Here is a 56731-nt window from a genome sequence, read left to right as displayed (position 1 = left end):
CGGCCTGCCCTATCTCGACATCATCCGCCGGGTGAAGGACGCATTCGGCGTGCCGACCTTCGCCTATCAGGTCTCCGGCGAGTACGCGATGATCGAGGCCGCCGCCCGCAACGGCTGGCTCGACGGCGAGCGCGCCATGACGGAGAGCCTGCTCGCCTTCAAGCGGGCCGGCGCCGACGGCGTCCTCACCTATTACGCGCCGCGAGTGGCCGAGCGCCTGCTCGGCCGTGCGTGAGATCTTCCGGGCCGGGCTCGCCGTCGCGGCCCTGACGAGCCTCCTCTCCGCCTGCGGCAGCGGCGTCGATCCCCGTCGGGCCGAGATCTGCCGCCAGGCCGTGCCGGCGCTCGCGCCGGCCGGCGCGGTGCCGGAGCTGCTCCGGGTCGGCGCCGGGCCGGGCAAGCAGACCGTCCGGGTCGATTACCGCGTCGCCGGGCGGGGCGAGGCGGCGGGCAAGGCGCGCTGGGTCCTGTGCGGCTTCGGGCCGGGCGACGAGCTCGCCGGCGTCGCGACCGAGGGCGGCCCGCTGGGCGGCGCCGCCCTGTACCTGCTGAAGCGCTACTATCTCGGCAGCCCTGAGGCCCGGAGCGCGGCGCCCGGCCTCCCGTCGCGATGAGGCGGGCGGGATCTTGAGCGGGGCCGTCCGGCCCCCCATGTCCTGGCCGACGACGATTTCGTCCGCGCCGAGGACGCCGCCATGACGAACCCCCAGCACGGCTACGCCGAACGCTACGAGACCTACGCCCCCGCGATGCCCGTGCCCTATGTCCGGGCGAGCCTCGGGGCGCGCTTCGTGGCCTATCTCCTCGACATCGTGTTCATCTTCGGCTTCACGGCGCTGCTCGCCACCGCCATCGCGGTGCTGGGCGTGGTGACCTTCGGCTTCGGCTGGACGCTGTTCGCGATCCTGCCGGCGAGCGGGATCCTGTACAGCGCCCTCACCGTGGGCGGCGCCCGCCAGAGCACGCTCGGCATGCGCATGATGGGCCTGCGGGTGGTCGCCCCGGAAAGCGGGCGTCCGGTCGACGTGATCACCGCGGCGGTGCACGCCCTCCTGTTCTACCTGGCGATCTCGACCTTCCTGCTCTGGTGCCTGGACATCCTGTTCGGCCTGGTTCGCTCGGACCGCCGGCTGGGGCACGACCTGCTCCTCGGGCTCGCGGTGGTGCGCCCCTGAGGGCCCCGCGCCTCAGAAATTGCTGTCGCATGGCCTTCATGGCCAGTTGAGCGCGGCCGCGACAGCGCTACACTCAAGGGCAGGCCGGCGCCCGAGCCGCCGGCTATCGAGGCCAGCCCCGAGCGTGACGAGCCACCCGCGCGACACCCCGCAATTCTACCTCACGGCCCCCTCCCCCTGCCCGTATCTGCCGGGCCAGGAGGAGCGGAAAGTGTTCACCCATCTCGTCGGCCGACGGGCCCGCGACCTCAACGAGATCCTGACGCAGGGCGGCTTCCGCCGCTCGCAGACCATCGCCTACCGCCCGGCCTGCGAATCCTGCCGCGCCTGCGTCTCCGTGCGGGTCGTGGTGGACGACCTGACGCTCACCGGCAGCCAGAAGCGTATCCTCCAGCGCAACGCCGACCTCGTCGGAACGCCCGAGCCCAACCGCCCGGCCTCCGAGCAATACGCCCTGTTCCGCCGCTACCTCGAGGCGCGGCACGGGGATGGCGGCATGGTCGACATGACCGTGCTCGACTACGCGATGATGATCGAGGACAGCCACGTCGACACGCATCTCGTGGTCTACCGGCCCCGGGGGCCGGACACGGCGATCAACGGCCGCGGCAAGGGCGCGCCGGTGGCGGTCTGCCTGACCGACGTGCTCGCCGACGGCCTGTCGATGGTCTACTCGTTCTACGATCCCGAGGAGGCGAGCCGCAGCCTCGGCACCTACATGATCCTCGATCACGTCCAGCGGGCGCGGGCCCTCGGGCTGCCCTACCTGTATCTCGGCTACTGGGTCGAGGGCTCCCGCAAGATGGACTACAAGGCCCGCTTCCGCCCGCAGGAGCGCCTGATGCCCCAGGGCTGGGTGCGGGTGGAATAGGCCCCTTCCGTCACGCCGCCTTGGCGTGCACCACCGGCACGGCCGGCGCCCCCTCCCATTCCGAATGGCTCGGCAGGGACTCGCCCTTCATCACGATGGTGAGGGGGCGCAGCTGCGCGTAGTCGCCGACCCGGGTGTCGTAGAGGACGGTGGAGAAGGCGCCGACCGAGACCCCGCGCCCGACCTCGACCCGGCCGACCTTCATGATGCGGTCCTCGTAGAGATGGGTCTGAAGGGCCGAGGTGCGGTTGATCGCCGAGAAGTCGCCGATGCGCACGCAGTCGAACTCGGTGATGTCGGTGGTGAGCATGCACACCCCCTGGCCGACCTTCACCCCGAGCAGGCGCAGCACCCAGGGCAGGAAGGGCGTGCCCATCAGGTGCTCCAGCAGCACCTTGCCGGCGAGGCCCCAATAGGCGACGGCGATGGCCTCGGTGCGCATGGCCCACCAGGACCACATCGGCCGCATGCCCGGCCGGTAGACGCCCATCAGCAGCCATTTCAGGGCGATGACGGTGGAGGTCTGGATCAGGGCGATGATCACGCTCGCGGCCACGAAGGAGACGGCGAGGCCGGCCCAGTCGCGCTCCAGGATCGCCGGGTAGAAGTACCAGTCGATCGCGCAGATCGCGAGGGTCAGGTAGAGCATCGGCGAGAACGAGGTCGCGAAGGCCTCGAACACGCCCCGGCGCAGCTTCGGCCACACGCCCGGCTCGTAGGTCTGGGCGGTGGAGCCGAGATCGACCTTCTGGCGCACGGGCAGCTTGATCGGGGGCGAGCCGAACCAGGTCTCGCCCGGCGCCATCTCGGCATTGGCCGGCGGCTTCGACTTGATGCCGATCAGCACGTCGTCGGGGATGTCGGCGCCCGGGGGCACCACGCCGTCATTGCCCACGAAGACGCGGGCGCCGGTCCTGACCTCGTGCAGGTGCATCCAGCCCCGGCGGATCTCCTCCTCGCCGAACACCACCTCGTCGGCGATGAAGTTCTTGAAGCCCACCTCCGCGAGGTCGTGCCGGCTGCCGAGATTGGTCGAGATCTCGGCGCCCTTGCCCATCCGCGCGCCCATCAGGCGGTACCAGGCCCGCATGTAGACGGTGGCGAAGAGGGAGGAGAGCGTCTCCAGCGTCACCTCGCTCGCCAGCGCCACCAGCCACTTGCGCAGGTAGAAGCCCGACCAGATCGAGTAGGTGCCCGCGCGCCGGCGCGGCAGCACCGCCCAGCGGATGCCGGCGATGAGCAGCACCGTGCCCGCCGTCATCAGCATGGCGGTGGGCCAGGTCAGCAGCGGCAGATAGGCGTGGTAGTCGATATCGGTGATCTCGGAGAGCTGGTCCGAGATCTGGTCGAAGAGGTAGAAGGCCGGGAAGATCGGCAGCAGCCCGACCGCGGGAATCGCCGCGAGCAGGAAGGCATAGGCCGCGGTGAAGGCGGCCCGCCGCGCCGGGCTCGCGGTGGCGGGCTCGGGCAGATCGGCGAAATTGACGGTGCCGACGCGCCGGCCGGGCGAGCCGTCCCAGGATTCGGCGGTGCCGACCTCGGTGCCCGCCGGCACGGTGGTGAGGTCGGCGAGTTCCGCATGGTCGCCGATCACCGTGTTGGCGCCGACGACGCAGGAGCTGCCGATGGCCACGTCCTCGCCGATCGTCGTGCGGCCGATGACGAGCTCGTTGCCGACCACCTCGGCATTGGCGATGACGAGCCGGCCCCCCAGGGAGGAGCCGCGGCCGATGCTGAGCAGGTCCGGCGCCCCGACATCGATGTCGGAGATGAGCACGTCCGGGCCGATCTTCGCCCCGAGCAGGCGGAGATAGGCGGTGATGGCCGGCGAGCCCTGCAGCCACTTGATGTGCACCAGGGGCGTCAGGCGCTGGGTCAGCCACCAGCGGAAGTAATAGCTGCCCCAGAGCGGGTAGCGTCCCGGCCGGGTCCGGCCGAGGATCAGCCACTTCGCCGCGACGGCGATGCAGGCGGTGACGAAGTTGATGCCGATATAGACGAGCAGCAGGACGCCGAGCTCGGCCCAGAAGCCGAGGCTGCCGCCGGTCAGCAGCAGGTAGGTCACGAAGATGCCGAGCCATTGCGCGGTCGCCAGCGCGATCACGAAGGGCAGCGCCACGGCCTGGGCCAGCCCGCAGAGCGCCCGGCGCAGGAGCGGGGGCGCGACGAATCCGAGATCGCGGATCGCCGCCTGCGCGCCCACCCCGCCCGTGCGCTCGATCAGCGCCTGGGCCATGCTGCGCAGCGTCCGCTTGGCGTAGACGTCCTGCAGGGTGATGCCGGCCAGCGCCGGGATCTCGCGCACCGCGCCGACGAAGCGGGCGGCGAGCAGCGAATGCCCGCCGAGATCGGCGAAGAAATCCGCCTCGAAGCCGATGGGCTGGTTGCCGAAGACCTGATGCGCGGCGGCGAGCAGGGCGGCCTCGGTCTCGTTCTCCGGCGGCTCCTGCTCGCCCTCGGTCGCGGCCACGGTGAGGGGCGCGATCCGCAGCGCCTTGCGGTCGACCTTGCCCGAGGTGAGGCGCGGCAGCGTCTCCACGCTCTCGAAATGGCCCGGCACCATGTAGGGCGGCATCTCGCGGGCCAGCGTCCGGCGCAGGGCGGGCAGGTCGAGGGCGGCGCCGCGCTCGGGCACGAGGAAGGCCACGAGCCGGTCCACGCCGTCGTCCTGCCGCAGCACCACGGCGGCCTGGTTGATGCCGTCCTGCGCCCGGATCCGCGCTTCGATCTCGCCGAGCTCGACCCGGAAGCCGCGGATCTTGACCTGATCGTCGATGCGGCCGTGGAAGAGGATGTTGCCCTTCGCGTCGAGGGAGACGGCGTCGCCCGAGCGGTAGAGCACGGGATCCGCCCCGTCGGAGGGGTAGGGATTGGCGACGAATTTCTCCGCCGTCAGCTCCGGGCGCTGCAGGTAGCCGCTGGCGACGCCGGGGCCGCCGATCAGGAGCTCGCCCTGCTCGCCGGGGCCGAGCAGGTTCAGCCCCTCGTCGGCGACGTAGATCGTGTAGTTCGGGATCGGGCCGCCGATGGTGACGGGCTCGCCCGGCCGCATCTGCGCGGCGGTCGCGACCACCGTGGCCTCGGTCGGGCCGTAGGTGTTGAAGAGCTGGCGCCCGTTCACGGCCCAGCGGGCCACCAGCGGCTCGGGCAGGGCCTCGCCCCCGAGCAGGACCAGGCGCACGCTCTCCAACTCGCCCGGGATCATGGCGAGCAAGGTCGGCACGGTGTCGAGCACCGTGATCCCGTTCTGCGCGATGATCGCCGGCAGGCTCTCCACGTCGCCCATCATGGCGGGGCTCGCCACGAACAGGGTCGCGCCGACGAGATAGGGGACCCAGATCTCCTCCATGGAGAGGTCGAAGGCGACCGAGGCGCCCTGGAACACCACGTCGTCCGCACGCATGCCGTAGAGCGCGTTGCCGGAGCGCAGGAAGTGGCAGATGTTGGCGTGGCTGATGACGATGCCCTTGGGCACGCCGGTCGAGCCCGAGGTGTAGATCAGGTAGGCCGGGTGCTCCCGGGTCAGGCCCCGGGCGCGCAGGTCCGGCGCGGGGGCGCCGCCGGCGGCCTCCAGGAGCGCGGCGGTGGTGATCAGCGGCGTGCCGGCGGGGGCGGCCGGGCGCAGGGCCTCCGACACGAACAGCGCCTTGGCCTCGGCATCCTTCAGGCAGACGGCCACGCGGTCGGCCGGGGCCTCCGCGTCGAAGGGCAGCCAGGCCGCGCCCGATTTGGTGATGCCGATCTGGGCGACCAGCAGCTCCGGCCCGCGGGCCATCCAGAGGCCGACCACGTCGCCGGGGCCGAGGCCGCGGGCGGCGAGCGCCGCCGCGAGCGCATCCGAGCGCGCATCCACCTCGGCATAGGTCAGGGCGGTCCTGGCCGGATCCGCTCCGTCGATCAGGCAGGGATGGTCCCCCCGCGCCGCGGCGCTCGCGCGGAAGATCTCGGGCAGCAGCTCGTCGCGGACCAAGTCCGGGCGCACGGGGCCGCGCAGGAAGGCGCGCCCTTCGAGAATCGATCCGGAATCCGCCTGCCGAGTCCGGCTCTTCTCGGCGAGACTGCTCATGCACTGCTCCGCTGACGACCCACGCAGGATCGCCGCTCGTCGATCTGCGCCACCGTGCCGATGGAGATGTCCGTTGCGCTTGGCCGGATTGAGACGGCTTCGTGCCCGCTCCGCGGCATCCGCAACTCGGAGCGCCTCGTAGCATCTTCCCGGGGTAGCTTGAACCGGGCTTGAATGCCATCCGCATCTCGCCCCGTTCCGGCTACGCCCAGCGCCAGCCCTCCGCCTCGAGGACGAGCACGACGCCCTGGCGGATGCCCACCCGCGGGGCCGCCTGGGCGTCGAGATGCCCGATGGCATAGAGCAGGGCGCGGGCGGTGCCGCCGTGGCCGACCACGACGCTCGGCCCGTCGAGCTCCCGCAGGAAGGCGCCGACGCGCTCGGCGAGCATGGCGTAGCTCTCCGCCCCCTCCCCCGCGGGCCGGAAGCCCCAGCGGTCGCGGTCCCGGCCGGTGGCGCCCCGGGGATCGGCCTGGCGTACCTGCGCCCAGGTCAGCCCCTCCCAGATCCCGAAGCCGAGCTCCTTGAGCCGGTCGTCCGTGTCGAAGCCCTCGGGGGGCAGGGCCAGGGCTCTGCGCAGGGCCGTCATGGTCCGGCGGGCGCGCAGGAGCGGGCTCGCCACGAAGCGGGCCTGCCCGAGCGCGTCGCCGGCGACGGCGTGCAGGCGGCGGGCCGCCTCCCCCGCCTGGGCGAGGCCGATCGGGTTCAGATCGATGTCGCGATGGCCCTGAAGCCGCCTTTGCGCGTTCCAGTCCGTCTGCCCGTGGCGGACGAACCAGATCGTCGGGTAGCGTGTCACCGTCCGGCTCCGTCCAGGGCCGGCCGCCGGGTCCACTCGGGGCTCACGCGACGATCTCCGATGTTGCAGGCCGCCCCCGGCCTCAGGTGTCTCAATGGAGAGCAGTCTTTCCCCATGGCCAAGAAGCACGGCAAGCATGCAGCGCACCCAAAGCCGGGAAAAGTCCATGCAACAGGGTCGCAGGTGCCCGGCGATCCGCCCTCTTCCGCACGCTGGGCGCGGAGCGCAAGCGCCCTCGCCGAGGAAGCCCCGGAGCTGATCGGGGGCCATCGCCCGGCTCTGGTCACCGCGGCGCCGGGGATCGTGACGGTGGAGCCGGGGCGGCCCTTCGACCTGTCCGCCGTCGATCCGGAGGCGGTCGGCGATGTCGAGAAGGATGCGGCCAAGGCCCTGCTCGAGGCGGCCCGCGCCCGGATCGAGGCCGCCCAGGAGAAGCTCTACGCCGAGCATCGCCGCAGCCTGCTCGTGGTGCTGCAGGCCATCGACACCGGCGGCAAGGACGGGACCGTCCGCAACGTGTTCCAGGGGGTGAATCCCCAGGGCTGCCGGGTCTGGTCCTTCAAGGTGCCGAGCGCCGAGGAGCTCGATCAGGACTTCCTCTGGCGCTACCACGCCCGGGTGCCGGGCCGCGGGCTGATCGGCGTGTTCAACCGCAGCCATTACGAGGACGTGCTGGTGGTGCGGGTGAAGAAGCTCGTGCCGGAGGCGGTCTGGCAGGAGCGCTACGGCCTCATCAACGATTTCGAGCGGCTGCTCACCGCGTCGGGCGTCACGATCCTGAAGTTCTTCCTGCACATCTCGAAGGACGAGCAGAAGAAGCGCCTGGAAGCGCGGCTCGCCGATCCCGAGAAGCGCTGGAAGTTCGACCCCGCCGACCTCGTCGAGCGGAAATCCTGGGACGCCTATCAGGGCGCCTTCAAAGACGCGCTCCAGCGCTGCTCCACGCCCTACGCCCCCTGGCACGTGGTCCCGGCCAACCGGAAATGGGCGCGCAACCTCGCCGTGGCGCGCACCATCGCCGACACCCTGGAGGCGATGGACCCGCGCCACCCGGCCGCGCCCGCGGAGCTCGACGGCCTCGTCGTGCCCGACTGAGCGCGGGGCTCACCGGATCGCGTACATCGCGCCCTGCGGGAACAGGGGCGGGTCGCCGAGCCGCGTCGCGTCGAGGCGCGGCTTCAGGGCGGGATCGGCTTGGCAGGCGCCGGGCCGTCTCAGCCGGGGAAGCAGGCGGTCCGGCTGAAGCCCGCCCCCTCCACCGCCCGTCCCGCCGGGGCGAGCACGTAGTTGTCGGCCCGGGGGCCTCCTGACGGCCGCCCTTGCCAAATCGCGGCGGCTCGCCTTCGATCGGCCCTGCCTTGCTGCGGGGACGCCATGCTCACGGTCCGGGAGATCGCCGTCGCCGGCTACCGTTCGCTCAAGGGGATCCGGTTCCCGGTCGGCGCCTTGAGCGTGTTCGTCGGCGGCAACGGCGTCGGCAAGACCAATCTCTATCGGGCGCTGGAGCTGCTGCAGGGTGCGGCGACCGGGCGGCTGACCCGCACGATCGCGGCGGAGGGCGGGATGGAATCCGCGCTCTGGGCCGGCCCGCGCCGGGCCAAGGACCGCGCCCGCGTCAGGCTCACCGCCGAACTCTGCGACGACGAGACCGGCCAGGGCTTCCTCTACGCGGTCGAGGTCGGCCTGGTCCCGCAATCGGTCGACGGCTGGGGCAGCGTGACCGTCCTCGGGGCCGGCTTCGCCCGCGAGCCGCAGGTGAAGACGGAGCGCCTCACCCTGACCTCGGGCCGGCGCCCCCTGATCCTCCTCGACCGCGACGGCCCCACGGGCTTCGTGCGCGGCGAGGGCGGGGCCAAGCGCCCCTTCGGCGTCGCCATCCTCCCGAGCGAGACGGCGCTCGCCGCGCTCCAGGACGCCGTGGCCTTCCCGGAGCTCCAGATCCTGCGCCAGGCGCTGCAGGACTGGCGTTTCCACCACGGCTTCCGCTCCGACGCGGCCTCGCCCCTGCGCCGGCCCTGCCTCGCGGTGACGACGCCGACGCTCGCCTCGGACGGCGCCGACCTCGCCGCCGTCTTCGCCACGCTCCGCCACATCCGGCAGGACAGCGCGGAGCTCGACGCGGCGATCGCGCACGCCTTTCCCGGTGCCCGGCTCATCGTGCCGGAGCCCGGCCGGGACGCCGAATTCGGGCTGATCTTTCCGGATTACCCGAAGCGCGTCTTCCAGGCCTCCGAGCTCTCGGATGGGACCCTGCGCTTCCTGGCACTCGCCGGCGCGCTGCTGGCCTATCGGCTGCCCTCCTTCGTGGCCCTGAACGAGCCGGAGACGAGCCTGCATCCCGACCTGATGCCGGCGCTGGCGCGGATGATCGTCCAGGCCGCGCGCCGCACGCAGGTCTGGCTGGTCACGCATTCCGAGCCGCTTGCCGCGGCGATCGCCCGGGAAGGCGGCGTGCGGCCGCATGTGGTGATCAAGCGGGCCGGCGAGACCTGGATCGAGGGGCTGCGCCTCGCCGGGGACTTTTCCGAGGACGACGAGGACGACGAAGGCGCCTGAAGCTCAGCCGGCGGCGATCATCACGAGGACGGCCGCGGGATCCGGGCCGAGCCGGCGCAGGCGGTGGGGCAGGCCCCCGTCATAGGTGGCGCAATCGCCCGCCTGCAGGGTGACGCGGCGGTCGGCCACGGCGAGCTCGACGCGTCCCCGCAGGACATAGGCGATCTCCTGGCCGCCATGGCTCGGCCGGTCCGCATCGCGGAAGGCGTCCCCCGGCTCGACCAGGTAGAGCGCGGCCGCCCGCCCCTCCCGGGCCGGCACGAGGGCGTGGACGGCGTAATCGGGCTCGCGCACGCCCATCTCGCGTACGCCCGTCTCTCGCACGCCCATGGCTTCCGCACCGCGCACGACGACGACCTCGTCCGCCTCGATCCGCTCGCCGAACAGCGAGGCCATGTCCGCGCCCAGAGCCGTCCCGATCGCCTCCAGGGTGGCGAGGGAAGGCGCCTTTTCCCCACGCTCGATCCGCGACAGGTGGCCCTTGTGAACGCCGACCGCCTCGGCGAGCGCGTCGAGGGTGAGGCCACGACGACGGCGAAGGGCACGGATGCGGCTGGCAACGGACATCGCGCGACAAAGCCTCAGGGGCGGTCTCTTGGCAACCATCGCGCAGGGAGACAACTTCGCTCCACTAGACAACCTGTTGTCTTGAACTTACAACGTCTCTGGGAGGAGCGGGCGATGGATGTTGCGATTCGTGCGGTCCTGGTCGGGCCCGTTGCCCCGCTGGGGCGGAAGGGCACCCCGAGCGGGATCGCCAAGGCGCCGGTCTCGGATCCCGTCGCGATCGGCCCCCTCGGCCTGTCCGGCGACGCGCAGGCCGACGCGCGCCATCACGGCGGCCCGGAGAAGGCGGTGCATCACTACGCGCTGGACCATGCGGCGGCCTGGCGGGCGGAGCTGCCCGATCCGCCGGCCCTGCTCGGGCAGCCGGGGGCCTTCGGCGAGAACCTGTCCAGCCTCGGCCTGACCGAGGCGGAGATCTGCATCGGCGACGTGTTGCGCGCCGGGGGCGCCCTGCTCCAGGTCAGCCAGGCCCGTCAGCCTTGCTGGAAGCTCAACGAGCGCTTCGGGGTGCCGGACATGGCGCGCCGCGTGCAGGCGAGCGGGCGCACGGGCTGGTATTACCGGGTGCTGGAACCGGGCATGGTCGCGGCGGGGGATCGCCTGCGGCTGGTGGAGCGGCCCTGCCCGTCCTGGCCGCTCGCCCGGCTGCTCCGCGTGTTCTACGTCGACCGGCTCGACCGGGCGGCCCTCACGGAGATCGCGGCCCTCGCGCCCCTGTCGGAATCCTGGCGGCAGCTCGCCGCCCGGCGGCTGGAGAGGGCCGCCGTGGAGGATTGGAGCGCGCGCCTCGACGGGTGAGGCGGATCAGTCCCGGTCGAGGGAGAGGTCGGGGGCGTCCGGGTTCTTCATGCCGACGACGTGGTAGCCGGCATCCACGTGCAGGATCTCGCCGGTCATGCCCTTCGACATGTCGGAGACGAGATAGGTCGCGGTCTCGCCGACCTCCTCGATGGTCACGGTCCGGCGCAGGGGCGCGTTGTACTCGTTCCACTTCAGGATGTAGCGGAAATCGCCGATGCCGGAGGCGGCCAGCGTCTTGATCGGGCCGGCCGAAATCGCGTTGACGCGGATGTTCGAGGGGCCGAGATCGGCGGCGAGGTAGCGCACGGAGGCTTCGAGCGCCGCCTTGGCCACGCCCATGACGTTGTAGTGGGGCATCCACTTCTCGGCGCCGTAATAGGTCAGCGTCAGCAGCGAGCCGCCGTTCTTCATCAGCGTCTCGGCCCGCTGGGCGATGGCCGTGAAGGAGTAGCAGGAGATCAGCAGCGACTTGGTGAAGTTGCCCTCGCTGGTCTCGACGTAGCGGCCCGTCAGCTCGTCCTTGTCGGAGAAGGCGATGCAATGGACCACGAAGTCCAGGCCCTCGGGGAAGAGCTCGGCGGTGGCCGCGAAGACGGCGTCGATCGAGGCCGCGTCGGTCACGTCGCAATGGCCGACCACATGGGCGTCGAGCTCGCGGGCGAGGGGCTCGACCCGCTTCTTCAGGGCGTCGCCCTGGTAGGTGAAGGCGAGCTGGGCGCCATGGGCGGCCGCGCTCCTGGCGATGCCCCAGGCGATCGAGCGGTTGTTGGCGACGCCGAGGATCAGGCCGCGCTTGCCGGCGAGAAGCCCGGTTCCGGCGGCGCCGATGCCGGGGGATTTCTGAACCGGGCTCGTTTCCGACATCAAGGCACCCTGAAGCTGTCCCGCAGGCGGGCGATGCTCCGCCGCCCGTCTGCCGGGGCATCCTTAGCGGAGCCCCGACGGGGAAAAAAGCCTTAAGCGGCCTTCCTCCCGCGCCGCGGTGCGTCCGGCTCCGCGCCTCAGGCGGTGCCGGCCTTCGCCTCGCGGCGGCGGCGGGCATAGTCGGTCAGCGCCGCATCCTCGCCGTCGGGCAGGGCGATGGCCGTCGTCGCCAGCAGGTCGCCGCGGCTGCCATCCTTCTTCGGCAGGCCCTTGCCGCGCAGGCGGAAGGTGCGGCCGGAGCCGGTCATGGGCGGCACCTTCATCTCGACGGCGCCGGTGAGCGTCGGCACGCGCAGCATCCCGCCGAGCACCGCGTCTTCCAGCGGCAGGTCGACCGTGGCGCGCAGGTCCGCCCCCTCCACCTTGAAGCGGGGATGGGGCAGGATGCGGATGGTGAGCAGCGCGTCGCCGGCCTCGCCCCGCGGGCCGCCGGAGCCGCCGAGCCCGCGCAGGCGGATGGTCTGCCCGTCGGTCACGCCCTTGGGCACCACCACATCGACGTCCCGGCCGCCGGGCAGGGTGATGCGCAGCTTCTCCTCGCTCGCCACCTGCTCCAGCGTCACGGCGAGCTCCGCCGCCACGTCCTCGCCGCGCATCGGGCCCCGGGCCCCCGCCCCGGGACCGGCGCCGCCGGCCCGGAAGGCCTCGCCGAACAGGTGCGAGAAGATGTCCTCGCCGATGCCGCCGGGGCCGCCGGCCCGGCCGCCGCCGCCGCGGGTGAAGCCTTCGAAGTCGAAATTGCCCCGGCCCGGGCCGCCGCCGAAGCCGGAAAAGCCCTCGAATCCGGTCGCGCGCGGGCGGCCCTCGGCGTCGATCTCGCCGCGGTCGAACTGCGCGCGCTTGTCCTTGTCGCCCAGGATCTCATAGGCGGTGTTGGCTTCCGCGAAGCGGTCCTTGGCCTTGGCGTCGTCCTTGTTGCGGTCGGGATGGTAGGTCTTGGCGAGCTTGCGGAAGGCCTTCTTGATGTCGGCCTCGCTCGCGCCCTTCGGCACTCCGAGAACGTCGTAGGGATTGCGCATCATCAGGTCTTCGAGAGGGGTCACGGGCGGCGGTGAGGCTGCCCAGGTTAGCATCCCACCGAGGTAGGGAATGCGTTGCTTTTTTGCAACGCTGTTCGTCGGCTCAAATGTTCGCCGCGGGATGGGACCGCACCGGCGCCCATCGTCCGCCGCGCGGCGGGCGCCTCAACTCTTGCTGGCGGGCCTGGCCTGCCCTCTGGCGCCGCCCTTCTCGTCCTGCTTGCCCTCCCCCTTGGCCGTGCGCAGGCGCCGCAGCTCCCATGCGCTGCCGGAGGGCTTGCAGCCCGTGCCGCGCACGAAGCGGCTGGTGCTCTCGCCGATCACGGAGGCGAGGAAGTCGCGGCAGACCTCGTCGTTGCTCACGTAGGGCAGGCCGGTGGGATTCACCGAGCCGCGCATCGCGGTCTCGGGATTCTCCCATTTCACCGGCCGGCCGTTGCCCTGCGGATCGAGGGCCACCGACAGGGCGGCATGGGCCCGGCGCCAATCCTCGACGCCCAGATCCTTGCCGAAGGTCAGTTCCGGCCTGGTGAGGCTGCCGGTGGTGGTGGGCTCCTCCGGCACCGTGGCGGCGGCCTCGCTGCGGAAGGTGAGGATCGGGCCGCTGCAACCGCAGATCGACGCCGGGAGCGCCATCGCGAGAAACAGGGCCGCACTGGCGGAGGTCGTCCGGGAGCGGCGTGGGCGCACGTCGTTCCCGGGGAGGGCTTTACAGTCGCTCCGACGCATTACACCTGAACCTGCGCGATGACCCGTTCGGCCTGTCGTGCCCCCAAACGTCGGTGCCCCCGACCCGGATGCCACTGCGGAGGATGAAACCTTGGATGGGTTAAAGATCGATGAGCCGCGGCACCCTCCCGCCGAGGCGGCCGGCGACTTCACCCTGGCGGAGGATCCCTGGGCGCTCTTCGCCGCCTGGATGGAGGAGGCCCGCCTGTCGGAGCCGGAGGATCACAACGCCATGGCGCTCGCCACGGCCGGGTCCGACGGGCTGCCGGACGTGCGCATGATCCTGATGAAGGGGCTCGATCCCCGCGGCATCGTCTTCTACACCAACGTGGAGTCCGCCAAGGGCCAGGAGCTCGCGCAGAACCCGCAGGCGGCGATCGTGCTGCACTGGAAGTCCCTGCGCCGGCAGATCCGCGCCCGCGGCCCCGTGAGCCGCGTCACGGCGGAGGAGGCGGACGCCTATTTCGAGAGCCGCCGCCGGGAGAGCCGGCTGGGCGCCATCGCGAGCCGGCAGTCGCGTCCGCTCGTCGACCGGGCGACCCTGATGGCCGAGGTCGAGGCCCTCGCCGCGCGATACGAGAACGGCCCCGTGCCCCGGCCGGAGAACTGGACCGGCTTCCGCATCGCCCCGGTGCAGATCGAGTTCTGGCAGAACGGCGACTTCCGCCTGCACGACCGCGTCCGCTTCACCAGGGCCGGTGCGGGCTGGGACCGGGCGCGGCTCTATCCCTGACGATCAGGCCATCAGGCCGCGGATCGCCGCGAGGATCGCCGCCTCGGTATAGGGCTTGGGGATGAACTGGCCGCGGGCCGGGACGTCCCCGGGCTCCGGCCGGATCTTCCCGGAGGTGATGACGATGCCGATCCGCGGCCAGCGCCGATGGATGCAGGCGGCGAGCTTGATGCCGTCGATGCCGAGGGGCATGTCGATGTCGGTGAGGACCACGCGCACGCCGTCGGTGCGGTCGAGATGCCGGATGGCCTCGTTGCCGTTGCCCGCCTGATGGGCCTCGAAGCCGGCCTCCTCGAGGGTTTCCACCGCGGCGCTGCGCACCACGGCGTCGTCCTCGACCACGAGCACGATCGGACGCTCTGTCGGCGCGCTCACCCGTCTTCCCTCACGCATCCGGTCGTGCCCCGACGCGTCCCGGCCGCGCCCGGGGCAAGCGTGGCCGTTCCGCCGCTCGCACGAACCTCCCCGGCCGGCAAGGGCGCCGCCGCCACAACCGAGGCGGAACGTGCATACAAGGCGAAACCGCGAACGGAACCGGCTTCTTTCGCATTGCAGCGCAGACCCTGGATTTCCGGCTAGGCGCGGCTTAGACCTGTAGGCCCCCGTCCCCTGCGGTGCCGGGGCAGCGAGGGAACGGCCTTGGCCTACTCCAACGACCGTCGACGGGTGATGCTGCTCACCGGCGCGAGCCGGGGCATCGGGCATGCCACCGTGAAGCGATTCTCCGCCGCCGGCTGGCGGGTCATCACCTGTTCGCGCCATCCCTTCCCCGAGAACTGTCCCTGGGAGATGGGACCGGAGGATCACCTCCAGGTCGATCTCGCCGACGCGCAGGACACCGTGCGCGGCGTGCGGGAGGTGGCCGAGCGCCTCGCCAAGGAGGGCGGCCTGCTGCACGCCCTCGTCAACAATGCCGGCATCTCGCCGAAGGGCCCCGAGGGCGAGCGCCTCGGGGCGCTGGGCACGACCTACGAGGATTGGGCGCGGGTGTTCCAGGTGAACTTCTTCGCGCCGATCCTGCTGGCGCGGGGCCTGTGCGACGAGCTCACCCGGGCCAAGGGCTCGATCGTCAACGTCACCTCGATCGCGGGCTCCCGGGTGCATCCCTTCGCGGGGGCGGCCTACGGCACCTCCAAGGCGGCGCTGGCCGGCCTGACCCGGGAGATGGCGGCCGATTTCGGCCCCCTCGGCGTGCGGGTGAACGCGATCTCCCCCGGCGAGATCGACACCTCGATCCTGTCGCCGGGGACCGACAAGCTCGTGCAGCAGATCCCGCAGCGCCGCCTCGGCACGCCGGACGAGGTCGCCAAGGCGATCTACTTCCTGTGCACGGAGGCCTCCTCCTACGTGAACGGGGCCGAGCTGCACATCAACGGCGGGCAGCATGTCTGACCGCGCGAGGGCGGCGCTCGCCGCCCTGGCTGCCTGGATGATCGGGGCCGGCGCGGCGACGGCCGGGCCCTCCGTCGCGATCCTCGACCTGCCCTTCGCCGCCACCGCGCTGCGGGGCCCCGGTAGCGAGACCGCGCTCTCCATCGCCACCTCGGGCCTGGTGCCCGGCACCCGCCGCAAGCCCGCGAGCGCGGATCCGAAGATCGGGCCGGAGGCGGAGGGGCCGGAGCCGCTGGCCGTGGTCTGGGGCGAGGGCGGCGGCGCGGTGCTGACGCTCCGCGAGGGCCAGATCCGCGTCAGCCCGATCGATGCGGAGGCGGTCGAGGGCCTCACGGTGGCCGAGACCCCGCGCAACGCCGTGCCCGGCGCCCGCCGGGTGCTGGACGGGCCGCTCACCGCCTATCTCACCGGCCCGACCCGGGCCCTGGGCGGCGGCCCGGGCCAGGCCGCCGGCCTCACCATCCGCGAGCGCCAGCCGATCGGGATGACCCGCGACCCGAAGCCGGTGCCGACCGCGACGGAGACCGTGGCGCCGGGCGCCGAGGCGGTCTTCGCCGCGCGCACGCCCCTGGTCGCCCGGCTCGCCGGCAAGCCGGTCCTCCTCGCCGTGGCGGCCCTGGGCGGGGGCGCCTCCGCGGCGCTCCTGATCGGCAAGGACGGGCCGGGGCACTGGGCCGTGCTCGCCCGGACCCCGCCCCAGGCCGGCGCCGGGCCGGAGGGCGCGCCCCTCGCCTTCGCCGCCGCCGGCGACTTCACCGGCAAGGGCCGCACCCAGCTCGCCGCCGTGCGCGCCCCCGACGGCGCCGGCATGCTCCAGCTCTGGGAGATCGCGCCGGAGGGCTTCCGCCTGCTGCACGAGGCTCCGGGCTACACCGCCGCCCGGGGCGAGGCCCCTCTCGCCGCCGCCGTCGAGACCGGATCCGTGCCGCTCCTCGCCCTGCCCTCGGCCGATCGCAGCGCCCTCGCCCTGGTCTCCCTGAAGGACGGGGTGAGCGAGCGCGCCCGCATCCCCCTCCCCGCCCCGGCCGCGACCGGCCTCGCCTCCCTCGGTCGGGGGGACGCGGCCCGCCTCCTGGTCGGGCTCGCCGATGGGCGCGTCGCCGTGGTCGATCCCGGCCTTGCGGGGGCGGCACGGTGAGCGAGGAGGCCCGCACCTTCCCGAGCCGCCCGTTCCTCGGCGTCTCGATCGCGGTGATCCGGGACGGCCGCGTGCTGCTCGCGGCCCGCGCCAACCCGCCGATGCGCGGCGTCTGGACCCTGCCCGGCGGCCTCGTCGAGCCCGGCGAAGCCCTGGCGGAGGCGGCGCTGCGCGAGCTTCGGGAGGAAGTCGGGGTCGAGGCGGCGGTGGTCGGCCCGAGCCTGACGCCCACCGAGATCATCCTGCGCGCGCCGGACGGCCGCGTGCGCCACCATTACGTGGTGCATCCCCATGCCGCCCTCTGGCGCGGCGGCGAGGCGATGCCCGGCCCGGAGGCCCTCGGCGTGCGCTGGGCGGAGCCGGAGGAGGTGCTGGCCCTGGAGACCACGCCGGGCCTGTTCGAGACCCTGCGCGAGGCCTTCGCCCGGATCGCCGCGGTGGAGGTCGCGGCATGAGCGTGCGTCTCCCGGCGATCCTGCTGCTCGCGACCCTCGCCGCGGCCTGGCCGGTGGCGGAGGCCGGCGCGCAATGGCGCAACGCCCCGACCCGGCAGGGCGGCAAGGCCCCGGCCCCCGAGAAGGACAAGGAGCCCCCGCCCCCGGTCGAGCCGCCGCCGGCCCCCTATGACCGCGACCTGATGCGGCTCGCCGAGGTGATCGGCTCCCTGTCCTTCCTGCGCAGCCTCTGCGCCGCCCAGGATGCGGAGGAATGGCCGGCGCGGATGAGGGCGCTCCTGGAGACGGAGGGCGTGACGCCGAACCGGCGCGACCGCCTCGCCGGGGCCTATAACCGCGGCTATCGCGGCTACGCCCTCACCTATCGGATCTGCACCCCCTCGGCCGGCGAGGCCACCGCCCGCTTCCTCGCGGAGGGCGACCGGCTGTCCCATGCCATTGCCGGGCGCTTCGGCGGATGACGGCCCTGTGGCGCCCGGGCCACATGTGACCGGCCTGCACGAATTCCTGCAGGTTTGAGCGGTCGCGTTAACCGATCCGAAATTACCGGCTGGCCCGCCCGGGGGCGCTCGCGTATCGTGCAGGTGTTCGGCCGGCCCAGTCCGGCACAGAAACGTGCCAGAGCCATGAATAACGACGCCCCCGCGCCCTTCGACGCAGACGCCAACGACAAGCGCGTCGCGCTCGGTCTCGTGACGGAAGCCTTCGCGGAAGGCTGTCTCGACGGGCTCGACGGCGACTGCATGGCCCAGGCCGCCCTCTTCGCCGCCTTCCAGGAACTGGTGGCAACCTATGGCGAGGAGGCGACCGCCCGCTACGCCGAGGGCCTGCCCGAGCGCATCCGCGAGGGCGGCTTCACCACCACCCTGCAGCATTGAGGCCGGCGCGGTCGGGTTTGAGAGGCCGCGACCCGCGGGCGTGAGCGCGCGACGCCGCGCCCGCTAGCGGGCGGCCGGCACCGCCTCCTCGAACACCACCGCCTCGCCGCGCGCGGGCGTTTCCAGCGCGCCCTGCCACATCACCGGCAGGCCGCGCACCACCGTGCCCACCGGCCAGCCGGTGACGGTGACGCCGTCATAGGGCGTCCAGCCGCATTTCGAGTCGATCCACGCGTTGCGGATGGTCTCCCGGCGCTTCAGGTCCACCACCGTCACGTCGGCATCGTAGCCGACCGCGAGGCGGCCCTTGCGGGCGATGCCGAACAGGCGCTTCGGCCCGGCGCTGGTCAGGTCCACGAAGCGGGCGAGCGACAGGCGCCCGGCCGCGACATGGTCGAGCATGACCGGCACCAGGGTCTGCACCCCGGTCATGCCGGAGGGGGAATCCGGATAGGGCTTGGCCTTCTCCGCCAGCGTGTGCGGCGCGTGGTCGGAGCCGAGCACGTCGGCGATGCCCTGGCGGAGCCCGTGCCAGATCCCGTCGCGATGGGCGGCGTCGCGCACGGGCGGGTTCATCTGCACCAGGGTGCCGAGCCGGGCATAGGCCTCGCTGCCGTCCAGGGTCAGGTGGTGCGGCGTCACCTCGACGCTGACGAGGTCCTTCGCGCGGGCCAGGATTGGCATCTCGTCGGCGGTCGAGATGTGCAGGATGTGGATGCGGGCGCCGGTCTCGCGGGCCAGCGCGATCAGGCGCTCCGTCGCCTTCACGGCGGCCTCGGGCGAGCGCCAGACCGGGTGCGAGGACGGGTCGTTCGGGACCCTCAGGCCCTTGCGCTCCCGCAGCATCGGCTCGTCCTCCGAATGGAAGGCGGCGCGGCGGCGGATGCGCGACAGGATCTCCCGCACCCCGGCATCGTCCTCCACCAGCAGCGAGCCGGTGGAGGAGCCGATGAACACCTTGATGCCCGCCGCCCCCGGCAGGCGCTCGAGCTCGGCGACCTGATGGGCGTTCTCGTGGGTGCCGCCGACCCAGAAGGCGAAGTCGCAATGCATGCGGTGATGGGCGCGGGCGACCTTGTCGGCCAGCGCGTCGGCGCTGGTCGTCTGCGGATGGGTGTTCGGCATCTCGAACACGGCGGTCACGCCGCCCATCACCGCAGCGCGGGAGCCCGATTCCAGGTCCTCCTTGTGGTCGAGGCCGGGCTCGCGGAAATGCACCTGGCTGTCGATCACGCCGGGCAGCAGATGGAGCCCGCGGCAATCGCGCCGCTCGGCCGCGTCGGCGCGGGACAGGTCGCCGATCGCCGCGACGCGGCCCGCCCGGATGCCGAGATCGGCCTCGTGGGCGCCGTCATGGTTGACCAGCGTGCCGCCGGCGAGGACGAGATCGAACGGGGCTTCCGAAGGGGTTCCCATGTCGGGGCTCCTGCAAGCGTTGAGAGCGGCTGCGGGGCGGCTTATGTCAGCCCTTCGCGGCGCGCAACGCCGCCCGTTCGAGAGGAGCCCGCATGCCCATCGCCCTGCTGCCGGACCGCGCCCTGGTCGCCGTGTCCGGTCCGGACGCGACGGACTTCCTGCAGGGGATCCTCACCTGCAACGTCGAGACCCTGCCCGAAGGGGAGGCCCGGCTCGGGGCCCTGCTCACGCCCCAGGGCAAGATCCAGTTCGACTTCCTGCTGTCGAGGACGCCGGAGGGCTACCGCTTCGACCTCGCCGCCGAGCGCGTGCCCGATTTCCTCAAGCGCCTGACCCTCTACAGGCTGCGGGCGAAGGTGACGATCGCCGCCGAGCCGACCCTCGGGATCGGCGCCGCCTGGGACGGGGCCGCCCCCGCCGCCGAAGTCTCGGCCCCGAAGGACGGGCGCCTGCCCGCGCTCGGCGACCGCCTCTATTTCGCGGAGGGCGCCTTCTCGGCGGATGCCACGGAGGCCGATTACCACGCCCACCGCATCGCCCTGGGCGTGCCCGAGGGCGGGCGCGACTTCGCCTTCGGCGACGCCTTCCCGCACGAGGCGCTGATGGACCAGCTCGGCGGCGTCGATTTCCGCAAGGGCTGCTATGTCGGCCAGGAGGTGGTCTCGCGCATGCAGCACCGCGGCACCGCCCGCACCCGCATCCTGCCCCTGGTCTATCGCGAGGGCGCGGCGCCGGCCTTCGGCAGCGAGGTCACGGCGGGGGCCAAGAGCCTCGGCAGCACCGGCAGCGGCGCCGGCACGCGCGGGCTCGCCGCGATCCGGCTCGACCGCCTCGCCGACGCGCTCGCCGCGGGCGAGACCGTGCGGGCGGGGGGCCTGCTCGCGGCGGTGGAGAAGCCGGCCTTCGCCCGCTTCGCCTTCCCCGAAGACGCCGCCGCGCCGGCCGGCTGAGCCGCGATGAGCGACACCGACGGCCTCCTTACCACCCATCCCGACGGCTGCCCCCGCTGCGGGTGGGCGGGGCTCGACCCGCTCTACGTGGCCTATCACGACACGGAATGGGGCGTGCCGGAATACGGCGCCCGCGCCCTCTACGAGAAGCTGATCCTCGACGGCTTCCAGGCCGGGCTGTCCTGGATCACGATCCTGCGCCGGCGGGAGGGCTTCCGCAGGGCCTTCGCCGGGTTCGACCCCGAGGCCGTCGCCCGGTTCGGGGCGGCGGATGTCGAGCGGCTGATGCAGGACACCGGCATCATCCGCAACCGCGCCAAGATCGTCGGCACGATCAACGGCGCCCGGGCCTGGCTCCGGATCGAGGAGGCGGGGCCGGGTTTCTCGAAGTTTCTCTGGGACTTCTGCGACGGCGTTCCCATCCAGCCTCAGCCGAGGAGCCGGGCCGACATCGCCACCGAGACCGAACTCTCGCGAACGATCTCCAAGGCCTTGAAGGCGCACGGATTCAGCTTCGTCGGGCCGACCATCGTCCATGCCTTCATGCAGGCGGTGGGAATGGTCAACGACCACCTCGTCGGCTGCCACCGGCACGCGGCCTGTGCCGCCCTCGGCCGGGAGCGTCCCCGGTGAGCGCCCGTCCGTCCCGGGCCAAGCCCCCGCCGCGGGCCTGGCAGCGCATGCTGTCGGGCCGCCGCCTCGACCTGCTCGACCCCTCCCCGCTCGACATCGAGATCGCCGACATCGCCCACGGGCTCGCCCGGGTCGCCCGCTGGAACGGGCAGACGGAGGGGCCGCACGTCTTTTCCGTCGCCCAGCATTCCCTGCTGGTCGAGGCGATCGGCGGGGCGCTCGCCGGCGCGGCCGGGCCGGCGCCGCGCCTGGAGCTGCTGCTGCACGACGCCCCGGAATACGTGATCGGGGACATCATCTCCCCCCTGAAGGGGGCGATCGGCGACGCCTACAAGAGCGTCGAGCGCCGGCTGCTCGTCGCGATCCGGCACCGCTTCGGCCTGCCCGCCCCCGAGCCGGCCCTGACCCGGCTCGTCAAGAAGGCCGACCGCATCGCGGCCTATCTGGAGGCGACGCGCCTGGCCGGATTCGCGCCCGCGGAGGCCGAGCGCTATTTCGGGCGGCCGAGCCCGATGCCGGACGGCCTCGCCCGCGAGATCGAGGCGCTGACGCGGAGCTGGCCGACGGCGCAGGCTCAGGAGCGCTACCGGGACCGCTTCGAAGCCCTGAGCGCCACGCTCCGAAGCGCCGCCTGAGCCATGCCGAGCCTATATGTCTGCTCCCTCTCGCGTCTCCCGGAGACCGCGGCCTCCATCCGCCCAAGCCACCTCATAACCCTGGCCACCCCCGGCACGGTGGTGGAGCGGCCGGCCGCGATTCCCGCCGAACGCCATTTGACGATCAATCTCAGCGACATCGTCGCGCCCCTCGACGGGCATGTCCTGCCCGAGACGGCGCATGTGGAGCGCTTCCTCTCCTTCGTGTTCGCCTGGGAGCGGCAGGCACCCCTGCTCATCCATTGCTATGCCGGCATCAGCCGCTCGACGGCCGCCGCCTTCATCGCTGCCTGTGCGCTGTGCCCGGCGCGGGACGAAGCGGAGCTCGCGCGGGAGTTGCGCGGGCTCTCGCCCTCGGCGACGCCGAACGCGCGTCTCGTCCAGCTCGCCGATGCCCATCTCGGCCGGGAGGGCCGGATGGTCGCCGCCATCGCCGCGATCGGGCGCGGGGAGGAGGCGTTCGAGGGCAACCCGTTCCGGCTCACCCTGGCCTGATGCGGACGCGATCCGACTGTGACGCAAAGGCCGCCCGCCCCTGCCAAATCCCGTCAACCGGATTGCGCGCGACCGCCCCGGGGTTGTGTCGCCGCTCCGCGCCCGTCATAACCCGCCAAAAGGGGTGAACAGGATGACGGCCGCTCGTTCCGCCGCGCAGGCGCCCGCGTCCGAGGCGGCGCGGACAGATTCGGATTCCGCCGACCTGCCGTTCGAGAGGGCTCTCGAACAGCTCGAGGATATCGTGCGCCGCCTCGAGAAGGGCGACGTGCCCCTCGACGAGTCGGTGGAAATCTACGAGCGCGGTGAGGCCCTCAAGCGCCATTGCGAGGCTCTGCTGCGCAAGGCAGAGGCGCGCATCCAGCGGATCACCCTGGGGCCGGATGGCCGCGCCGCCGGGGCCGAGCCCCTCGACGTGGGCTAGAGACCAGCATGGGCATCGACCCGATCCTTCCCGTCCTTCCGAGCCGGCAGAGCGAGGCCGGCTCTTCTCGATTTCCGGCGTGAGGCATCCATTGGCACTCGTTGACACCTCGATATTGGAGGGGCTTGAGACGCCGGATGCGCTTCGGCGTGTTCCGGAGGGCGAGCTTCAGGGGATCGCGGATGCGGTCCGTGCGGAGATGATCGATGCGGTCTCGGTGACCGGGGGTCATCTGGGCTCGGGTCTGGGCGTGGTCGAGCTGACGGTGGCGCTGCATCACGTGTTCGACACGCCCTACGACCGGGTGGTGTGGGATGTCGGGCACCAGTGCTACCCGCACAAGATCCTGACCGGTCGGCGCGACCGGATCCGCACGCTGCGCCAGGGCGGGGGCCTGTCGGGCTTCACCAAGCGGAGCGAGAGCGAGTACGACCCCTTCGGCGCGGCGCATTCCTCGACCTCGATCTCGGCCGCCCTCGGCATGGCGGTGGCGCGCGACCTCTCGGAAGCCGAGGCCAAGGCCTCGGGCGCCGAGCCGCCCAAGCGTCGCAACGTGATCGCGGTGATCGGGGACGGCTCGATGTCGGCGGGCATGGCCTACGAGGCCATGAACAATGCCGGTGCGCTGCATTCGCGCCTGATCGTGATCCTGAACGACAACGACATGTCGATCGCCCCGCCGGTGGGGGCGATGTCGGCCTATCTGGCGCGGCTGGCCTCGGGGGGCACCTACCGGAGCCTGCGCGAGACCGCCAAGCAGCTCGGCAAGCTCCTGCCCAAGGCGCTCTACGAGCGGGCGGTGCGGGCGGAAGAATATGCCCGCTCCCTGGTGGTCGGCTCGGGCACGATGTTCGAGGAGATGGGCTTCTACTATGTCGGCCCGGTCGACGGGCACAATCTCGACCACCTGCTGCCGGTGCTGAAGAACGTGCGCGACACCGAGCAGGGCCCGATCCTGCTGCACGTGGTCACGCAGAAGGGCAAGGGCTACGCCCCGGCCGAGGCTTCGGCCGACCGCTACCACGGGGTGGTGAAGTTCGACGTGGTCTCGGGCGTGCAGGCCAAGGCCAAGGCGAACGCGCCGAGCTACACCCGGGTGTTCGGCGAGAGCCTGATCAAGGCGGCCGATGCCGACGACAAGGTGGTGGCGATCACCGCGGCCATGCCCGGGGGCACCGGCATCGACCTGTTCGGCAAGGCGCATCCGACCCGGACCTTCGATGTCGGCATCGCCGAGCAGCATGCGGTGACCTTTGCCGGCGGCCTGGCGACGGAGGGCTACAAGCCGTTCGTGGCGATCTACTCGACCTTCCTGCAGCGGGCCTACGACCAGGTCGTGCACGACGTGGCCCTGCAGAACCTGCCCGTGCGGTTCTGTCTGGACCGGGCGGGCCTGGTCGGCGCGGACGGGGCGACCCATGCGGGGGCCTTCGATCTGGCCTATCTGTGCTGCCTGCCGAACATGACGGTGATGGCGGCGGCCGACGAGGCGGAGCTGGTGCACATGGTGGCCACCGCCCATGCCCACGACTCGGGCCCGATCGCCCTGCGCTATCCCCGCGGCGAGGGCGTGGGCGTGGAGATGCCCGAGCGGGGCGAGGTGCTGGCGATCGGCCGGGGCCGGGTGATCCGGCGTCCGGAGGGCGCGCGGGTGGCGCTGCTCTCGCTGGGCACGCGCCTGGCCGAGGCGCTGAAGGCGGCGGACGCCCTGGCGGCGGAGGGCATCGCCGTGACGGTGGCGGATGCGCGCTTCGCCAAGCCGCTGGACGAGGACCTGATCCTGGATCTGGCCGGCAGCCACGAGGTGCTGGTGACCCTGGAGGAGGGCTCGGTCGGCGGCTTCGGGGCGATGGTGCTGCACCTGCTGGCGGCCAAGGGCGCCCTCGATGCGGGCACGGTCCGGGTGCGCACCATGACCCTGCCCGACACCTACCAGGACCACGACAAGCCCGAGAAGATGTACGCCGAGGCCGGCCTCGACGCACACGGCATCCAAAATACCGTCCTCAACGCAATGCCGGCCAAGCGCGATGACGACAACGTCGTCAGCGTCCGGCGCCGCCAGCGCTGAGATCCCCACACACTCACCTCGAGCGCGCCTCGGAACGCGCTTTTGCGATGACGCCCGGCCGCTGACGGAGTGCGGGCCGGGCGCGGATGGGCCGGCCCCGTTTTCTATGCTCGAGGGTCAGGCGAGCTTCGGCAGGACGTCCTTGCCGATCAGATCGAGCTGCTCGGGCAGTTCCTCGCTCGGCACGATGCAGAGCACGACGGAGGTCGAGCCGGCCTCGAACAGGGCCTGCATGGAGGCCGTTGCCTCCTCGGGTGAGCCGGCGATGCCGATCCAGTCGAGCCACTCGTCGGGCATGTCCCGCTCCACCGCCTTGGCGCCACCCTCATCCAGCATGGCGCTCAGACGCTCGTTGACGCCGTAGACTTCGGTGAGCTGGGTCGGTCCCATGGCGTGCAGGTAGAAGGCGGCGAACTTGCGCATCTTGCGCCGCGCCTGCGCCGAATCCGGATCGATGCAGGCCAGCGCGTAGGTGACGATCTGGAAGTCGGGCGAGAGGCCCTCGGCCTTCCGCAGGGCGGCGACCCGCTCGGTCACCTGCTTCACGTAACGCGGGCCGGCCAGCACCGAGATCTGCAGGCCGTCCGCGATCCGGGCGGTGAGATCGACCGATTTCGGGCCGACCACCGCGGTGAGCACCCGCAGGTCCGGAGCCTTATGAGTGAGGCTGACCTTGTCGAAGCTGTAGTAGTCGCCCTTCTCCGTCAGGGTCTCGCCCTTGGCCAAGCGCTTGATGCCGTGGACGGCCTCGGACATCGAGGTCAGGACGGATTTCGGGAACAGGTCCATCTGGCGCATCCAGGCGGGGACGCCGTGGCCGAGGCCGAGATCCCGGAAACGGCCCGGGAAGGCGCCGGCCAGCGTGCTCGCCTCCATCGCCGCCACCGCCGGATGGCGGACGCGGTTGGCGATGGCGCCGATGCCGACGCGGATCGACTCTGTGGCCTGGAGCGCGATGCCCGAGGTCGCGAAGGCCGAGAGCATGAAATAGTCCTCGGCGATCCAGATCTCTGTGAATCCGGCCGCCTCGACCCGCTGGGCCATCTCGGCGATGCGATTCGGCGGCAGATCGCCGAGGAGGAAGACGCCGACATCGCGCTTCGGTCCGGCCATGGGCTTCGATGCTCCTGGGATGAGGGCGGGGGGACGCCCGGAAGGATCAGGACGTCGCGGTCTCGCGCTCGCCGTCCATAATGGCGGCCAGCACGTCCTCTGGCGTCACCGGGATCTTGCGGATCGGCCGGCCGATCGCGTCGGAGACGGCGCAGGCGACCAGGGCTGCCGGCAGCAGGATCGGCGGCTCGGCCGAGCCCTTGGCGCCGAATGGGCCATCGGCAGAGGGGTGCTCGGTCAGGATCGACTCGACCCGCGGGGTGTTGATCGCGAGCGGCAGGCGGTAGCTGCCCAGGCTCGCTTCCAGCGTCCTGCCCTCGTCGTCGATGCGCAGGCTTTCGCAGAGGCCGAAGCCGAGCCCCTGCGCCACCCCGCCCTGGATCTGGCCGCGCAGGCTCGTGAGGTTGACGACCTTGCCGACCTCCTGGGCCACGACGTAGCGCTCGACCGTAACCGTGCCGAGCACCGGGTCCACGGCCACCTCAATGTAGTGGACGTGGTAGGTCGGGCTCGCGAAATAGGCGAAGAGCAGGCCGCTGGCGCAGCTCGGGTTGTAGGGGACCGGCGGCAGGGCGCTGCGGCCGCTGCCGGCCAGCGTGCCGAGACCGAAAGTCGAGGCCGCCCCCACGGTGGCGAGGGCAACGCGCCGGCCCGGTTGGGCCCGCACGCGCACGAAGCCCTCCGCCATCTCCAGCGCGTCGGCTGAGGCCTGAAGCATCGGCGCGGCGGTATCGAGGATCCGGCCCTTCAACTCCCGCGCCGCGGCGAGCGCCGCATTGCCCGCGACCTGCAGGGTGCGGCTGCCCTGGGAGCCACCGTCGAAGCCGCCGATATCGGTGTCCGGATCGGGGATCACCACGGCGTCGGGCGCGATGCCGAGCTCCTGCGCCACGATCTGGCGCAGGCCGACCGCGACGCTGCCGGTGCCGTTCTCGTTGGCGCCAGTGAGCAGCACCACCGAGCCGTCCTCCTGGAGCTTCGCCGTCGCCGAGCCCGGCAGCGGGTTTACCAGCCACAGGGCCGGGGCGATGGCGCGCCCGCGCCAGGGCTTGCGTTCGTAGGCGTCCCAGGGTGCCACTTCCTCCACCGCGGCGAATTGCTGGCGCAGGATCGAGGCGTCGTGAAGGACTTGGCCGTTCGGGAGCTTGTCGCCGTCCTTGAAATGGTGGCGCAGGCGGTATTCGCGTCGGTCGACGCCGAGTTTGTCGGCGATGTGGTCCATGTGGGTTTCGAGGGCGGCGTACATCGGCACGCCCGTCACTCCCCGCATGGCCGCAGTCGGCGGGGTGTTGGTGTAGACGAGCCGGGAGCGGGCTCGCAATCGGCCGACCCGGTAGCTCATCGCCGCAAAGTAGAAGGGGAAACAGGCGAGGAAGGCCGTCTCGCCGGTATAGGCGCCGTTGTCCATCAGGCAGTCGGCGTCGCGGGCAATGATGTTGCCCTCCGCGTCGAGGGCCGAGCGCAGGCGCACGATGGTACCCTCCCGCGCGGTCGCGCAGGTGATGTCCTCGGCCCGGGTGTTCAGGATCTTCACCGCCCGGCCGCCGGCGGCCCGCGACAAGGCGACCGCGTGCGGCTCTACGCTGGTGTCGAGCTTGCCGCCGAAGCCCCCGCCATAGGGATGGCCGATCACCCGCACCCGTGCAGTCGGTATGGCGAAGTACTGACAGAGCCGGGCGCGGATGTTGTAGGGCCATTGCGTGCCCGAATGGACGGTGATCCGCCCCTCGCGGAAGATCCCGACGGCGCCCTTCGGCTCCAGATAGCCCTGATATTGCCGCTGGGTGCGGAACTCGTCCTCCACGACCAGGGCCGCGGCGGCGAAGGCCTCCTCGACGAAGCGGGGATCCTCCAGCGTCGCGGATTCGGCGGCCACGTTGCCGTAGCGGGGATAGGGTGTGCCCTCCTGGTCGGCGAGGATGTAGCGGGACAGGTCCGGATGGATCGGGCCCGCGCCCTCGGCGAGCGCCGATTCCATCGAGGCGAGCACAGGTACCGGCTCGATCTCGAGGAGGATCGCGTCGACGGCCCGACGGGCCTGGTCCAGTGTGTCGGCGGCGACCGCCGCGATCGGCTCGCCGATGTAGCGCACCACGTCGGAGGCGAACATCGGCGTGTCGCGGATGATCCAGCCGGCGAGCACCGGCGGCACGTCCGCGGCGCTGACCACGGCCCGCACGCCGGGCATGCCCCGGGCGCGGCCGAGATCGAGCCGGACGATCCGCCCGGCCGCGACGGGCGCGCGCAGCAGCACGCCGTGCAGCATGCCGGGCTCTGCATAGTCGGCAGCGTAGATCGTCTCGCCCGCGACCTTGCCGAAGGCGTCGGGGCGCGCATAGGCGCCGTCAAAGGTTTCCATCGGGCGCTCCCTGGAGCCGGCGGGCGGCGGCGAGCGCCGCGTCGACGATCTGCGCGTAGCCGGTGCAGCGGCAGAGATTGCCCATCAGGGCCCGCCGGATCCGATCCTCGTCCGGCGCGGGCTCGGCCCGCAGCAGGCTGGTCAGCATGACGACGAAGCCGGGGGTGCAGTAGCCGCACTGGACCGCGCCCGCGGCGACCATGCTCTCCTGCACGGCGTGGGCGACCAGATCCGTCAATCCCTCCACCGTCTCGACATGGCGGCCGGCCACCGCCTCGGCGGGGTAGAGGCAGCTGTTTATGGGCACGCCGTCGACCAGCACGGTGCAGGCGCCGCAGACGCCCTCGTGGCAGCCGCCCTTGGCGCCCGTGAGGAAGAGGCGGTGACGCAGGGCGTCGAGCAGACTCTCCAGGGGTGCGACCGGGAGGATCTCCTCTCGTCCGTTGATGGTGGCGGCGACGTCGGTCATGGCAGGCGGCATGGCGGAGGTCCGGGGGGGCAGGCCGCCGCCCTGGCGCTGTCGCGCAGGGCTCGGGCGAGGAGGCGTGGCAGCACGGCGCGGCGGTATTCGGCGCTGGCGCGCACATCCGTCTGCGGTGCGGCGGGGATCAGGGCGGCCTGTCCGGCTTCCGCGAGCAGGGTGTCCGAGAGACGCTGCCCGCGCAGGAGCCCCTCCGCGGCCTCGGCCCGGAATGGCAGCGGCGCCATCGCGCCGACGGCGATGCGTGCCTCCTCGACGGTTTCCCCGTCCTCTGCGAGGCTCAGGCGGATCGCGAGCGACACGGTCGAGAACTCCATCCCGCCCCGGCGCGTCACCTTCACGAAGGTATCCGCCGTCCGCGCCGGCTGTGCCTCGAGGCTCACGCCGGTCAACATCTCGTGGGCTCCACGGGCGACACGATGCGGGCCGAGTAGGAAGTCCGCGAGCGGCAGGATGCGGCTGCCCTCCCGCAGGCTCTCCAGCGTGACGGTGGCGCCGTGCACGAGCAGCGGCGGCACAAGGTCGGCATAGGGCGCCGCGTCGCAGAGGTTGCCTCCAATGGTGCCGACGCCCTGGATCTGCCAACTGCCGCTCAGGGCGGCGGCCCGGCGCAGGCCGTCATAGGCTGTGAGCTGGGGCGCTACGGCGAGTTGGCGGAGCGTCACGGCCGCTCCGATCCAGTCGGGGGCGAGGCCTGCGAGATCCGCCGCGCGTCCGACATGGATCACCGTCTCCGCCCCGCCCCCGCAGCGGCGCAGGCGGGGCGCGATGATGGTCCCGCCGCCCATCACCGCGGCGGCGTCGCCGAAACGGTCGAGAAGCGCGAGCGCCTCGCCCTTGCTGGTTACGGTCAAGAAGTCCAAGGGCTGCTCCCGCTGCGGAGGTCGGTCGAGCTCTGGCGGTGAGCCTATCGGGGCGGCCGAGCGCCGCCCAATACCGACGGTGCCGCCTCTGATGCGTGTCCGGCATCAGAGGAGGAGACCCGGACGATTGATGATTGCTACGCTTCCGGCCGTGCTGAAGCGGTATTGGTCGCGTCTTTTCCGGGCCGCCTAGAGTTCGTCCGTGCCCCGGAAGACTCCCGCACGGTCCGATGCCGGCGCTTGCCGGGCACTCCCGTCGCCTGTCCGACCTCCAGGAGTCCTCCGATGCTTTCAACGCGTCTTTTCGCGCGCGGCCTCGCCCTGGCCGCTTGCCTTCTGCCTCCGGTGAGCGCCCCCCAGGCCGCGCCCCCCGACATCGTGGTCGGCTTCGCCGTCTCGAAGAGCGGCTGGATGCAGGCCTACAGCGTGCCGCCGATGGTGGCCGCCAAGATCAAGATCGACGAGATCAACGCGGCGGGCGGCCTGCTCGGCCGAAAGATCCGCACCGTCGAGGCGGATGTGAAGACCGACCAGATCCAGGGTACCAAGGCCGCCCAGGAGGTGATCGGCAAGGGGGCCGACTTGGTCGTAGTGGATTGCGACTTCGATGTCGGCGGCCCGGCTGCCCTCAAGGCCCAGGCCGCGGGCAAGATCTCGTTCTTCCTCTGCGCCGGCGACCCGAAGGCCGGCGTCGACGGCATCGGCAAGTTCTCCTTCTCGGGCGGCAACGCGGCGCCGCTGGGCGGCATCGCACTCGCGACCTGGGCCTATGAAAAGCGTGGCTTCCGCAAAGCTTACGTGCTGACCGACGACACCATCGCCTACAGCAAGTCCGAATGCGCCGGCTTCAAGCACGAGTGGCCGCTCTTGGAGGGGGCCAAGCTCGTTGGGACCGACACCTTCCAGAACGCCGACCCCTCGATCGCCGTGCAGATCAACCGAATCAAGGCGCTCGGCGAGAAGCCAGACGTAATCGCCCTCTGCACCTTCACCCCGGGTGGTGCCAGTGCCGTCCGCCAACTGCGGGCAGCCGGCATCGACACGCCGATCGTCTCCGGCATCGCCATGGACGGGACCTACTGGCTCTCGGCAGTGCCGGACCTGTCGAACCTCTGCGTGAGTGCCTTCGGCTCGATCTACGGTGATGCGCCGGAGCCGGCGCTGGCGAGCTTCATCGACAAGTACAAGGCCCAGGCCGGGGCGCCCGCCACGGCGTATCCGCTGACGGGCTACGCCCTCGTCGAGCTCTGGGCGAAGGCGGTGGAGCGGGCCGGTAGCACGGACACCAAGCCGGTGGTGGCCCAGCTCGAGGCCATGCAGGACGAACCGACTATTCTGGGGCCCCGCGGTTTCAACACTGCCCTGCACATCCAGTCCAAGGCCCGCTACGCGATGATCTGCGTGGAGAAGGGGCAGCCGAAGTTCCAGGGCTACTGGACCGCCGGCCCCGTCGAGAAAGCGGTTCTGATGAAGAACTGACCGCGATCGGCATCGGTCCCGCGGGATCATGACCCGAACGGCATTGGACGCGAGCGCCTCCGTGCCCGCAAATCGGATCGTCCCGCGGTGGCCGGCCCGGTCCTCGCGCCTCAGGCACGGAGGGAGTGCGTCCACCATGAGCGCGGATCAGCGCGGCGACCGCCCCCACTTGCGCGTGTTGACGGGGGGCGCCTCTCCTCCTCGGGTCGGGACGCCCGCCCGGCGCGCCCCGTCCCACCCGACCGACGTGATCCGGCAGATCGACACCGACATCCTGGGCGGCAAGCTCAACGCGGTGGTCGACGAGATGGCCACCGTCCTGGTGCGGACGAGCCTCAGCCCGGTCATCAACGAGGTGCTCGATTTCGCCTGCTCGGTCTGCGACGCGGAGGGGCGCCTCGTCGCACAGACCAATGGCATCACCATCCTGACCGGCACCATCTCCTGCCAGCTCGCGGCGATCCGGAAGAAGTTCGCCGGCACCATCCGCTCGGGCGACGTCTTCATCAGCAACGATCCTTACGGCGGCAACACCCACACCGCCGACATCACCTTGGTGAAGCCGCTGTTCTTCGAGGGCGAACTCGTCTGCTTCGTCACGGTGACTGCGCATTGCAACGAGCTCGGCGGCAAGGTCGCGGGCAGCCTGTCGCCGGACGCCTCCGACATCTTCCAGGAGGGCCTGCGCATCCCGGCTCTGCGGATCGTGCGCGAGGGCGTTCGCCAGGACGACCTCATCGAGCTGATCGCCGGCAATGTCCGCCTGCCGGAGATGACGGTGGCCGACCTTTCCGCGCAGCTCGCCGTGGTGCGGCTCGGGGATCTACGCCTGCGCGAACTCTGCGAGGGCTACGGTGCCGAGCGATTGCGAGCGAGCTTCGCCCGGGTCCTCGATGTCGGCGAAGCCCTGAGCCGTGCCGCGATCCGGCGGCTGCCCAACGGGACTTACCCGGGCCGGGATTGGATCGACGGCGACGGCAACGAGGACGAGCGCCTGCCGATCCAGGTGAAGATCACGATCTCCGGCGACGAGATCCGTGCCGACTTCACCGGGTCCGCCCTCCAGCGCGCGGCCCCGATCAATTGCACCCGCGCCGTGCTGGAGGCTGCGGCCAAGACCGCGTTGCTCGCCGTGGTGCGGCCGGAGACGTCGGCCAATGACGGCTGGTTCCGCCCGCTTACCGTGATCGCGCCCGAGGGCACGGTGTTCACCGCCACCCACCCTGCCCCGACCGGCTGGTGCTACGAGACGGCGGCGCAGGCGATCGACCTCGTCTGGAAGGCGCTGGCGCAGGGCGTGCCCGAGCGCCTGAGCGCAGGCAATTACACCAGCCTCTGCGTCACCTATCTCGGCGGCCGGAAAGCGGATGGCGAATCCGACTTCGTGCTGGTGGAGCCCCATGTCGGTGGCTGGGGCGGCGCGTCGGGCGCGGATGGGGCGAGCGCCCTGATCGCGCCGGCGGACGGCGACACCTTCAGCCATTCCGTCGAGCTGTTCGAGGCCGAGCATCCGATCCGGATCACCCGCTACGGCCTCGCGCCCGGTGGCGCGGCGGGGGCCGGGCGCCATCGCGGCGGCCTCGGCATCCTGCGCGAGTACGAGATCCTGGCCGACGGGATCTTCTTCTACAGCAGCTTCGGCCGCTCCCGCACGGAGCCCTGGGGCCTGGAGGGCGGGGAGCCCGGCGGTCTCAACCACGTCGAGGTCGAGAGCGGCGGCACCGTCGAGCGCGGCGCCCGCATCCCCTTCCGCCGCCTGAGGGCCGGGGACCGAATCCGGGTCGTGACCGGCAGCGGCGGCGGCTATGGCGACCCCCTAGGCCGCAGCCCCGCCGCGGTGCTGGAAGACCTGCGCAACGGCTATATCGACCCCGAGACCGCCCGCGACGTCTACGGCGTCGCCCTGATCCCGGGGAGGGACGGCAGCCCGGTCGCCATCGACCTCGAAGCGACCGCCGCCCTGCGCAGCCGGGGAGGCAGCCGATGGGACCGCTGACGGTCGACATGGGCGGCACCTTCACCGATGCCGTCTATCTCGATGAGGCGAGCGGGACGCTCCGCACCGCCAAGGCGCTCACCCGTGCCAGCGACTTCGTGGCGAGCCTCCTTGACGTCATCGACCGGCTTGCGGTCCGCCCCGAGGAGGTCAGCTACTTCGCCTTCGGCAGTACGGTGGCGATCAACGCCATCCTGGAGCGCACCGGCGCGCGCACGGCCCTCGTCACCACCGCCGGCTTCCGCGACGTGCTGGAGACGGACCGGGGCAACCGGCCCGACCTCTACAATTTCCGCTACCGGAAGCCGCGGCCCTTTGTGCCCCGCGCCCTCTGCTTCGAGGTACGCGAGCGCCTCGACGCCCGGGGCGCGACGGTGACGCCCCTCGACCTCGACGATGTCGATCAAGTTGCCCGGCGCTGCCGCGAGGAGGGGGTCGAGGCGATCGCGATCCAGTTCCTGCACAGCTACGCCGCGCCCCGCCACGAGGCCCAGGCCGCTGCACGCCTGCGCGACCTCTGCCCCGGCATCGCGGTGACCGCCTCCCACGAGATCTGCCGCGAATGGGGCGAATATGAGCGGGCCAGCACCGCCGTGTTCAACGCCTATCTCCAGCCGGTGGTGCGGCGGCAACTGGAGGGCGTCGAGCGGGCGCTCAAGGAGCGTGGCTTCCGCTGCCCGCTCTTCGCGCTCCAGTCGAATGGCGGCATCGCGAGCTTCGCCGATGCGATCCGGCATCCGGTGAGCCTGCTGGAGGCGGGCCCCTCTGCGGGGATCAACGGCGCGGCCTATCTCGGTGAGGCCTGCGGCGAGGGCAAGATCCTCTATCTGGATGTCGGCGGCACCACCGCCAAATGCTCCATCATCGATGCCTACCAACCGCGCATCACTGGCCAGTATTGGATCGGCCGCTCGCGCGAATGCCCGGGCTATCCGGTCAAGGTCCCGGTGGTCGACGTGGTGGAGATCCCCGTCGGCGGCGGCTCCGTGGGCTGGATCGATGAGGGCGGCAGCCTCCGGGTTGGGCCGCGCAGCGCCGGAGCGGATCCGGGGCCGGCCTGCTACGGCCGGGGCGGCAGTGAGCCGACCCTCACCGACGCTAACCTCGTGGCGAGCCGGATCCGTGCGGACTACTTCGCCGATGGCCGCCTGACCCTCGACATGGGTGTCGCCCGCGCGGCGATGGAGACACTCGGGCGTCCGCTGGGGCTCGACGCCGAGGCGGTAGCGGGCGCCATGCTCCGGGTCGGCGAGGCGGCGGTCATCAATGCCCTGAAGCTCGTCTCGGTCCAGCGAGGCCATGACCCGCGGGACTTCGTGATGCTGGTCGCGGGCGGCTGCGGCCCCCTCCATGCCGCCCGCCTCGGCCAGGAGCTTGGCGTGCGCGAGATCATCGTCCCGCGCCATCCGGGCTACGCCTCCGCCTTCGGCATGCTGGTCACCCAGCCGCGGCGCGATTTTGTGCGCACCCTGCCTCGGGCCGCCGAGACGGTGGATGCCGCCCTCCTGCCGGGCATCTTCGCCACACTGGAAGCGGAGGCGCGGGACGCCTTCGCCGGCCTGCCGGAGATCGCCGTCTCGGAGCTGTTCTTCGAGTACCGGGTCGATCTGCGCTATGTCGGCCAGCAGCATTGCCTGACCCTGCGGCTCGATTCCGCCGAGGACCGGCCCGCGGACCTCGCCCGGCGATTCGCGGAGGCGCATGAACGCGCCTTCACCTTCGAGCTCGATGGCCACCCGGTCGAATTCGTGGCCTACCGGCTGTCCGCTTCCGTCGAGGCGGTGCGGCCGCCTCTGACCCATCCCCGCCGCGGATCGCAATCCATGGAAGCGGCGCTGCAGGGGGAACGCCTCGTCGAGATCCCGGGTCAGGGCTGGCAGAAGGTCCGCGTCTTCACCCGCGACCTCCTGCCGGTCGCTCTCGAATGCGCCGGGCCTGCCCTTGTCGAGGAGGCCTCGACCACCACCCTCGTCCTGCCCGGCCAGCGCCTGTTCATCGACGAGGCCGGTCTCCTCCACATCCTTCCGGCAGAGGTCTCCTCATGATGCCGCGCCGGCATGCACGCGGCCCATCGCCGCCGGCTCGGATCCCTGGCCCGCCGCGAAGCGCGCCACCAGAGCAGCGAAATCGACCACGATCCGAGAGGTGTTCTCCCGATGCCAGGCACAATGCAGATCGAAGCTGAGGGGAGCCTCCACCAGGGGCCGTATCACGACGCCGCTGCGCGCGCTCATCTGCACGCCGGCTGGGCAGACTCCGATGCCCGCCTCCGCCGCCACGAAGGCCAGCAGCGCATCCTGGTGCGGCACCTCCTGGTGGAGCTGCGGCAGGAAGCCGGCCTTCAGGCACAGGCGCTGAAGGTTCTCCCAGCCCTCTCCGCCGCAGGTCACGAAGCGCTCGCGGGCGAGGTCCGCCAGGGTGAGCTTGGTCTTCAGGGACAGGCGGTGCGAGACCGGCATCACCACGACCGGAAGATCGGAATGGATGCAGCGGGCGTCGAGCCGGACGTCGCGCACTGGGCCTGGCAGGAACCCGCAATCGATCCGGCGGTCCGCGAGCAGTTGCAGCACCGTTTCGGGGCTGCCCTGCGTGAGTTCCAGCTTGGCGTTCGGGTTGTCCCGGCGGAAGCGGCGGATGATCTCCGGCATCGGCCCGCACAGGGCGGCATCGGCGTAGGCGACCGAGAGGAGACCGGTCTCGCCCCGGCCCATGCGTTGGGTGGCCTGCACGGCGTCCTTCATCTGCCGCATCAGCTTGCCGAACTGGTCACGGAAGAGCTGGCCGGCCGGCGTCAGTTGCACGCTGCGTGTGCTGCGTTCCAGGAGCTGGACCCCGAGGATCGCCTCGAGGTTCTGGATCGTCCGGCTCAGGGCCGGCTGGGCGATGTTGAGCTGGTTCGCGGCCCGTCCGAAATGCAGTTCGGACGCGACGGCCAGGAACGCCCTGACGTGGCGGATTTCGATGACCACGGGCGGCAACCCCTTCTCTCGGACCGCCGGAGCGTCAGCAAGAAGAATGCCGCGCCGATCCACACACGGCCGCAAGCTTGCGGCATGGTCTGAGGAGCGCGCCCTGCCATGGATATTCAATCAGAAGTTGGAAAACTTCAGATACGCAATGCTTGCGTGACGTTTCAGGGCATTCTGGCCATCGAGGATGTCTCCGAGACGTTGAGCTGCGGCGAGATCCTGGGGCTCATCGGCCCCAACGGGGCTGGCAAGACCACCCTCGTCAACGCCGTGACAGGATTTCAGCCTCTTAGCGGCGGCGACGTGCTTCTGGGCGACGTCTCCCTGAAGAGGCTGCCGCCACAGCGGGTGCGCCGGCGCGGCGTCTCCCGCACTTTCCAGGCCGGCCGCCTGTTCCACAGCATGAGCGTGCGGGAGAACGTGGAACTCGCTGGGCTCTCCGCGGGGCTGTCGCGCCGGCGGGCCGCGGAGGAGGCCGGGGAGATCCTCGCCTGGACCGGCCTGTCGGACGCGGCGGCTTTGCCCACCGGCGTGCTGCCCTATGCCGACGAGCGGCGGGTCGGCATCGCCCGCGCGCTGGCCGGACGCCCAGCGTTCCTGCTGCTCGACGAGCCCGCGGCCGGCATGTCCGACCTCGAATGCGACCGGCTGATCGCCCTGATCCGGGAGATCCCGAAGCGCGTCGGCAGCGGCGTACTTCTGATCGAGCACAATGTCCGCCTCGTCACCACCGTTTGCGACCGCATCCATGTGCTCGAATCCGGCCGCACCATTGCCCGTGGCTCGCCGGAAGCGGTGCGCGCCGACCCGGCCGTGGTCCGGGCCTATTTCGGAGAGGAGCGCAGCCGTGCAGCTTGAGCTCGACCGGGTCAGCGTCCATTACGGCCGCCTCGCCGCTTTGCGCGACGTCAGCCTGCGGGTGACGGAAGGGGAAGTGGTCGCCATCGTCGGCCCGAACGGGGCCGGCAAGACCACCACTTTGCTCACCGTCTCCGGCATCCTCGCCCCGACCAGGGGCGGGATCCTGTTCGGCGGCACCCGCATTGACCGGCGCGCGCCGGAGGACATCGCCCGGCTTGGCCTCGCCCATGTGCGTGAGGGGCGGCACACCTTCACCACCATGACCGTGGAGGAGAACCTCCTGGTCGGCCTGTCCCTGCGCCGCGACAAGGCAGCAGCGCGGCGCGAGATGGCGGCGCTGATGGAGCGCTTTCCCCAGCTCGGGCAGCGCCGCGGCCAGCCTGCCGGCAAGCTCTCCGGTGGCGAGCAGCAGATGCTGGTCATCGCCCGCGCCCTCCTGAGCAAGCCGCGCCTGATGGTGATCGACGAGCCGTCCCTCGGCCTCGCCCCTTTGGTGGTGGATCGGGTCTACGAGACCTTGCTCGACCTCAACCGCAGTGACGGGCTGACCTTGCTCATCGTCGAGCAGAAGCTCGAACGAGCGCTGGAGGCCGCCGGGCGGATCTACGTGCTGCGCGGCGGCGCGCTTCAGGCAGAGGGCTCGCCCGCGAACCCGGCCGACACCGACCGCATCCGTCAAGCCTATTTCGGCTTCACCGACGCTCCAGCCGGAGGGATCGCCGCATGAGCAACGCGCTCCAGATCCTGATCACGGCGCTCAGCCTCGGCAGCCTCTACGCGCTCACAGCGCTCGGCATCGGCCTTATCTTCGGCGTGCTGCGCCTCGTGAATTTTGCCTACGGCGCCTTCATCACCATCGGGGCCTATGCCCTGGTCATGCCCTCGCACGAGGCGGAGGCGACGATGGGCATCGGCGCCCTGCCGACGCCCCTGCTCGTGGGCGGCATCCTCGCCCTCGTCACGCTGCTGGCGGTGGCTTCGGAAGCGGCGGTGTTCCGGCGCCTTCGCAACGCTTCCCCGGCAACGCTGATGATCGCCTCCTTCGCCCTGGGCTACACGCTCCAGAACGTGGTGATCATGTTCTACGGCAGCCGGCCCAAAGCCGCGGGGCTGTGGTCGGGGCTGATGGAGAGCGCGCAGATCACCGAGAATGTCGGCGTGCCGCGGCTCCAGTTCCTAGTGATCGCCCTCACGGTCGTCTTCCTCGGCGGCCTGATCGCCTTCCTCAACCGCACGTCGCTCGGCCTGCAGATGCGCGCCGCGGCGGAGGACTTCCAGATGGCACGCATGCTGGGCGTGCGCGGAAACCGCGTGATCGGCGCCGCCTTCGCACTCAGCGGCATCATCGCCGGCTTCTCGGCGCTGATCCTCGTCGTGCAGACCGGCGTGCTCGACTACGAGATGGGCACGCCGCTGATGCTGTTCGGCTTCATCTCCACCGTGATCGGCGGCATGGGCAGTCTGCTCGGCACGGTGGTGGGCGGCTATGTCGTCGGCGTCGCCAGCGTGTTGCTCCAGGCCTTGCTCCCGGAGGAGATCCGCGGCTTCCGCGACGCCATCGTCTTCGCCCTCGTCATCGTCATTCTGCTCGCGCGGCCGCAGGGGCTCGTCGCGTCCCCGGCCATGAAGGAGCGCGTCTGATGAGCCATCCCGTCGCCGCCCCCGCCGCTGCCAGTCCCGCGCTTCCCGCTGCGGCCCGGAGTATGCTCCGCAGCGTCTGGCCGCTCCTGCTGATGAGTGGCCTCGTCACCGCCATCACCCTGCTCGCGGCCGTCCTCGGCGCGGGCGCCCTGGACGAGGCGATCATCGAGGGGTTGATCCGCCTCACCATCGTGCTCGGCCTCTATCTCTTCATCGGCAATACGGGCGTGATCTCCTTCGGCCATATCGGCTTCGTGGTGATCGGCGCCTACGCGACCGCCTGGCAGACCTGCTGCGTCGATAACCGGGCCATGTACATGCCTGGCCTGCCCGGCTTTCTCCTCGCGATGGATCCGCACCCGCTGATGGCCGTGGCGGCGGGCGGCCTGCTCGCGGGCCTCGTCGCCCTCGTCACGGGCCTTGCCCTGATGCGGCTCAACGGCATCGCCGCCTCGATCGGCACCTTCGCCTTCTTCATCGTGGTGCACTCGGTCTACCTGCATTGGGACAGCTGGACCGCCGGGCCGCGGGCGATCATCGGCATCCCGACCGTGACCACGGTCGGCACCGCCCTCGGCTTGGCGTTGTCCGCGATGGTCGCTGCCTTCGCCTATGCCCGCTCGCGCTCCGGCATCGCCGCCCGGGCCAGCCGCGACGATCATGTCGCGGCAGCCGCCTCCGGCGTCGAGGTCTTCCGGCACCGGCTGATCGCCTTCGTGCTCAGCGCTGTGCTCGCGGGCGCGGCTGGCGGGGTGATGGCCGAGTTTCTCGGCATGCTGACCGTCTCCTCCTTCTACCTCGACATGGCCTTCGTGACCCTCGCCATGCTCGTCGTCGGCGGTATGCAATCCTTGTCCGGCGCGGTTTTGGGCACGCTGACCCTCACAATCCTGATCGAGGTTCTGAGACGGCTGGAAACGGACGTGACCGTGTTCGGGGCGAACCTGCCGGCCAACTCGGCTGAGGTGGGGCTCGGCCTGGTCATGCTCTCGATTCTGGTCTTCCGGCCCGAGGGCTTGTGCCGGAACCGGGAGATCCTCTGGCCCTTCAAGGGGCCTGCGGCCGGCGGCGCCCCGGCCCATCGCCGTCAGTCCTGAGATCGCCTCCGCTCGCTCGACGGGGAGGCGGGGTCACCACGGCCGCCCTTACGACGCACGCTGTGCACGAATGATGCTGCCGCACGATGAGCGGCCCTTCCATCGGTATTGGCGGCACCGGGAACGGCGCTGCTAGCCTCCAGCATCGACACCACGCCGTTTTCCTCCCCGTCAGAGGTCGACATGTCCGAAAAGACCGCCGAGAGCGTCATCCGGGACTTCCTCGCTTGCCTCGCCAGCGGCGACAGTGCCGGGGCGGTCGCCCTCTTCGCCGAGGACGGCGCCATCGACATGCCCGGCACCGGCGCCCTCCCCTGGGCTGGCCGCTGGACCGGCAAGGCCAAGCTCGTCGAATATTTCGAGGTGATGCCCGCCGCGCTTGAGATCCGCGGGCATACCCAGAAGGTCTGGGTGGTGGATGGCGACAACGTCGCGGTCACCGGCACCGAGGTTGCCGCCTCGCGGATCAGCGGCAAGGAATACACGGCCAAATGGGCCTGGGTCTTCACGGTGAAGGATGGACGCATCCTTCTGTGGGATGCCTATGAGGACACCGAGGCGATGTTCAATTGCGGGCCCTGGCGCGCCTGACCCCCGGCCCACCGCTGCCGCCTCCGCTTGGTTAGAGCTGTCGCGGCAAGCCTGCGCGGCGTTCGAGCGATGCCCCCATCCGCCTCCCGGAGGGATCGAGCGGATGGCGGATGAGCCCCAACAACCTTCACGAGACGAGGACACAGGGATGTCGACACCCCCCCCGGGAGCCGGGGGAACGGCGGAGCTGACCGCCGTGACCCACGAGATCATTCAGGGCAAGCTCCTGTCGGCCGTCGACGAGATGGCCATCGTGATGGCCCGCACCAGCATGAGCCCGGTCATCTACGAGGTTCTGGATTTCGCCTGCGGGATCTGCGACGCGGATGGCGCGCTCGTTGCCCAGGCCAACGGCATCACGCTGTTCACCGGCACCTTCTCGACGCAGGTCCGCTCCCTGATGCGCCGCTTCGGGGACGATCTGGCGCCCGGTGACATGCTCGTCACGAACGATCCCTTCAGCGGCGGTACCCATGCCTGTGACCTCGCCTTGGTCCGGCCGATCTTCTTCGAAGGTCGTGTGATCGCCTTCGCAGTCAACGTCGCCCATTGGCTCGATGTCGGCGGCGCGGTGCCCGGCAGCCTGCCGCCGGATGCCAATTCCGTGTTCCAGGAGGGATTGCGCCTGCCCGGCATCCGGATTGCCCGGGGCGACGTGCTGATCCCGGAGATGGTCCGGATCATCACCGAGAACGTGCGCATGCCGGATCTCGCGCTGGGCGACCTCAACGCCCAGGTCGCGACCCTGCGCGTGGCGGAGAAGCGGGTGCTCGAGATCGTCGGGCGTTACGGCCTTCCGGTGACCCGCGCTTCGATCGAGCGGCTGCTCGATGACAGCGAAGCCCGCAGCCGCGCCGCCATCGCTGCCCTCCCCGACGGCACCTACTGCGCCGCGGACGTCATCGACGGCGACGGCGCCACCGATGCCGCTATCGTTACGCAGGTCGCCGTGACGATCCTCGGCGACACGATGATGGTCGACTATACCGGCTGCCCCGCCGCCCGGCCCGGGCCGATCAATTGCTCCCGCGGAGCCCTCGAATCCGCGGTTAAGACCGTGTTCAAGGCGCTGGTCGCTCCCCACGAGCCCTCGAACGAGGGCTGGTTCCGGCCCCTGACTGTCGTGGCGGAGGCTGGTACCCTGTTCACCGCCGAGAAGCCCTCGCCCACCGGCTGGTACTACGAAGGCTCGGTGCATGCCTCCGAATTGCTTTGGAAGGCGGTGGCCGGCCTCGTGCCCGAGCGGATGTCCGCCGGGTCCTATACGAGCCTGTGCGCGACCTACATTGCGGGCGAGGGCGACGACGGCCGGCCCTTCGTGCATATCGAGCCGCATCACGGCGGCTGGGGTGCCTGCCGCGACCGGGACGGCGCCAGCGGCTTGATCGCGCTCACCGATGGCGACACCTACAACTACTCTGTCGAGGTTATCGAGACCAAGTTCCCGCTCCTCGTCCGTCAATACGCCTACAACACGGCCGGCGGTGCCGGTGCCGGCCGCTTCCGCGGCGGGTTCGGGCTCGTGCGCGACTACGAGATCCTGAGCGACAGGGCGCAGGTCCATTGCGGCATCGGGCGCACCCGCACCGCCCCCTGGGGCATGGAGGGCGGCACTGACGGAAGCTGCAACGGGCTTGAGGTGCTTTCGCCCGCCGGCGGCAGCACCGAGCTCACCCGCTCACCGCCCCGGCCCCTGAACCGCGCCGACGTGGTGCGCATCCGGACCGGCGGCGGCGGCGGCTGGGGGCCAGCCGCCGAACGGGATGGCGCTGCCATTGCCGCGGACATCGCCGACGGCTTCCTCACCTCTGACGAGGCCCTGCGCCTCTACGGCCGGACCGGCCCCTCGGATGCGGCCCCGGAGGCCTTGCACGCATGATCCGTCTCGCGACCGATGTCGGCGGCACCTTCACCGACCTGATCGGCTACGACGAGCGTGAGGGCCGGCTCTACACCGCCAAGGTGCTCACCACGACCGATGACCAGTCCCGGGGCGTGATGCACGCCATCGACCGGGCCGGTGAAAGCCAGGGCCTCGACCCGACCGAGGTGCGCTTCTTCGTCCATGGCGGCACCACGGTCATCAACGCCATCACCGAGCGCAAGGGCGTGCGCACGGCTTTGCTGACCACCCGCGGCTTCCGCGACGTGCTCGCCATCGGCCGGGGCACCCGCCCTGACCTCTACAATTTGCGCTCGAAGACGCCCGACGCCTTCGTGCCGCGCCATCTCCGCTTCGAGGTGCGCGAGCGCCTGAACGCAGCCGGCGAGATAGTGGAGCCCCTGAACGAGGACGACGTTCGCGCCTGCGCCGAGGCCTGTAGGGCGCAGGGCGTCGAGACGATCGGCATCGTTCTCCTACACAGCTACGCGAATCCGGCCCATGAGGAGCGCTGTGCGCAGATCCTTCGCGAATGCCTGCCGGGCGTGCCGGTCTGCGCCAGCCACGAGATCTCGCGGCAATGGCGCGAATACGAGCGCTCCAACACCGTGGCGCTCAACGCCTACGTCCAGCCCATCGTGCAGCGCTACTTCGCCAATCTCGAACGCTCGCTGGCCAAGGGCAGCCTCGAGGGGCCGTATTACGCCATGCAGTCGAACGGCGGCATCGCCCGGTTCGACCAGGCAGCGCGGGCGCCGCTCACCCTGATCGAATCCGGGCCGGCTGGGGGGGTGGCCGGCGCGGCGCGCATCGCGCAGGTGCTGGCCGAGCCGGACCTGATCTATCTCGATGTCGGCGGCACCACGGCCAAGTGCTCGGTGATCCGCGGCGGGCAGCCGAGCCTCGCCCCCGATTACAAGCTGGAGAAGACACGCACCTCCCCCGGCTACACCGTGCAGGTGCCGGTGGTGGACATCGTCGAGGTCGGTGCCGGCGGCGGCTCGATCGCCTGGCTCGATGCTGGCAACCGCCTGCGCGTCGGCCCGCACAGCGCCGGCTCCAATCCAGGCCCCGCCTGCTACGGGCTCGGCGGCACCCGGCCGACCGTGACCGACGCCAAGCTCGTCACCGGCGTGATCGATCCCGTCACCTTCGGCGAGGGTCGCATCGCCCTCGACTTGGAGGCGGCACGCCGGGCTGTGGCCACGATCGCCGAGCCTCTGGGCATGAGCGTGGAGGAAGCGGCCTCGGCCCTCATCGAGGTGGCCGAGGAGACCATGATCAGCGCCCTGAAGCTGATCAGCATCCAGCGCGGCCACGACCCGCGGGACTTCGCCCTCCTCGTCTCCGGAGGCGCCGGGCCACTGCTCGCCGCCAAGCTCGCCCGCGAGATGAGCGTGCGCGCTTGCATCATCCCGACCCAGCCCGGGATCTTCTCGGCCTGGGGGATGCTCGCGGCGCGTCCGCGGATCGATCTGCGCCGCATGATCCTCGCCGGCATCGACGACGAGCTGACCGAACGGCTGCCGGTCCTGTTCGCCGAGCTGGCGAAGGAGGCGGCGGCCTATTTCGGTGTCGATGACGCGAAGGCGCTCGTGCTGACCCCCATCGTCGAGGGCCGCTACCGCAACCAGGAGCACAGCGTCGCCTTCGATTGCCCGCCCGACGCCTCGCCGGCCGAGGTGCTGGAGCGGTTTCATGCCGCCCACCGGAAGGCGTTCACCTTCGATCTGCCCGGGGTCGCCGCCGAGCTGACCACGATCCACCTGCAGGCCGAGGCGCCGGTCGAGACCGTGCCCGTGCCGCGCAGCGACGACCGCAGTCATACGCCGCCGGTGCCGGACCGGCACCGGCCCCTGTATCTCGATGGTCAGGGCTGGGCCGACAGCCCGGTCTACCGCCGCGAGGGCTTGCGTCCCGGTCAGACCGTCTCGGGCCCTGCCCTCGTCGAGGAAGCGACCACCACCACCCTGGTGCTGCCGGGACAGACCTGCGCCATGGACCCCACGGGCCAGATGATCATCCGCGAGGACATCGCATGCTGACCCTCGGCTACAAGGCCTCGGCAGAGCAGTTCGGGCCGCGCCAGCTCCTCGACTTCGCCGTCGAGGCGGAGGCCTCCGGCTTCGATTCCGTCTTCATCAGCGACCATTTCCAGCCCTGGCGACACACGGACGGGCACGCGCCTTTCTCCGTCGCCTGGATGGGGGCGCTGGGCGCGCGGACGAGCCGGATCGTCATGGGCACGAGCGTGCTCACGCCCACCTTCCGCTACCATCCCTCCATCGTGGCCCATGCTTTCGGAACGCTCGGATCCCTGTTCCCGGGCCGGGTCGTCCTCGGCATCGGCACCGGCGAGGCGCTGAACGAGACGCCGGCCACCGGCCTCGCCTTCCCGGAGCCGAAGGAGCGCCTCGCGCGGCTAAAGGAATCCGTGGAGCTGATTCGCGAGCTTTGGACACAGGAGCGCGTCTCCTTCTCCGGTACCTACTACGAGACCCGCAACGCCACGATCTACGACCGGCCCGAGATCCCGGTGCCGATCTACATCGCCGGGGCCGGACCGCTCATCACCAAATTCGCCGGGCGCGTCGCGGACGGCTTCATCTGCACCTCCGGAAAGCCGTCGACGCTCTACAGCGAGACGCTTCTGCCTAACCTTTCGGCAGGCCTTGCCGCGGCCGAACGTCCCGAGAGCGCGGTCGATCGGATGATCGAGATGAAGGTCTCCTTCGACACGGACCGAGCCCGGGCGCTGCAGGACACCCGCCACTGGGCCGCCCTGGCCCTGACGGGCGAGGAGAAGATGTCCGTGGAGGATCCCCTCGACATGGAGCGTCTGGCCGACGCGCTTCCCCTGGAGCGAGCGGCAAGCCGTTGGATCGTCTCTGACGATCCGGAGGAGCACGTGGCGCGCATCCGCCCCTATATCGAGCTCGGTTTCCGCCATCTCGTCTTCCATGCCCCCGGCACGGATCAGGTCCGGTTCCTGCGTCTCTACGCGGAGCAGGTGCTGCCGCGCCTGCGCGCCCTCGCCTGAGGGGGCCGAGCTTGAGACGACGCCCCGGATGAGAGTCCAGACGCCCCTTACGCTAACGCCGCTTCCGGGGCTGCCCCTCGTGCGCCCCGGCGATGACCTCATGGGCCTGCTGATCGCGGCCATCGATCGGGCGGGGCTCGTGCCGGGGCCTCGGGCCGTGCTGGTGGTCGCCCAGAAGGTGGTCTCGAAGGCGGAGGGACGCTTCGTCGATCTCGCCGACGTCGTCCCCTCGGCGCGGGCGCGGGACATCACCGCCATGGTCGACAAGGATCCCCGCCTCGTCGAGGTGATCCTGTCGGAATCCGACGAGGTCGTCGCCACCCGCAGGGGCGCCCTGATCGTCGCCCATCGCCTCGGCTTCGTCATGGCCAATGCCGGTGTCGACCAGTCGAACGTGGGCACGCCGGAGGATGGGGACCGGGTGCTACTGCTGCCGGAGGATCCGGATGGCTGGTGCACCCGGGCGCGGGAGGCGCTTTCCGCCCGCTATGGAAGGGACGACCTCGCCGTCGTGATGGCCGATAGCTTCGGCCGGGCTTGGCGGCACGGCACGGTCGGCGTGGCACTCGGCGCCGCTGGGCTGCCGGCTCTGATCGATTGCATCGGCACGCCGGACCTGTTCGGGCGCGCGCTCCGCGTCACTCAGATCGGCTTCGCCGACGAGATCGCGGCGGCTGCCTCCCTGCTCATGGGGCAGGCCGCCGAGGGCGTGCCCGCCGTGCTGGTGCAGGGCCTGTCCTGGCAGCACCCATCAATGCCCGCTGCGGCCCTCTTGCGCGACAAGGCCGGGGATCTCTTCCGATGACGGACAGAGCGGAGCGGCCCCTGCGCCCGGAGCGTGTGCTCGCCCTGTGCGGCGGCATCGGCGGCGCCAAGCTGGCTCTCGGCCTGACCCGGGTGCTGGAGCCGGACCGGCTGACCGTTCTCGTCAATACCGGCGACGATTTCGAGCATCTCGGTCTCACGATCTGTCCGGACATCGACACCGTGACCTACACCTTGGCTGGCCTGAGCGACCGGGAGCGTGGCTGGGGCCTCGCGGGGGAGAGCTGGGGCTTCCTGGAAGCTCTCGGCCGGCTCGGGGGCGAGACCTGGTTCATGCTGGGCGACCGTGATCTCGCCACCCATGTCCATCGCACGCAGCGCTTGCGGGAGGGCTCTACCCTCTCCGAAGTCACCGCCGAGATCGCCCGGAGCCTCGGCATCCGCGCCCGGCTGATGCCGGCGAGCGACGATCCCGTCCGGACGATCGTGCAGACCGAGGAAGGCCCCCTGCCCTTCCAGACCTATTTCGTGGCCCGCCGCTGCGCGCCGGTCCTGACCGGGCTGACCTTTGCCGGCGCGCAGACTGCACGCATGCCCGCCGACCTGCCGGGCCTGCTCGCGGACGAGGATCTTGCCACGATCCTGATCTGCCCGTCGAACCCCTATCTCAGCATCGACCCCATCCTGGCGATCCCCGGCCTGCGGGCCGCCCTGCGGAGGGCGGCCGCGCCCGTCGTCGCGGTCTCGCCGGTGGTCGCGGGTAAGGCGGTGAAAGGACCGACCGCCAAGATCATGGCCGAGCTCGGCCTGCCCGTGAGCACGCAGGCGGTGGCCGCCCATTACGGCGATCTCCTCGACGGCATGGTGCTCGATGCGGCCGACGCGGCGGAAGCGCCCCGGCTCGGCCTCCCGAGCCTCGTCACCAACACGGTGATGACGAGCCTGTCGGACCGGGAGGATCTCGCCCGAGCCGCCCTCGACCTCGCCGCGACCCTGCCGCGGAGACCGCTGTGACCGCCCCCTGGTGCCTGATTCCCGTGAAGCGCCTGGAGCAGGCCAAGCAGCGCCTGGCGCCCCTGCTCGATCCGGACGAGCGGGCACGGCTCGCCCGTGCCATGGCCCTCGACGTGATCGAGGCTGCGACCCGGGCCTCGACTCTCGCCGGGGTCGCGGTGATCACGGCGGATGCAGAGGTCACCGCGCAGGCGCGCCGGGCCGGCGCCCGGATCATCGCGGACAGGGCCGAGGCCGGCACCTGCGCTGCTGTGGCGGAGGGCGCTCGCATCCTCGCAGAGGATGGCGCCGCGGGTATCCTGGTGCTGGCCGCCGACCTTCCCCAGGTCATGCCGGAGGATCTCGATCACGTCGTCGTCCGGCACGGGGCTGCCCCGGCGGTCAGCCTCGTGCCAGCTGCCGCAGACAGGGGCACGAACCTGCTCGCCTGCTCGCCGGTGCAGGCAATCCCCTTTCTCTATGGGCCTGACAGCTTCCACTATCATGTGCAGGCAGCGCGCGCCTGCGGGATCACCCCGCGCGTTCTCGACCTGCCCCGGCTCGTCCGCGACATCGACCGTCCGGGGGACTTGAGCGCTTTCCTCGCGCAGGGCGGCCCGCCGAGCCGTAGCCGCACCTTGCTGAAGGCGCTCCCCGGCGCGATCTGGCGCTTCGCCGAAGCCCCGCCCGGCGTCTCCCGCGCCGATCCGACCCCGACCCGCCTGCCTGCATGAGAGGCCTGCCATGACCGCATCGTTCGGCCACGAGGCCGGCTTCGGGAGGCTTTCCGCCGAAGAGGCCCTGGTGCTGGCCGAGGTCTTTGACCTCGATGCTCTGACGGCACGGGCGGCGGCCCTGCGCGATGCGGGATTTGGCGACACGGTCTCCTATTCGCGCAAGGTCTTCATCCCCCTCACCCAACTCTGCCGCGATACCTGCCGCTACTGCACCTTCGCGCGCGCGCCGGCGAAGGTCGGTACCGCCTTCCTGCCGTTGGAGGATGTTCTCGCCATCGCCCGTCAGGGCGCGAAAGCCGGCTGCACCGAGGCGTTGTTCACCCTCGGCGACAAGCCGGAGTTGCGCTACCGCGCCGCCCGCGAGGGCTTGGCGGTCCTCGGCCACGCCCGCACCCTGGACTATCTGTACGAGGCCGCCGAAAGGGTTTTTCGCGAGACGGGGCTGATGCCTCATCTCAATCCGGGCCTGATGGAGGCGGACGACCTCGCACGCCTGCGCCTCGTCAGCGTCTCCATGGGCATCATGCTGGAGACGGCGAGCGAGCGGCTTTCGCAGCGGGGTGGCCCGCATTTCGGCTCCCCCGACAAGCGCCCCGCCGCCCGGCTCGAGACCATCCGGCTCGCCGGCGAGGGCGCCATCCCCTTCACGAGCGGCCTGCTCATCGGCATCGGTGAGACGCGGCGCGAGCGGATCGAGGCGCTCCTGGCGCTACGCGACCTACACGACCGCTACGGCCATCTCCAGGAGATCATCGTCCAGAACTTCCGTGCCAAGCCCGGTACGGCCATGGCCGGGGCGCCGGAACCGGATTTCGAGGACCATCTCTGGACGATCGCCGTGACGCGGCTGGTCTTCGGCGCGGGCATGAGCATCCAGGCGCCGCCGAACCTCGCCAAGGGTGCGCTGCCCCGGATGATCGCGGCCGGCGTCAACGATTGGGGCGGCGTCTCGCCCGTGACGCCGGATCACGTGAACCCCGAGGCGCCCTGGCCGCATCTCGACATCCTGGCGCGGGCGACTGCGGCGGCGGGCAAGCACCTCGTGCAGCGCCTGCCGGTCTATCCGTCACATCTGCGGGAGCCGGAGCGCTGGCTCGCCCCGCCTTTCCGCACGCCGGCCCTGCGCGCGATCGATGCGGACGGCTTCGTCCGGGACGACGACTGGTCGCCAGGCGAAGCCCGCAACCCGCCCACCGGCTTCCTTCGGGATGGTAGGGCGGCGCCTGTGGCGACTTCGGCCCTCGGTGGCATCCTGCGGCGCGCCCAAGCCGGGCACACGCTCGGGGAGAGCGACCTTCTCGCCCTGTTCGCCGCCCGCGGCGAGGCCTTCCGCGCGGTCTGCACCGCCGCGGACGAGCTGCGGGCAAGCACGAACGGCGACACGGTCAGCTACGTCGTCACCCGCAACATCAACTACACCAATCTCTGCACGCTCAGTTGCCGCTTCTGCGCCTTCTCCAAGGGCAAGACCGCCGAGCACCTGCGGGGCAAGCCCTATGACCTCAGCCTGGACGAGATCGAGCGGCGCGCCCGCGAGGCCTGGAGCCGGGGCGCGACCGAGGTCTGCATGCAGGGGGGCATCCATCCCGACTATACGGGCGAGACCTATCTCGACATCTGCCGTGCCGTGAAGGCGGCGGTGCCCGGCCTGCATGTCCACGCCTTCTCGCCGCTGGAGATCTGGCAGGGCGCGGCCACCCTTGGCCTGCCGCTTGCCGAATACCTGGCTCGGCTGAAGGCGGCGGGCCTGTCGAGCCTGCCGGGGACGGCCGCCGAGATCCTCGACGACGAGGTCCGGGCCGTGCTCTGCCCGGACAAGATCGACACGACGCAGTGGTTCGCCGTGATGGAGGCGGCCCACGGGGCCGGCCTGCGCAGCACGGCCACGATCATGTTCGGGCATGTGGAGCGGCCGGTGCACTGGGCGCGCCATATCCTGAGGATCCGCGCCCTCCAGCGGCGCACCGGCGGCTTCACCGAATTCGTACCCCTGCCCTTCGTGCATATGGAGGCGCCGATCGCCCTGAAGGGCTTGGCCCGGCGCGGACCGACCTTTCGGGAAACGCTGCTGATGCACGCTGTCGCCCGCCTCGCCCTGCATCCGCTCGTGCCCAACATCCAGGCGTCCTGGGTCAAGCTCGGGGCGGAGGGCGTCGCCCAGGCGCTCCGCAGCGGCGTAAACGACCTCGGCGGCACACTGATGAACGAGACGATCTCCCGCTCCGCCGGCGCAGCGCATGGCCAGGAAATGACGCCTGCCGCGATGGAGGCGCTGATCCGGCGCTGCGGCCGGGTACCGGTCCAGCGTACGACCCTCTACGGCCTCGCTTCCGAGGAACGCTCCCGCGCCGCAGCCGCCGCGCCCTTCCTCACCGATGTCGTCAACGATCCCCTCCCCCGGCGCGCCACCTCGGCAGACCGGCCCCTCCGCTTCGCCAGCCGGCGTCTCGCCAAGACCGCAGGCGATTGACGGCCTTTTGAAGTTTGATGGACGGGTTAACTAAGCTCGCGCTCTCGGCCTCTCCTTGCTGAGTGTCATCCGCGCGTTGCACGTGACTCGCCCCGAAGGACGTTGCAGGCAAGCGCGCAGTGCCCATGATAGGAGCCTGCTCTGGTTCGCAACCTGGACGCTCCCAAGTCACGCTCAGTGAACTCGAAGCTTCGATTGAAGTTTTAGTAGATCAGAGTTCCGGATAGGCCGCCCCGCAAACTGGAAAACAGCCGAACGGGCTAACAGTGCCCGTATACGCAAGCCGTTCATGATTCATGAAGAATGCCGCTGGCGCTCCCAAGGAAAGCGCAGAAATAAAATCGAAAACAAGCACTTAGTCTCGAGGTTGGGGGGCGCCTCCATTGATCTACAGCGGCTTTTCGGCCCTGCCCACAACCCACCGGACCCCGGAAGCGAAACCGCCGCCTTGGGGTAGGAGCCCAGAACGGCGGATGTCGAGAAAGCATCTGGGAAGGATTCTTCGGACACTGAAAACTACCGCGAGACAGCGGTCGCGTCCATCGAGATCGGATGCGCGGCATGACCGACCTCCGCGCCATGGCTCGCGACCTTGGCGGCGAGGTCGCTGGTATCGGGCATATCCTGTGCCCCGGCTATAGCTCCCGCGACCGCTCGCTCTCCGTCCGCCTCGACCCGCGCTCGCCCGGCGGCCTTGTCCATTCCTCCGCGGGAGACTGACCTGACCGGCTGGCTTTGGACCGGGCTGATTGAGAGGATCAGCTGGGCCTGAAGGAGTCGGACATGCGGCGAGGACAGAAGACGAGCGCGGAGCAGGTGGTGCTGAAGCTGCGCCGGATTGAGGTGCAGACCGCCCAGGGCAAGAGCTTGGCGTTGGCTCAGCTAAGGAGGCGGAGCTCTCCGAGCAGAGCTACGACCGCTGGCGCAAGGAATACGGCGGCCTGCAGGTCGATCAGGCGCGGAAGATGAAGGAGCTTGAGCGCGAGAACGCTCGGTTGCGCCGGCTTGTGGCCGACCTGCCCCTGGAGCAGCAGGTGCTGGCGGACGTCGCCTCGGGAAACTTGTAGCCCCCGAGCGACGCCGGCAGGCGGTGGACGCCATCCAGGAGAAGTATGGTCTCTCGGAGCGTCACGCCTGCCGGATCGTCGGTCAGCACCGCGGCACGCAGCGCACCGTGCCCACCGTGCCGGCCGACGAGGATGCGCTGACCCGCGCCATCATCGCTTTGGTGTCCGAGTACGGGCGCTATGGCTACCGCCGCGTCACCGCGCTGCTACAGGCAGACGGCTGGCAGGTCGGCAAGGATCGGGTTCAGCGCATCTGGCGTCGCGAGGGGCTGAAGGTCCCCAACCGACATAGACCCCGCCGCCGCCTCTGGCTGAACGACGGCTCGTGCGTGCGACGACGGCCGCTTCGCCGCAATCACGTCTGGAGCTTCGCCTTCGTTCAGGCGCAAACCCATGACGGGCGAAGCCTGCGCCTCCTGACGCTGATCGATGAGCACAGTCGAGCCTGCCTCGCGCTGAAGGTGGCACGGCGCATCAACAGCCTTGGTGTGATCGAGGCGCTGGCTGACGCGATGTGCTTGCACAGCATCCCGGAGCACATTCGCTGCGACAACGGCCCTGAGATGATCTCGAAAGCACTCCGCAAATGGGGCGCCGAGACAGGCTCGCAGATACAGTACATCGCGCCGGGCTCGCCGTGGGAGAACGGGTACTGTGAGAGCTTCAACGGCAAGCTGCGCGACGAGTGCCTGAAGCAGGAGATCTTCTACTCGCTGAAGGAAGCCTAGGTAGGGGACTCATACAACCAATTGCTTTCTCTTGCGTTTTCTTCCTGGGTATGGGGCTTCCTGCGTAGGAGGATCGCAATGGCACGGCTGTTCTGGCTCTCGGACGAAGCCTGGGCGCGGATCGAACCGCAGTTGCCTCACGGTCAACCGGGCAAGCCGCGGGTCGATGACCGGCGGGTGATCAGCGGCATCCTACATGTGCTGAAGGTCGGCTGCCGCTGGCAGGACACGCCCTCTGCCTACGGCCCGCACACGACGATCTACAACCGCTACAACAGGTGGTCTCAGCGCGGTGTCTGGCAGCGGCTTTTTGCCAGGCTCGCTGCCGCAGGTCCTGTCCCCGAGGAGCTGATGCTCGATGCCTCTCACGTGAAGGCACACCGCTCGGCATCCGGCGGAAAAGGGGGGCCTGGATCCAAGCCATCGGCCGCTCGCGCGGCGGCTTCACGAGCAAAATCCATTGCTTGGCCGATGGTCGTGGCCGACCGATTGCGTTCACCCTGACACCGGGCAACGTGGCCGACATCAGTATGGCGTTGCCTCTGTTACAGGCCGTCGTACCACCCAAGCGCCTGATTGCCGACAAGGCCTACGACGCACAGAGCCTGAGGGATTGGTTGAAGAGCCGCAAGGTGATCGCCACCATCCCGTCCACGGCCTCCCGGACGGTCCCCTACAAGCACAGCCGGATCGCCTACCGGCGGCGCAACCGGATCGAGCGCCTGTTCGGCCATCTCAAAAACTGGCGGCGCGTCGCGACCCGATATGACCGTTTGTCTTGCAACTATCTGGCCGCCGTCGCGCTCGTTTCCTGTGTCGTCGCATGGACCTGAATGAGTCCACGACCTAGACTTCCGGCTACCCATAGCAGCGGCCATGCAGTAGCCTCTCACTCGGCTCGGTCCAAAATACCGGTCAGGTCAGGCTTCTTTCGACCCTCTGCTGACTCTGGGAAGGTCCGTTTCAAGGCTCTCAGCTAGGTCGGCGCCTACAAGCGGGCTATGTGGCTTCGAGATAATCCGCTTTGAACACCAGGATTTATAGCATGCTTATCCCCGATACGCGCTGATAGATACGCCTCGACGGCACGAAGTTGGCTGATGGCATCACAAATTTCGCTTTGGACTGTCTTTCCTTCGCGAAAGACCTAAACCGATGGCATAGGCGAGGGCGAGAAACAGGATCAGAGCGGCGATGGCGTCCCGGTCGGCCTCCTCGGTCAGCAGTGCCCCGATTAGGCTGCCCAGCGTGACGGCAGCGATGATGGCCGGCGCCGTCCAGATACGGCGTGCTTGACCGGTGGAAGGCATCACGCGTTGGGTTCCAGGGATGAGGAGTGGTTGCCAGAAACGGCGGACGCCGCGCAGGGAACGACTGAGCGTTTGCGCGCGATCCAGAGATAGAGTCCGCTGCCGAGCACGACGACTGTCGCTCCGTCCAGAAGCGCCCAAACGACCTTCAGTGGCAGGCCACCGTAATCGCCGAAATGCAGAGGCTGCGACAGGAACAGGGCCTGCACGTACCAGGGCATGGCCCGCATGTCGGTGAGGCGTCCCGTCCCCGCATCGATCAGGGCGGGCTTGAGTAGCCGCGCGGTGAGCGGCGTATTCCCGGCCATGAACACCGCGTAGTGGTTGTTGCTCGAGAAGGCCGTGCCGGGAAACGCGACGAGGCGCGGCGTCATGTCGGGCGCGGCCGACTGGGCCGTGGCCACCGCCGTGTCGATCGAGACGAGCGTCCCGGGGCGCGGCACGCCACGATAAGGCGCCGTCATTTCGGTGAGTTGGCCTCTCTGCCAAAGCGCCAACATCACGTCGGCCCACGTGTTGATCGTGCCGGTCGCGCCGACGACGAGGGCCCAGGCGACCGTCGCGACCCCGATCAGGTTGTGCCAGTCGAGCCACCGGATTCGCGCGCTGCGCGTGCGGCGGACGGTGCCGAAATCGAGTTTGCGCATGAAAGGGCCGTAGAGCACGACGCCCGAAACGATGGCAGCCACGAACAGCAGCCCCATCCCCCCGAGGAACAGCTTGCCCGGCAGCCCGAGGAACATGTCGGTGTGCAGCTTGAGGAGGAAGCCCATCGGGCCCGCACCGGGATGCGACGCGATCAGAACCGTCGCCGTCCTACGGTCGAGCCCGACAAAGTGGTCGCTCGGAACCTGCTGGAGCGTCTTGGCAAGGCCGACCAGGACCGCGTCCGGCTCGTCCTTGTCGAAGGACACGAACTGCACGACCGCACCCGGCCTCTTCGCCTCGGCTGCCGCGACGAGGGTGTCGAGGGGGAGATGGTGCGTTCCGGCGGACATCTCCGGCAGAACGGGATCGTAGCCGAGGGCATGATCGATCTCGTGATGGAAGATCAGTGGCAGGCCCGTCAGGCAGAGCATCAGCAGGAACGCCATGCTGATGAGGCTGGTCCAAGTGTGGACCGCCGACCAGATGCGGAAGCTGCGAACCCGCGGCGCGCCCGTGGTCATGACGAACTCTCTCGCTCCACCCACCCTCAAAAATCCATCTGGGCCGAGAGCAGGTAGGTCCGCGGCGTGCCGAGCGACAGGATCCCGGAGAAGGCGGACGAGTTCCAGTAGTTCGTGCCGGTGACGTTCACGACGTCGGCCCGCAGGGTCACCGGTTTTCCCCACGCACCGAGGAAGGTGTAGCGCAGCCCGGCATCGAAGCGTGTCCAGTCCGGGATGCTCTGGGTGTTGCCCTGATCATAGAATTGTCGGCTCGTATGGATCACACGGCCCGTCGCCGTCAGACCCGGAAGCAGCCAGGGGGGCAGGTCGTACTCGCCGTAGAGGTTGAGCGTCAGTGCGGGCACGCCGGGAGCGACGTTTCCGTCGAAGGCGCCGGCCGCCGTTCGCACGAGGCGACCGTCGATCGCCGCGATGCCACCGAGCAGACGGATGCCGGGAACCGGCTCGCCGAAGACGTTGAACTCGATACCACGGTTCCGCTGGAGGCCGTCGGCGGTGAAGGCCAGCGAGACCGGGTTCAGCACCGCGTTGGGGCGGTTGATCTCGAAGAAGGCGAGGCTCGCGCCCACGGGACCGAAATCGTACTTGATGCCGACCTCCTTCTGATCGGCGACGATCGGCGGCAGCACCGTGCTCGGCACGATCGGGGAGACCGGCGGCGCGATCAGCGCCTCGACATAGTTGCCGTAGAGCGAGAGCTGCTCGGTCGGCTTGACCAGAAGCGCGACCGCCGGCGAGACGGCCGTTTTGTCGTAGCTTGACGTGGCGAGGCCGAAGCCCGGCGTCTCGGGCGTGAAGTTGAAGCTTTTGCCGGCGAGTTGCTGGAGGCGCGCGCCGGCCGTGAGCTGCACCCGTCCGTCGAGGGACGACAGGGTGTCGGCGACGGCGAGGCTGCGGTAGATCTGCGCGGTTCCCCGCGCGTCCCCGATGTTCCGGTCCGTGAAGGCGGGGATCGCGACCGGCACGGGTGCGTAGATGTTCGACGGGGTGCTGCTTGGCAGGAACTGCACCGCCACCGGATAGCGGACCTCGTTCCAGTAACCGGTCGCGGCGAGCGACGCCGTGTGGCGGATCGGACCGGTGTCGAAGCGGGTCCGCACGCCCGTCTCGGCGGTGTAGGTCTCGTTGTCGAACTTCTGCCGGACGAAGGTGTTCGAGAAGGCGCCCGTCGATGAGGTCAGGAACTTGAAGCTGGAGAGGTCGTCCTCGTTCAGGACGCCGGCACCGAACGCCGCGTAGACGGTCGTCGTTTCGGTGACGTCGTACTCGAAGCGCGTCGCGCCGAGGAACGACCGCGTCTTCTGGTACTGGCCCGGCTGTTCGAGGTTGCGCGACAGCTTGGGCGCGGACGGGATGCCGATGCCGGGCCCGACGAACAGGAAGCCGCGATTTCGGGTGTAGGTGCTGTCCTGGTAGGCGAAATCGAAGGAGGCGCGGAAACGGTCGCCACGATAATCGACACCCAGCGAGCCGAATCCGAGTTCGAGCCGCTCCTTGTCGATCGCGGTCTCGCCCTTCTGGTAGACGCCGTTGGCGCGGACACCCCATTCCTTCTGCTCGCCGTAGCGGCGGCCGACATCGACCATCACGCCGCCTTGGCCCTGTGAGATGAAGAACGGTGTGATGCGCGTCAGCGGTTCGTCGTAGGCCCGCTTCGGGATGATGTTGATGCTGCCGCCGACGCCGCCGTTCGGGGCGGCGCCGTTGATCAAGGCGCTCGGCCCCTTCAGGACCTCGACGCGCTCGGCGTTGAAGACGAACGGCCGGCGGAAATCGACGATGCCGAACAGTCCGTCGAAACCGTAATCGGCCGGTTGCAGGATGAAGCCGCGCACGACAACCGACGACCCGTAGGCGTCGCTGAGCGATCCGACCGCCCGCACCGACGGATCGTTGGCAACAACGTCGAGCAGGCTCTTTGCCTGCTGGTCGCGGATCAGCTTCTCAGTGTAGCCCGCAGTGTTGAACGGCGTGTCGAAGACGCTCCGGTTGCCGAGCACTCCGAGGCGGGTGCCGGAGCCGAGCTGGCCGCCCGGATAGGCCGGCGGAGGCTGACCGACGACACCCGTCGGCGGAGGCTGGCCGTTCTTTACCAGCGACGATCCCTGCCCACTCACGGACAACTCTTCGAGGGTGACTCGCGCCTGGGCGTAAGCCTCCGTGACCAGTCCAACGGAGGCGAGGCCGCCAACGAGAACGAGGCGCCCGACGCAGGACGGTTTGGCGGGTGACTGCTGCCGCCCGCTTCGCGAGCGCGGCATGTCGATTGTGCGTGCGCACGTTGGAACCCGCTTGGACATACCGCATCAACCCCCGAGAGACTGAAGCGATAGGCGAAACAGGACGATCGTGTCCAGTTAATTTCGAAG

51 protein-coding genes and 2 pseudogenes (1 of these 53 only partly in view) are annotated in these 56731 nt (G+C 70.4%); 37 read left to right on the top strand and 16 right to left on the bottom strand.

Going from position 1 to position 56731, the window contains the following annotated elements:
• From hemB to MMB17_RS16835, 4 genes are all read left to right on the top strand, one after another.
• A protein-coding gene (hemB, locus tag MMB17_RS16850) for a porphobilinogen synthase (protein ID WP_238310948.1) crosses the window boundary here: on the top strand, positions 1–235 show its final stretch. Its footprint begins 818 nt before the window's first position; only the last 235 of its 1053 coding nucleotides appear in the window; its start codon lies off the left edge, out of view; it ends in the stop codon at positions 233–235.
• Positions 228–614 carry a hypothetical protein gene (locus tag MMB17_RS16845; RefSeq protein ID WP_241099636.1) on the top strand — a complete coding sequence of 129 codons (387 nt, stop codon included), beginning with the start codon at positions 228–230 and terminating at the stop codon, positions 612–614. Before hemB ends, MMB17_RS16845 begins: the two co-directional genes overlap by 8 nt.
• A gap of 81 nt (positions 615–695) precedes the next feature.
• On the top strand, positions 696–1175 hold the full coding sequence (locus MMB17_RS16840) for an RDD family protein (RefSeq protein ID WP_238310946.1): 480 nt from the start codon (positions 696–698) through the stop codon (positions 1173–1175).
• A gap of 124 nt (positions 1176–1299) precedes the next feature.
• Positions 1300–2046: an arginyltransferase gene (locus MMB17_RS16835; RefSeq protein WP_238310945.1), complete on the top strand. Its 747-nt coding sequence runs from the start codon at positions 1300–1302 to the stop codon at positions 2044–2046.
• Positions 2047–2056: 10 nt separating this feature from the next.
• Here MMB17_RS16835 and MMB17_RS16830 read toward each other — a convergent pair whose 3' ends face one another.
• Positions 2057–6112, bottom strand: a complete 4056-nt coding sequence (locus MMB17_RS16830; RefSeq protein WP_241099635.1) for a Pls/PosA family non-ribosomal peptide synthetase — start codon at positions 6110–6112, stop codon at positions 2057–2059.
• Between the two features lie 202 nt (positions 6113–6314).
• Positions 6315–6911 (bottom strand): histidine phosphatase family protein, encoded by a 597-nt coding sequence (locus tag MMB17_RS16825; protein WP_241099634.1) that lies wholly within the window; start codon positions 6909–6911, stop codon positions 6315–6317.
• Positions 6912–7025: 114 nt separating this feature from the next.
• On the opposite strand from MMB17_RS16825, the gene MMB17_RS16820 reads away from it, so the two are divergent.
• Together MMB17_RS16820 and MMB17_RS16815 are read left to right on the top strand one after the other, a co-directional pair.
• The gene (locus MMB17_RS16820; protein WP_420847281.1) at positions 7026–8006 is read left to right on the top strand and encodes a polyphosphate kinase 2 family protein; all 981 of its coding nucleotides are present in this window, start codon (positions 7026–7028) and stop codon (positions 8004–8006) included.
• 279 nt (positions 8007–8285) lie between these two features.
• Positions 8286–9467: an AAA family ATPase gene (locus MMB17_RS16815; protein WP_241099632.1), complete on the top strand. Its 1182-nt coding sequence runs from the start codon at positions 8286–8288 to the stop codon at positions 9465–9467.
• 3 nt (positions 9468–9470) lie between these two features.
• On the opposite strand, the gene MMB17_RS16810 is transcribed toward MMB17_RS16815, so the two are convergent.
• Entirely contained in the window at positions 9471–10034 is a 564-nt protein-coding gene (locus MMB17_RS16810) for a helix-turn-helix domain-containing protein (RefSeq protein WP_241099631.1), read from the bottom strand.
• 114 nt (positions 10035–10148) lie between these two features.
• On the opposite strand from MMB17_RS16810, the gene MMB17_RS16805 reads away from it, so the two are divergent.
• Positions 10149–10832, top strand: a complete 684-nt coding sequence (locus MMB17_RS16805) for an MOSC domain-containing protein (RefSeq protein ID WP_238310939.1) — start codon at positions 10149–10151, stop codon at positions 10830–10832.
• Between the two features lie 6 nt (positions 10833–10838).
• Here MMB17_RS16805 and fabI read toward each other — a convergent pair whose 3' ends face one another.
• The 3 genes from fabI to MMB17_RS16790 form a co-directional block, all read right to left on the bottom strand.
• Positions 10839–11699: an enoyl-ACP reductase FabI gene (gene fabI, locus MMB17_RS16800; RefSeq protein ID WP_241099630.1), complete on the bottom strand. Its 861-nt coding sequence runs from the start codon at positions 11697–11699 to the stop codon at positions 10839–10841.
• 137 nt (positions 11700–11836) lie between these two features.
• Positions 11837–12778 carry a DnaJ C-terminal domain-containing protein gene (locus tag MMB17_RS16795; protein ID WP_238311233.1) on the bottom strand — a complete coding sequence of 314 codons (942 nt, stop codon included), beginning with the start codon at positions 12776–12778 and terminating at the stop codon, positions 11837–11839.
• A gap of 165 nt (positions 12779–12943) precedes the next feature.
• Entirely contained in the window at positions 12944–13507 is a 564-nt protein-coding gene (locus tag MMB17_RS16790; protein ID WP_420847280.1) for an RT0821/Lpp0805 family surface protein, read from the bottom strand.
• Positions 13508–13697: 190 nt separating this feature from the next.
• Here MMB17_RS16790 and pdxH point away from each other — a divergent pair, with 190 nt between their 5' ends.
• Positions 13698–14240, top strand: a complete 543-nt coding sequence (pdxH, locus tag MMB17_RS16785; RefSeq protein ID WP_241102217.1) for a pyridoxamine 5'-phosphate oxidase — start codon at positions 13698–13700, stop codon at positions 14238–14240.
• Positions 14241–14243: 3 nt separating this feature from the next.
• On the opposite strand, the gene MMB17_RS16780 is transcribed toward pdxH, so the two are convergent.
• Positions 14244–14615 carry a response regulator gene (locus MMB17_RS16780; protein WP_241099629.1) on the bottom strand — a complete coding sequence of 124 codons (372 nt, stop codon included), beginning with the start codon at positions 14613–14615 and terminating at the stop codon, positions 14244–14246.
• Positions 14616–14909: 294 nt separating this feature from the next.
• Between MMB17_RS16780 and MMB17_RS16775 the strand changes: the two genes are divergently transcribed.
• From MMB17_RS16775 to MMB17_RS16755, 5 genes are all read left to right on the top strand, one after another.
• Positions 14910–15632 carry an SDR family NAD(P)-dependent oxidoreductase gene (locus tag MMB17_RS16775; protein ID WP_238311230.1) on the top strand — a complete coding sequence of 241 codons (723 nt, stop codon included), beginning with the start codon at positions 14910–14912 and terminating at the stop codon, positions 15630–15632.
• Positions 15625–16770 carry a hypothetical protein gene (locus MMB17_RS16770; RefSeq protein WP_241099628.1) on the top strand — a complete coding sequence of 382 codons (1146 nt, stop codon included), beginning with the start codon at positions 15625–15627 and terminating at the stop codon, positions 16768–16770. Before MMB17_RS16775 ends, MMB17_RS16770 begins: the two co-directional genes overlap by 8 nt.
• Positions 16767–17225, top strand: a complete 459-nt coding sequence (locus MMB17_RS16765; RefSeq protein ID WP_241099627.1) for an NUDIX hydrolase — start codon at positions 16767–16769, stop codon at positions 17223–17225. The genes MMB17_RS16770 and MMB17_RS16765 overlap by 4 nt, the downstream gene beginning before the upstream one ends.
• Positions 17222–17686 (top strand): TIGR02301 family protein, encoded by a 465-nt coding sequence (locus MMB17_RS16760; RefSeq protein ID WP_420847279.1) that lies wholly within the window; start codon positions 17222–17224, stop codon positions 17684–17686. The genes MMB17_RS16765 and MMB17_RS16760 overlap by 4 nt, the downstream gene beginning before the upstream one ends.
• A 165-nt stretch (positions 17687–17851) precedes the next feature.
• Positions 17852–18103 (top strand): hypothetical protein, encoded by a 252-nt coding sequence (locus tag MMB17_RS16755; protein ID WP_238310933.1) that lies wholly within the window; start codon positions 17852–17854, stop codon positions 18101–18103.
• Between the two features lie 63 nt (positions 18104–18166).
• On the opposite strand, the gene MMB17_RS16750 is transcribed toward MMB17_RS16755, so the two are convergent.
• Positions 18167–19519 (bottom strand): dihydroorotase, encoded by a 1353-nt coding sequence (locus MMB17_RS16750; protein ID WP_241099626.1) that lies wholly within the window; start codon positions 19517–19519, stop codon positions 18167–18169.
• Positions 19520–19611: 92 nt separating this feature from the next.
• Here MMB17_RS16750 and ygfZ point away from each other — a divergent pair, with 92 nt between their 5' ends.
• The 6 genes from ygfZ to dxs all read left to right on the top strand — a co-directional run bounded on the left by ygfZ (position 19612) and on the right by dxs (position 24748).
• Positions 19612–20469 (top strand): CAF17-like 4Fe-4S cluster assembly/insertion protein YgfZ, encoded by an 858-nt coding sequence (ygfZ, locus tag MMB17_RS16745; RefSeq protein WP_241099625.1) that lies wholly within the window; start codon positions 19612–19614, stop codon positions 20467–20469.
• 6 nt (positions 20470–20475) lie between these two features.
• A complete protein-coding gene (locus MMB17_RS16740; RefSeq protein ID WP_241099624.1) occupies positions 20476–21102 on the top strand; it encodes a DNA-3-methyladenine glycosylase I in 627 nt (208 codons plus the stop codon).
• Positions 21103–21149: 47 nt separating this feature from the next.
• Positions 21150–21737, top strand: a complete 588-nt coding sequence (locus MMB17_RS16735) for an HD domain-containing protein (RefSeq protein WP_241102215.1) — start codon at positions 21150–21152, stop codon at positions 21735–21737.
• A 3-nt stretch (positions 21738–21740) separates the two neighbouring features.
• Positions 21741–22253, top strand: coding sequence for a tyrosine phosphatase family protein (locus tag MMB17_RS16730; RefSeq protein ID WP_241099623.1), 513 nt, complete (start codon positions 21741–21743; stop codon positions 22251–22253).
• A gap of 133 nt (positions 22254–22386) precedes the next feature.
• Positions 22387–22677 carry an exodeoxyribonuclease VII small subunit gene (locus tag MMB17_RS16725; protein ID WP_241099622.1) on the top strand — a complete coding sequence of 97 codons (291 nt, stop codon included), beginning with the start codon at positions 22387–22389 and terminating at the stop codon, positions 22675–22677.
• A gap of 91 nt (positions 22678–22768) precedes the next feature.
• Complete coding sequence (gene dxs / locus MMB17_RS16720; RefSeq protein ID WP_241099621.1) at positions 22769–24748, top strand: 1-deoxy-D-xylulose-5-phosphate synthase; 1980 nt, start codon at positions 22769–22771, stop codon at positions 24746–24748.
• A gap of 117 nt (positions 24749–24865) precedes the next feature.
• Here dxs and MMB17_RS16715 read toward each other — a convergent pair whose 3' ends face one another.
• Genes MMB17_RS16715 through MMB17_RS16700 form a run of 4 tightly spaced genes read right to left on the bottom strand, consistent with a single transcriptional unit; the run spans position 24866 to position 29564 of the window.
• The gene (locus MMB17_RS16715) at positions 24866–25861 is read right to left on the bottom strand and encodes an LLM class flavin-dependent oxidoreductase (protein ID WP_241099620.1); all 996 of its coding nucleotides are present in this window, start codon (positions 25859–25861) and stop codon (positions 24866–24868) included.
• 46 nt (positions 25862–25907) lie between these two features.
• Positions 25908–28220, bottom strand: a complete 2313-nt coding sequence (locus MMB17_RS16710) for a xanthine dehydrogenase family protein molybdopterin-binding subunit (protein WP_241099619.1) — start codon at positions 28218–28220, stop codon at positions 25908–25910.
• Positions 28207–28701, bottom strand: coding sequence for a (2Fe-2S)-binding protein (locus tag MMB17_RS16705; RefSeq protein WP_241099618.1), 495 nt, complete (start codon positions 28699–28701; stop codon positions 28207–28209). The genes MMB17_RS16710 and MMB17_RS16705 overlap by 14 nt, the downstream gene beginning before the upstream one ends.
• A complete protein-coding gene (locus tag MMB17_RS16700) occupies positions 28686–29564 on the bottom strand; it encodes an FAD binding domain-containing protein (protein WP_241099617.1) in 879 nt (292 codons plus the stop codon). The genes MMB17_RS16705 and MMB17_RS16700 overlap by 16 nt, the downstream gene beginning before the upstream one ends.
• Positions 29565–29849: 285 nt before the next feature.
• Between MMB17_RS16700 and MMB17_RS16695 the strand changes: the two genes are divergently transcribed.
• The 3 genes from MMB17_RS16695 (at position 29850) to MMB17_RS16685 (ending at position 35084) form a co-directional block, all read left to right on the top strand.
• Complete coding sequence (locus MMB17_RS16695) at positions 29850–31043, top strand: ABC transporter substrate-binding protein (RefSeq protein WP_241099616.1); 1194 nt, start codon at positions 29850–29852, stop codon at positions 31041–31043.
• A 136-nt stretch (positions 31044–31179) separates the two neighbouring features.
• Complete coding sequence (locus MMB17_RS16690; RefSeq protein WP_241099615.1) at positions 31180–33039, top strand: hydantoinase B/oxoprolinase family protein; 1860 nt, start codon at positions 31180–31182, stop codon at positions 33037–33039.
• Positions 33027–35084 (top strand): hydantoinase/oxoprolinase family protein, encoded by a 2058-nt coding sequence (locus tag MMB17_RS16685; RefSeq protein ID WP_241099614.1) that lies wholly within the window; start codon positions 33027–33029, stop codon positions 35082–35084. Before MMB17_RS16690 ends, MMB17_RS16685 begins: the two co-directional genes overlap by 13 nt.
• Here the strand turns inward: MMB17_RS16685 and MMB17_RS16680 are convergent.
• Positions 35079–36008 carry a LysR substrate-binding domain-containing protein gene (locus MMB17_RS16680; RefSeq protein WP_241099613.1) on the bottom strand — a complete coding sequence of 310 codons (930 nt, stop codon included), beginning with the start codon at positions 36006–36008 and terminating at the stop codon, positions 35079–35081. The genes MMB17_RS16685 and MMB17_RS16680 overlap by 6 nt on opposite strands.
• A 156-nt stretch (positions 36009–36164) precedes the next feature.
• Between MMB17_RS16680 and MMB17_RS16675 the strand changes: the two genes are divergently transcribed.
• The 15 genes and pseudogenes from MMB17_RS16675 (at position 36165) to MMB17_RS16605 (ending at position 52713) form a co-directional block, all read left to right on the top strand.
• On the top strand, positions 36165–36866 hold the full coding sequence (locus MMB17_RS16675; RefSeq protein WP_241099612.1) for an ABC transporter ATP-binding protein: 702 nt from the start codon (positions 36165–36167) through the stop codon (positions 36864–36866).
• Positions 36856–37596, top strand: a complete 741-nt coding sequence (locus MMB17_RS16670) for an ABC transporter ATP-binding protein (RefSeq protein ID WP_241099611.1) — start codon at positions 36856–36858, stop codon at positions 37594–37596. The genes MMB17_RS16675 and MMB17_RS16670 overlap by 11 nt, the downstream gene beginning before the upstream one ends.
• Positions 37593–38510, top strand: a complete 918-nt coding sequence (locus MMB17_RS16665) for a branched-chain amino acid ABC transporter permease (protein WP_238314665.1) — start codon at positions 37593–37595, stop codon at positions 38508–38510. The genes MMB17_RS16670 and MMB17_RS16665 overlap by 4 nt, the downstream gene beginning before the upstream one ends.
• The gene (locus tag MMB17_RS16660; RefSeq protein ID WP_241099610.1) at positions 38510–39607 is read left to right on the top strand and encodes a branched-chain amino acid ABC transporter permease; all 1098 of its coding nucleotides are present in this window, start codon (positions 38510–38512) and stop codon (positions 39605–39607) included. The genes MMB17_RS16665 and MMB17_RS16660 overlap by 1 nt, the downstream gene beginning before the upstream one ends.
• 183 nt (positions 39608–39790) lie before the next feature.
• Positions 39791–40198 (top strand): nuclear transport factor 2 family protein, encoded by a 408-nt coding sequence (locus MMB17_RS16655; protein WP_238314661.1) that lies wholly within the window; start codon positions 39791–39793, stop codon positions 40196–40198.
• A 148-nt stretch (positions 40199–40346) separates the two neighbouring features.
• Positions 40347–42077, top strand: coding sequence for a hydantoinase B/oxoprolinase family protein (locus tag MMB17_RS16650; RefSeq protein ID WP_241099609.1), 1731 nt, complete (start codon positions 40347–40349; stop codon positions 42075–42077).
• Complete coding sequence (locus MMB17_RS16645; RefSeq protein ID WP_241099608.1) at positions 42074–44125, top strand: hydantoinase/oxoprolinase family protein; 2052 nt, start codon at positions 42074–42076, stop codon at positions 44123–44125. The genes MMB17_RS16650 and MMB17_RS16645 overlap by 4 nt, the downstream gene beginning before the upstream one ends.
• Entirely contained in the window at positions 44119–45120 is a 1002-nt protein-coding gene (gene fgd / locus MMB17_RS16640; RefSeq protein WP_238314654.1) for a glucose-6-phosphate dehydrogenase (coenzyme-F420), read from the top strand. Before MMB17_RS16645 ends, fgd begins: the two co-directional genes overlap by 7 nt.
• 100 nt (positions 45121–45220) lie before the next feature.
• On the top strand, positions 45221–45925 hold the full coding sequence (gene cofE, locus MMB17_RS16635) for a coenzyme F420-0:L-glutamate ligase (RefSeq protein WP_338041747.1): 705 nt from the start codon (positions 45221–45223) through the stop codon (positions 45923–45925).
• The gene (cofD, locus tag MMB17_RS16630) at positions 45922–46899 is read left to right on the top strand and encodes a 2-phospho-L-lactate transferase (RefSeq protein ID WP_241099606.1); all 978 of its coding nucleotides are present in this window, start codon (positions 45922–45924) and stop codon (positions 46897–46899) included. The genes cofE and cofD overlap by 4 nt, the downstream gene beginning before the upstream one ends.
• Positions 46896–47612, top strand: coding sequence for a 2-phospho-L-lactate guanylyltransferase (gene cofC, locus MMB17_RS16625; RefSeq protein ID WP_241099605.1), 717 nt, complete (start codon positions 46896–46898; stop codon positions 47610–47612). Before cofD ends, cofC begins: the two co-directional genes overlap by 4 nt.
• A 10-nt stretch (positions 47613–47622) precedes the next feature.
• On the top strand, positions 47623–50085 hold the full coding sequence (gene cofH / locus MMB17_RS16620; RefSeq protein WP_241099604.1) for a 5-amino-6-(D-ribitylamino)uracil--L-tyrosine 4-hydroxyphenyl transferase CofH: 2463 nt from the start codon (positions 47623–47625) through the stop codon (positions 50083–50085).
• A 561-nt stretch (positions 50086–50646) separates the two neighbouring features.
• Positions 50647–50805 carry a hypothetical protein gene (locus MMB17_RS16615; RefSeq protein ID WP_241099603.1) on the top strand — a complete coding sequence of 53 codons (159 nt, stop codon included), beginning with the start codon at positions 50647–50649 and terminating at the stop codon, positions 50803–50805.
• Between the two features lie 63 nt (positions 50806–50868).
• Positions 50869–51877 (top strand): annotated as a pseudogene (locus MMB17_RS16610) (IS3 family transposase); the annotation flags it as partial.
• An 81-nt stretch (positions 51878–51958) separates the two neighbouring features.
• Positions 51959–52713 (top strand): annotated as a pseudogene (locus tag MMB17_RS16605) (IS5 family transposase).
• 273 nt (positions 52714–52986) lie between these two features.
• Here MMB17_RS16605 and MMB17_RS16600 read toward each other — a convergent pair.
• The 3 genes from MMB17_RS16600 to MMB17_RS16590 are packed head-to-tail and all read right to left on the bottom strand — an operon-like array spanning position 52987 to position 56479.
• Positions 52987–53193: a hypothetical protein gene (locus MMB17_RS16600; protein ID WP_241099602.1), complete on the bottom strand. Its 207-nt coding sequence runs from the start codon at positions 53191–53193 to the stop codon at positions 52987–52989.
• Complete coding sequence (locus MMB17_RS16595) at positions 53190–54359, bottom strand: PepSY-associated TM helix domain-containing protein (protein ID WP_241099601.1); 1170 nt, start codon at positions 54357–54359, stop codon at positions 53190–53192. The genes MMB17_RS16600 and MMB17_RS16595 overlap by 4 nt, the downstream gene beginning before the upstream one ends.
• 26 nt (positions 54360–54385) lie before the next feature.
• Positions 54386–56479 (bottom strand): TonB-dependent receptor, encoded by a 2094-nt coding sequence (locus tag MMB17_RS16590; protein WP_241099600.1) that lies wholly within the window; start codon positions 56477–56479, stop codon positions 54386–54388.
• Positions 56480–56731 lie beyond the last annotated feature (252 nt).

It is taken from the genome of Methylobacterium organophilum, assembly GCF_022533465.1.
GTDB classification, from domain to species: Bacteria; Pseudomonadota; Alphaproteobacteria; order Rhizobiales; family Beijerinckiaceae; genus Methylobacterium; species Methylobacterium organophilum.
The sequence above is the reverse complement of the archived record's forward strand: the minus strand, read 5'-3'. Positions and strand labels throughout refer to the sequence as shown.

Coding starts and splice junctions, on each gene's coding strand:
- MMB17_RS16840 (WP_238310946.1), top strand. CDS start 696: ATGACGAACCCCCAGCACGGCTACGCCGAACGCTACGAGACCTACGCC.
- MMB17_RS16830 (WP_241099635.1), bottom strand. CDS start 6,112: ATGAGCAGTCTCGCCGAGAAGAGCCGGACTCGGCAGGCGGATTCCGGA.
- MMB17_RS16820 (WP_420847281.1), top strand. CDS start 7,026: ATGGCCAAGAAGCACGGCAAGCATGCAGCGCACCCAAAGCCGGGAAAA.
- MMB17_RS16815 (WP_241099632.1), top strand. CDS start 8,286: ATGCTCACGGTCCGGGAGATCGCCGTCGCCGGCTACCGTTCGCTCAAG.
- MMB17_RS16810 (WP_241099631.1), bottom strand. CDS start 10,034: ATGTCCGTTGCCAGCCGCATCCGTGCCCTTCGCCGTCGTCGTGGCCTC.
- MMB17_RS16805 (WP_238310939.1), top strand. CDS start 10,149: ATGGATGTTGCGATTCGTGCGGTCCTGGTCGGGCCCGTTGCCCCGCTG.
- fabI (WP_241099630.1), bottom strand. CDS start 11,699: ATGTCGGAAACGAGCCCGGTTCAGAAATCCCCCGGCATCGGCGCCGCC.
- MMB17_RS16795 (WP_238311233.1), bottom strand. CDS start 12,778: ATGCGCAATCCCTACGACGTTCTCGGAGTGCCGAAGGGCGCGAGCGAG.
- MMB17_RS16790 (WP_420847280.1), bottom strand. CDS start 13,507: ATGCGTCGGAGCGACTGTAAAGCCCTCCCCGGGAACGACGTGCGCCCA.
- pdxH (WP_241102217.1), top strand. CDS start 13,698: ATGGAGGAGGCCCGCCTGTCGGAGCCGGAGGATCACAACGCCATGGCG.
- MMB17_RS16775 (WP_238311230.1), top strand. CDS start 14,910: ATGCTGCTCACCGGCGCGAGCCGGGGCATCGGGCATGCCACCGTGAAG.
- MMB17_RS16770 (WP_241099628.1), top strand. CDS start 15,625: ATGTCTGACCGCGCGAGGGCGGCGCTCGCCGCCCTGGCTGCCTGGATG.
- MMB17_RS16760 (WP_420847279.1), top strand. CDS start 17,222: ATGAGCGTGCGTCTCCCGGCGATCCTGCTGCTCGCGACCCTCGCCGCG.
- MMB17_RS16755 (WP_238310933.1), top strand. CDS start 17,852: ATGAATAACGACGCCCCCGCGCCCTTCGACGCAGACGCCAACGACAAG.
- MMB17_RS16750 (WP_241099626.1), bottom strand. CDS start 19,519: ATGGGAACCCCTTCGGAAGCCCCGTTCGATCTCGTCCTCGCCGGCGGC.
- ygfZ (WP_241099625.1), top strand. CDS start 19,612: ATGCCCATCGCCCTGCTGCCGGACCGCGCCCTGGTCGCCGTGTCCGGT.
- MMB17_RS16740 (WP_241099624.1), top strand. CDS start 20,476: ATGAGCGACACCGACGGCCTCCTTACCACCCATCCCGACGGCTGCCCC.
- MMB17_RS16735 (WP_241102215.1), top strand. CDS start 21,150: ATGCTGTCGGGCCGCCGCCTCGACCTGCTCGACCCCTCCCCGCTCGAC.
- MMB17_RS16730 (WP_241099623.1), top strand. CDS start 21,741: ATGCCGAGCCTATATGTCTGCTCCCTCTCGCGTCTCCCGGAGACCGCG.
- MMB17_RS16725 (WP_241099622.1), top strand. CDS start 22,387: ATGACGGCCGCTCGTTCCGCCGCGCAGGCGCCCGCGTCCGAGGCGGCG.
- MMB17_RS16715 (WP_241099620.1), bottom strand. CDS start 25,861: ATGGCCGGACCGAAGCGCGATGTCGGCGTCTTCCTCCTCGGCGATCTG.
- MMB17_RS16710 (WP_241099619.1), bottom strand. CDS start 28,220: ATGGAAACCTTTGACGGCGCCTATGCGCGCCCCGACGCCTTCGGCAAG.
- MMB17_RS16705 (WP_241099618.1), bottom strand. CDS start 28,701: ATGCCGCCTGCCATGACCGACGTCGCCGCCACCATCAACGGACGAGAG.
- MMB17_RS16695 (WP_241099616.1), top strand. CDS start 29,850: ATGCTTTCAACGCGTCTTTTCGCGCGCGGCCTCGCCCTGGCCGCTTGC.
- MMB17_RS16690 (WP_241099615.1), top strand. CDS start 31,180: ATGAGCGCGGATCAGCGCGGCGACCGCCCCCACTTGCGCGTGTTGACG.
- MMB17_RS16685 (WP_241099614.1), top strand. CDS start 33,027: ATGGGACCGCTGACGGTCGACATGGGCGGCACCTTCACCGATGCCGTC.
- MMB17_RS16665 (WP_238314665.1), top strand. CDS start 37,593: ATGAGCAACGCGCTCCAGATCCTGATCACGGCGCTCAGCCTCGGCAGC.
- MMB17_RS16660 (WP_241099610.1), top strand. CDS start 38,510: ATGAGCCATCCCGTCGCCGCCCCCGCCGCTGCCAGTCCCGCGCTTCCC.
- MMB17_RS16655 (WP_238314661.1), top strand. CDS start 39,791: ATGTCCGAAAAGACCGCCGAGAGCGTCATCCGGGACTTCCTCGCTTGC.
- MMB17_RS16650 (WP_241099609.1), top strand. CDS start 40,347: ATGTCGACACCCCCCCCGGGAGCCGGGGGAACGGCGGAGCTGACCGCC.
- MMB17_RS16645 (WP_241099608.1), top strand. CDS start 42,074: ATGATCCGTCTCGCGACCGATGTCGGCGGCACCTTCACCGACCTGATC.
- fgd (WP_238314654.1), top strand. CDS start 44,119: ATGCTGACCCTCGGCTACAAGGCCTCGGCAGAGCAGTTCGGGCCGCGC.
- cofE (WP_338041747.1), top strand. CDS start 45,221: ATGGGCCTGCTGATCGCGGCCATCGATCGGGCGGGGCTCGTGCCGGGG.
- cofD (WP_241099606.1), top strand. CDS start 45,922: ATGACGGACAGAGCGGAGCGGCCCCTGCGCCCGGAGCGTGTGCTCGCC.
- cofH (WP_241099604.1), top strand. CDS start 47,623: ATGACCGCATCGTTCGGCCACGAGGCCGGCTTCGGGAGGCTTTCCGCC.
- MMB17_RS16615 (WP_241099603.1), top strand. CDS start 50,647: ATGACCGACCTCCGCGCCATGGCTCGCGACCTTGGCGGCGAGGTCGCT.
- MMB17_RS16595 (WP_241099601.1), bottom strand. CDS start 54,359: ATGACCACGGGCGCGCCGCGGGTTCGCAGCTTCCGCATCTGGTCGGCG.